The 55355-nt window shown below is 74.0% G+C and carries 53 protein-coding genes and 1 tRNA gene (1 of these 54 running past the window's edge); 31 read left to right on the forward strand and 23 right to left on the reverse strand.

The features are described 5' to 3' along the window. Positions 1–160 precede the first annotated feature (160 nt). Complete coding sequence (locus AC07BS_RS30305; protein WP_478643872.1) at positions 161–1060, forward strand: phytoene/squalene synthase family protein; 900 nt, start codon at positions 161–163, stop codon at positions 1058–1060. Positions 1061–1088: 28 nt separating this feature from the next. Here the strand turns inward: AC07BS_RS30305 and AC07BS_RS30310 are convergent, their stop codons facing one another. Beyond that, the gene (locus AC07BS_RS30310; protein WP_478643871.1) at positions 1089–1922 is read right to left on the reverse strand and encodes a class I SAM-dependent methyltransferase; all 834 of its coding nucleotides are present in this window, start codon (positions 1920–1922) and stop codon (positions 1089–1091) included. Positions 1923–2016: 94 nt separating this feature from the next. Here AC07BS_RS30310 and AC07BS_RS30315 point away from each other — a divergent pair, with 94 nt between their 5' ends. The 3 genes from AC07BS_RS30315 to AC07BS_RS30325 all read left to right on the forward strand — a co-directional run bounded on the left by AC07BS_RS30315 (position 2017) and on the right by AC07BS_RS30325 (position 5895). After that, positions 2017–2619 carry a helix-turn-helix domain-containing protein gene (locus tag AC07BS_RS30315; protein ID WP_478643869.1) on the forward strand — a complete coding sequence of 201 codons (603 nt, stop codon included), beginning with the start codon at positions 2017–2019 and terminating at the stop codon, positions 2617–2619. A 93-nt stretch (positions 2620–2712) separates the two neighbouring features. Continuing rightward, on the forward strand, positions 2713–5142 hold the full coding sequence (locus AC07BS_RS30320; RefSeq protein ID WP_478643868.1) for a SpoIIE family protein phosphatase: 2430 nt from the start codon (positions 2713–2715) through the stop codon (positions 5140–5142). A 75-nt stretch (positions 5143–5217) separates the two neighbouring features. Further along, the gene (locus AC07BS_RS30325; RefSeq protein ID WP_478643867.1) at positions 5218–5895 is read left to right on the forward strand and encodes an AIM24 family protein; all 678 of its coding nucleotides are present in this window, start codon (positions 5218–5220) and stop codon (positions 5893–5895) included. A 59-nt stretch (positions 5896–5954) separates the two neighbouring features. Here the strand turns inward: AC07BS_RS30325 and AC07BS_RS30330 are convergent, their stop codons facing one another. Then, positions 5955–6293, reverse strand: a complete 339-nt coding sequence (locus tag AC07BS_RS30330; protein WP_478643866.1) for a hypothetical protein — start codon at positions 6291–6293, stop codon at positions 5955–5957. 273 nt (positions 6294–6566) lie between these two features. Here AC07BS_RS30330 and AC07BS_RS30335 point away from each other — a divergent pair, with 273 nt between their 5' ends. After that, entirely contained in the window at positions 6567–7664 is a 1098-nt protein-coding gene (locus tag AC07BS_RS30335) for an alpha/beta hydrolase (RefSeq protein ID WP_478935095.1), read from the forward strand. 22 nt (positions 7665–7686) lie between these two features. On the opposite strand, the gene AC07BS_RS30340 is transcribed toward AC07BS_RS30335, so the two are convergent. Both AC07BS_RS30340 and AC07BS_RS30345 read right to left on the reverse strand, forming a co-directional pair. After that, positions 7687–7965, reverse strand: a complete 279-nt coding sequence (locus AC07BS_RS30340) for a DUF1540 domain-containing protein (RefSeq protein ID WP_478644187.1) — start codon at positions 7963–7965, stop codon at positions 7687–7689. Between the two features lie 142 nt (positions 7966–8107). Beyond that, on the reverse strand, positions 8108–8518 hold the full coding sequence (locus AC07BS_RS30345) for a hypothetical protein (protein ID WP_478643862.1): 411 nt from the start codon (positions 8516–8518) through the stop codon (positions 8108–8110). A gap of 223 nt (positions 8519–8741) precedes the next feature. Between AC07BS_RS30345 and AC07BS_RS30350 the strand changes: the two genes are divergently transcribed. The 4 genes from AC07BS_RS30350 (at position 8742) to AC07BS_RS30365 (ending at position 11745) form a co-directional block, all read left to right on the forward strand. After that, positions 8742–8814 (forward strand) — tRNA-Ala (locus AC07BS_RS30350). 133 nt (positions 8815–8947) lie between these two features. Further along, positions 8948–9724, forward strand: a complete 777-nt coding sequence (locus AC07BS_RS30355) for a MerR family transcriptional regulator (RefSeq protein ID WP_478935096.1) — start codon at positions 8948–8950, stop codon at positions 9722–9724. Then, positions 9721–10959, forward strand: coding sequence for a glycosyltransferase (locus AC07BS_RS30360; RefSeq protein ID WP_478935097.1), 1239 nt, complete (start codon positions 9721–9723; stop codon positions 10957–10959). Before AC07BS_RS30355 ends, AC07BS_RS30360 begins: the two co-directional genes overlap by 4 nt. A 120-nt stretch (positions 10960–11079) precedes the next feature. Next, positions 11080–11745: a hypothetical protein gene (locus AC07BS_RS30365; protein ID WP_478643854.1), complete on the forward strand. Its 666-nt coding sequence runs from the start codon at positions 11080–11082 to the stop codon at positions 11743–11745. Here the strand turns inward: AC07BS_RS30365 and AC07BS_RS30370 are convergent. Further along, positions 11714–12724, reverse strand: a complete 1011-nt coding sequence (locus AC07BS_RS30370) for a winged helix-turn-helix domain-containing protein (protein ID WP_478935098.1) — start codon at positions 12722–12724, stop codon at positions 11714–11716. The genes AC07BS_RS30365 and AC07BS_RS30370 overlap by 32 nt on opposite strands. A gap of 125 nt (positions 12725–12849) precedes the next feature. Here AC07BS_RS30370 and AC07BS_RS30375 point away from each other — a divergent pair, with 125 nt between their 5' ends. From AC07BS_RS30375 to AC07BS_RS30400, 6 genes are all read left to right on the forward strand, one after another. Further along, positions 12850–14094: an alpha/beta hydrolase family protein gene (locus AC07BS_RS30375; protein ID WP_478935099.1), complete on the forward strand. Its 1245-nt coding sequence runs from the start codon at positions 12850–12852 to the stop codon at positions 14092–14094. Between the two features lie 68 nt (positions 14095–14162). After that, positions 14163–14867, forward strand: coding sequence for a hypothetical protein (locus tag AC07BS_RS30380; RefSeq protein ID WP_478935100.1), 705 nt, complete (start codon positions 14163–14165; stop codon positions 14865–14867). A 140-nt stretch (positions 14868–15007) separates the two neighbouring features. Next, positions 15008–15457, forward strand: coding sequence for a hypothetical protein (locus AC07BS_RS30385; RefSeq protein WP_478643847.1), 450 nt, complete (start codon positions 15008–15010; stop codon positions 15455–15457). Further along, positions 15454–17394, forward strand: coding sequence for a GMC family oxidoreductase (locus tag AC07BS_RS30390; RefSeq protein ID WP_478935101.1), 1941 nt, complete (start codon positions 15454–15456; stop codon positions 17392–17394). Before AC07BS_RS30385 ends, AC07BS_RS30390 begins: the two co-directional genes overlap by 4 nt. A gap of 25 nt (positions 17395–17419) precedes the next feature. Next, on the forward strand, positions 17420–19270 hold the full coding sequence (locus AC07BS_RS30395) for a peroxidase family protein (RefSeq protein ID WP_478643844.1): 1851 nt from the start codon (positions 17420–17422) through the stop codon (positions 19268–19270). 42 nt (positions 19271–19312) lie between these two features. Further along, positions 19313–19768, forward strand: coding sequence for an Lrp/AsnC family transcriptional regulator (locus AC07BS_RS30400; RefSeq protein ID WP_478643842.1), 456 nt, complete (start codon positions 19313–19315; stop codon positions 19766–19768). 31 nt (positions 19769–19799) lie between these two features. Here the strand turns inward: AC07BS_RS30400 and AC07BS_RS30405 are convergent, their stop codons facing one another. After that, positions 19800–20999 (reverse strand): PucR family transcriptional regulator, encoded by a 1200-nt coding sequence (locus AC07BS_RS30405; protein WP_478935102.1) that lies wholly within the window; start codon positions 20997–20999, stop codon positions 19800–19802. 178 nt (positions 21000–21177) lie between these two features. Between AC07BS_RS30405 and AC07BS_RS30410 the strand changes: the two genes are divergently transcribed. Next, on the forward strand, positions 21178–22128 hold the full coding sequence (locus tag AC07BS_RS30410; RefSeq protein ID WP_478935103.1) for an SGNH/GDSL hydrolase family protein: 951 nt from the start codon (positions 21178–21180) through the stop codon (positions 22126–22128). A 130-nt stretch (positions 22129–22258) separates the two neighbouring features. On the opposite strand, the gene AC07BS_RS30415 is transcribed toward AC07BS_RS30410, so the two are convergent. Then, positions 22259–22645 carry a hypothetical protein gene (locus AC07BS_RS30415; RefSeq protein ID WP_478935104.1) on the reverse strand — a complete coding sequence of 129 codons (387 nt, stop codon included), beginning with the start codon at positions 22643–22645 and terminating at the stop codon, positions 22259–22261. Positions 22646–22886: 241 nt separating this feature from the next. On the opposite strand from AC07BS_RS30415, the gene AC07BS_RS30420 reads away from it, so the two are divergent. Then, a complete protein-coding gene (locus AC07BS_RS30420) occupies positions 22887–24002 on the forward strand; it encodes an amidase domain-containing protein (protein WP_478643833.1) in 1116 nt (371 codons plus the stop codon). A 48-nt stretch (positions 24003–24050) separates the two neighbouring features. On the opposite strand, the gene AC07BS_RS30425 is transcribed toward AC07BS_RS30420, so the two are convergent. Next, on the reverse strand, positions 24051–25688 hold the full coding sequence (locus AC07BS_RS30425) for an ABC-F family ATP-binding cassette domain-containing protein (protein ID WP_478935105.1): 1638 nt from the start codon (positions 25686–25688) through the stop codon (positions 24051–24053). Positions 25689–26313: 625 nt separating this feature from the next. Here AC07BS_RS30425 and AC07BS_RS30430 point away from each other — a divergent pair. Both AC07BS_RS30430 and AC07BS_RS30435 read left to right on the forward strand, forming a co-directional pair. Then, positions 26314–27678 (forward strand): CAP domain-containing protein, encoded by a 1365-nt coding sequence (locus tag AC07BS_RS30430; RefSeq protein WP_478935106.1) that lies wholly within the window; start codon positions 26314–26316, stop codon positions 27676–27678. Between the two features lie 66 nt (positions 27679–27744). Further along, positions 27745–29103: a nucleotidyl transferase AbiEii/AbiGii toxin family protein gene (locus AC07BS_RS30435; protein ID WP_478935107.1), complete on the forward strand. Its 1359-nt coding sequence runs from the start codon at positions 27745–27747 to the stop codon at positions 29101–29103. Here the strand turns inward: AC07BS_RS30435 and AC07BS_RS30440 are convergent. Then, a complete protein-coding gene (locus AC07BS_RS30440) occupies positions 29093–29659 on the reverse strand; it encodes a DJ-1/PfpI family protein (RefSeq protein WP_478935108.1) in 567 nt (188 codons plus the stop codon). The genes AC07BS_RS30435 and AC07BS_RS30440 overlap by 11 nt on opposite strands. Before the next feature lie 182 nt (positions 29660–29841). Here AC07BS_RS30440 and AC07BS_RS30445 point away from each other — a divergent pair, with 182 nt between their 5' ends. After that, positions 29842–30615, forward strand: coding sequence for an alpha/beta fold hydrolase (locus tag AC07BS_RS30445; RefSeq protein WP_478935109.1), 774 nt, complete (start codon positions 29842–29844; stop codon positions 30613–30615). Positions 30616–30633: 18 nt separating this feature from the next. Here the strand turns inward: AC07BS_RS30445 and AC07BS_RS30450 are convergent, their stop codons facing one another. After that, positions 30634–32256 carry an alkaline phosphatase D family protein gene (locus AC07BS_RS30450; protein ID WP_478935110.1) on the reverse strand — a complete coding sequence of 541 codons (1623 nt, stop codon included), beginning with the start codon at positions 32254–32256 and terminating at the stop codon, positions 30634–30636. Between the two features lie 351 nt (positions 32257–32607). On the opposite strand from AC07BS_RS30450, the gene AC07BS_RS30455 reads away from it, so the two are divergent. After that, positions 32608–32763 (forward strand): DUF6131 family protein, encoded by a 156-nt coding sequence (locus AC07BS_RS30455; RefSeq protein ID WP_478643818.1) that lies wholly within the window; start codon positions 32608–32610, stop codon positions 32761–32763. A gap of 93 nt (positions 32764–32856) precedes the next feature. Here the strand turns inward: AC07BS_RS30455 and AC07BS_RS30460 are convergent, their stop codons facing one another. From AC07BS_RS30460 to AC07BS_RS30470, 3 genes are all read right to left on the reverse strand, one after another. Continuing rightward, positions 32857–33099: a hypothetical protein gene (locus AC07BS_RS30460; protein WP_478643815.1), complete on the reverse strand. Its 243-nt coding sequence runs from the start codon at positions 33097–33099 to the stop codon at positions 32857–32859. Between the two features lie 85 nt (positions 33100–33184). Continuing rightward, positions 33185–34024: a hypothetical protein gene (locus tag AC07BS_RS30465; protein WP_478643813.1), complete on the reverse strand. Its 840-nt coding sequence runs from the start codon at positions 34022–34024 to the stop codon at positions 33185–33187. Positions 34025–34123: 99 nt separating this feature from the next. Then, complete coding sequence (locus AC07BS_RS30470; RefSeq protein WP_478935111.1) at positions 34124–35545, reverse strand: erythromycin esterase family protein; 1422 nt, start codon at positions 35543–35545, stop codon at positions 34124–34126. A gap of 160 nt (positions 35546–35705) precedes the next feature. Between AC07BS_RS30470 and AC07BS_RS30475 the strand changes: the two genes are divergently transcribed. Further along, positions 35706–36203: a peptidylprolyl isomerase gene (locus AC07BS_RS30475; RefSeq protein ID WP_478935112.1), complete on the forward strand. Its 498-nt coding sequence runs from the start codon at positions 35706–35708 to the stop codon at positions 36201–36203. A 108-nt stretch (positions 36204–36311) separates the two neighbouring features. On the opposite strand, the gene AC07BS_RS30480 is transcribed toward AC07BS_RS30475, so the two are convergent. From AC07BS_RS30480 to AC07BS_RS30490, 3 genes are all read right to left on the reverse strand, one after another. Beyond that, on the reverse strand, positions 36312–37214 hold the full coding sequence (locus AC07BS_RS30480; RefSeq protein ID WP_478935113.1) for an SDR family NAD(P)-dependent oxidoreductase: 903 nt from the start codon (positions 37212–37214) through the stop codon (positions 36312–36314). A gap of 159 nt (positions 37215–37373) precedes the next feature. After that, positions 37374–38516, reverse strand: coding sequence for a serine hydrolase domain-containing protein (locus tag AC07BS_RS30485; RefSeq protein ID WP_478935114.1), 1143 nt, complete (start codon positions 38514–38516; stop codon positions 37374–37376). Positions 38517–38652: 136 nt separating this feature from the next. Then, positions 38653–39099: a hypothetical protein gene (locus AC07BS_RS30490; protein WP_478643802.1), complete on the reverse strand. Its 447-nt coding sequence runs from the start codon at positions 39097–39099 to the stop codon at positions 38653–38655. A 413-nt stretch (positions 39100–39512) separates the two neighbouring features. Here AC07BS_RS30490 and AC07BS_RS30495 point away from each other — a divergent pair, with 413 nt between their 5' ends. Beyond that, on the forward strand, positions 39513–40925 hold the full coding sequence (locus AC07BS_RS30495) for a gluzincin family metallopeptidase (protein ID WP_478643801.1): 1413 nt from the start codon (positions 39513–39515) through the stop codon (positions 40923–40925). A 52-nt stretch (positions 40926–40977) separates the two neighbouring features. Further along, on the forward strand, positions 40978–41199 hold the full coding sequence (locus tag AC07BS_RS30500) for a hypothetical protein (RefSeq protein WP_478643800.1): 222 nt from the start codon (positions 40978–40980) through the stop codon (positions 41197–41199). Positions 41200–41227: 28 nt separating this feature from the next. Here AC07BS_RS30500 and AC07BS_RS30505 read toward each other — a convergent pair whose 3' ends face one another. After that, positions 41228–41830: a TetR/AcrR family transcriptional regulator gene (locus AC07BS_RS30505; protein WP_478643797.1), complete on the reverse strand. Its 603-nt coding sequence runs from the start codon at positions 41828–41830 to the stop codon at positions 41228–41230. A 115-nt stretch (positions 41831–41945) separates the two neighbouring features. Between AC07BS_RS30505 and AC07BS_RS30510 the strand changes: the two genes are divergently transcribed. Further along, positions 41946–43076: an alpha/beta hydrolase gene (locus tag AC07BS_RS30510; RefSeq protein WP_478643795.1), complete on the forward strand. Its 1131-nt coding sequence runs from the start codon at positions 41946–41948 to the stop codon at positions 43074–43076. Positions 43077–43281: 205 nt separating this feature from the next. After that, positions 43282–43623: a DUF805 domain-containing protein gene (locus AC07BS_RS30515; RefSeq protein WP_478643794.1), complete on the forward strand. Its 342-nt coding sequence runs from the start codon at positions 43282–43284 to the stop codon at positions 43621–43623. 18 nt (positions 43624–43641) lie between these two features. On the opposite strand, the gene AC07BS_RS30520 is transcribed toward AC07BS_RS30515, so the two are convergent. Then, positions 43642–46212 (reverse strand): DUF6185 family protein, encoded by a 2571-nt coding sequence (locus AC07BS_RS30520; RefSeq protein WP_478935115.1) that lies wholly within the window; start codon positions 46210–46212, stop codon positions 43642–43644. Positions 46213–46231: 19 nt separating this feature from the next. Then, positions 46232–46612 (reverse strand): hypothetical protein, encoded by a 381-nt coding sequence (locus tag AC07BS_RS30525; RefSeq protein WP_478643788.1) that lies wholly within the window; start codon positions 46610–46612, stop codon positions 46232–46234. A 249-nt stretch (positions 46613–46861) separates the two neighbouring features. On the opposite strand from AC07BS_RS30525, the gene AC07BS_RS30530 reads away from it, so the two are divergent. Further along, positions 46862–47095, forward strand: coding sequence for a chaplin family protein (locus AC07BS_RS30530; protein WP_478935116.1), 234 nt, complete (start codon positions 46862–46864; stop codon positions 47093–47095). Between the two features lie 141 nt (positions 47096–47236). Here AC07BS_RS30530 and AC07BS_RS30535 read toward each other — a convergent pair whose 3' ends face one another. The 4 genes from AC07BS_RS30535 to AC07BS_RS30550 are packed head-to-tail and all read right to left on the reverse strand — an operon-like array spanning position 47237 to position 51203. Then, on the reverse strand, positions 47237–48457 hold the full coding sequence (locus AC07BS_RS30535; RefSeq protein ID WP_478935117.1) for an MFS transporter: 1221 nt from the start codon (positions 48455–48457) through the stop codon (positions 47237–47239). A gap of 6 nt (positions 48458–48463) precedes the next feature. After that, complete coding sequence (locus tag AC07BS_RS30540) at positions 48464–48994, reverse strand: MaoC family dehydratase (RefSeq protein WP_478935118.1); 531 nt, start codon at positions 48992–48994, stop codon at positions 48464–48466. A 44-nt stretch (positions 48995–49038) separates the two neighbouring features. Next, the gene (locus tag AC07BS_RS30545) at positions 49039–50310 is read right to left on the reverse strand and encodes an 8-amino-7-oxononanoate synthase family protein (RefSeq protein ID WP_478935119.1); all 1272 of its coding nucleotides are present in this window, start codon (positions 50308–50310) and stop codon (positions 49039–49041) included. Continuing rightward, positions 50307–51203 carry an HpcH/HpaI aldolase/citrate lyase family protein gene (locus tag AC07BS_RS30550; RefSeq protein WP_478643774.1) on the reverse strand — a complete coding sequence of 299 codons (897 nt, stop codon included), beginning with the start codon at positions 51201–51203 and terminating at the stop codon, positions 50307–50309. The genes AC07BS_RS30545 and AC07BS_RS30550 overlap by 4 nt, the downstream gene beginning before the upstream one ends. Before the next feature lie 309 nt (positions 51204–51512). On the opposite strand from AC07BS_RS30550, the gene AC07BS_RS30555 reads away from it, so the two are divergent. The 4 genes from AC07BS_RS30555 to AC07BS_RS30570 all read left to right on the forward strand — a co-directional run. Further along, positions 51513–52298 carry a GntR family transcriptional regulator gene (locus AC07BS_RS30555; protein ID WP_478643771.1) on the forward strand — a complete coding sequence of 262 codons (786 nt, stop codon included), beginning with the start codon at positions 51513–51515 and terminating at the stop codon, positions 52296–52298. A 172-nt stretch (positions 52299–52470) separates the two neighbouring features. Beyond that, positions 52471–53592 (forward strand): TIGR03364 family FAD-dependent oxidoreductase, encoded by a 1122-nt coding sequence (locus AC07BS_RS30560; protein WP_478935120.1) that lies wholly within the window; start codon positions 52471–52473, stop codon positions 53590–53592. A gap of 5 nt (positions 53593–53597) precedes the next feature. Then, positions 53598–54296 carry a phosphonatase-like hydrolase gene (locus AC07BS_RS30565; protein ID WP_478935121.1) on the forward strand — a complete coding sequence of 233 codons (699 nt, stop codon included), beginning with the start codon at positions 53598–53600 and terminating at the stop codon, positions 54294–54296. Further along, positions 54293–55355: the 5' portion of an ABC transporter ATP-binding protein gene (locus tag AC07BS_RS30570; protein ID WP_478935122.1), read on the forward strand. Its footprint extends 53 nt past the window's final position; only the first 1063 of its 1116 coding nucleotides appear in the window; it begins with the start codon at positions 54293–54295; its stop codon lies beyond the right edge, outside the window. The genes AC07BS_RS30565 and AC07BS_RS30570 overlap by 4 nt, the downstream gene beginning before the upstream one ends.

Raw genomic sequence — 55355 nt, forward strand, 5'->3', positions numbered from 1 at the left:
CCCCCCCCCCCCCCCCCCCCCCCCCCCCCCCCCCCCCCCCCCCCCCCCCCCCCCCCCCCCCCCCCCCCCCCCCCCCCCCCCCCCCCCCCCCGGCCGTCGCGCGTCCGGGGAGGGCCTAGGCTCGCACAGGTCCACCGTTCGTCCGAGGGAGTCCCACCCCATGCGCACCTGGCGCAGCACGCTCACCGCCGCGGGCATCACCGAGCCCTCCCTGCGCGCCGACTACACCCGGCAGCGCGCCCTGGTCGCGTCCTACCGGCGCCAGTCCTACCTCGCCGTACGCCTCCTGCTGCCCCCGGCGCTCGTCCCGCACGTCATCGCCGCCACCGCCTTCATGCACCACACCGACACGCTCCTCGACCGGCCGGACGCCGCCGGAGCGGCGGGTGACGACACCTGTGCGACATGGGAGAAGGAGGTCCGCACGGCCCTGGACTCCGGCGCGAGCGCCCACCCCGTGCTGCGTCCGCTGCTGCGTACCGTCGCCGCCCACCCCCGGCTCCGCGCGCACGTCGAGGAGTTCCTCGCCGGCGCCCCCGTGGACCGCGACTTCACCGGGTTCGCCGGAGAGGCCGACTACCAGGCCTACGTCGACGCGTACTCGCTGCCCGCGTTCATGCTCATCGCCTGCCTCCTCCTGGCGCCCGACGCCGACCCCGGCGCCGCGCGGGAGGCCTGCCGCGCCTACATCGACGGCAGTCAGCGCCTCGACTTCGTCAACGACCTCGCCGACGACCTGCGGGACGGCCGGCTCGCCCTCCCGCAGGAGGCGATGGCCCGGCACGGCGTCACCCGCGCCGACCTCGAAGCGGGCCGGGACACCCCCGCGACGCGCGGCCTGGTCCGCGAGCTCCTCGGGCAGGCCCGCCGCGACCTGCTGGCCAGCCGCCGCCTGCCCGGGCTCGCGCCGCCCGCCCACCGGGCCTTCGTCCGCGCCGTGATCACCCTGGAGGTGCGCACCGCCGACGCGGCCCTCGCCCTGGGCACCGGCGTGCTGCGCGGATCGGCGCGCCCGCCCCTGCCCGTCCTCCTCAGGACACTGGTCCGCGCCCTGCGATGACGGCGCGCCCGGGCCGCGGCGCCGGGTGTCAGGCGTGGGAACGGACGCCGAAGTGGACGGTCTTGGCCGTCAGGAGGAAGAGGTCCGGGCGGCGGTCGACGCCCGCCGGGTCGGCCGGGTCGAGGAGACGGTCCAGCGTCGCGAGGTCCTCGGCGTCCAGGAGCCCGTCCAGCACCCCGCGCTGACGCTCCAGGTTCTGCCGCACCGAGCGGCGGGGCCCGTCGGCGAGCGGCGCGGGGTGGTCCACCAGGAACGTCCTGCTCCGCGCCTCGCCGAGCCCGGCGGCCCGCAGCATGCCCGGCCAGTCCTCGACCACCGCCACCGATCCGGGGAGCTCGGCGCGCATCCGGGCGAAGCGCTCGGCCATCGCCACGTCCAGGCGGGACTCCAGGCCGGGCCGGCCGAAGCCCAGGTCGCGCGGCAGCCGGCGCACCGGCAGCCCGCCCTCGACGACGGCCAGCACCCCGCCGGGCGCCAGCAGCCCCGCCAGCGCGTCCAGCGCCCCCTGCTGGTCGCCCACGTGGTGCACCACCTGCCCGGTCCACACCAGGTCGGCGGTGCCCAGCCCGGACAGCCCCGCCGGGAACTCCGCCACCCGGGTCCGCAGCCGGACCCCGAGCCGGTCGGCCCGCTCGGCGGCCCGGGCCAGCAGCTCGGGGGAGCCGTCCACCGCGGTCACCTCGGCCCCGGGGAAGGCGGCCGCCAGCCGGCAGGCCGCCACCCCGGGGCCGCTGCCGACGTCCAGGATCCGGCGCGGGGCCAGGCCGTCCAGCTCCTCGACGGCCTGCCGCACGTACGGGCTGTGCGTCTCGCCCTCCAGCTCCAGCAGATCGGCCATCGCCGCCCAGTCGAAGTCGTTCATCGTGTGCTCCCTCGGGTCGTCCGCGTGTCTGCCCCGACCCTGCGCGCGGTCGCCGCCGGTTGACAAACCTTGTTGCCGTTTCTGCAATAAGGCCATGGACGACGTACTCGCCGAGGTGGGGCCGCGGCTCCGCCGTATCCGCCGGCAGCGCGGCTGCACCCTCGCGGAGCTCTCGGAGGCCACCGGCATCTCCGTCAGCACGCTCTCCCGGCTGGAGTCCGGGCTGCGCAAGCCGGGCCTGGAACTGCTGCTGCCGATCGCGCACGCCCACCAGGTGCCGCTCGACGACCTGGTCGGCGCCCCGCCCGTGGGCGACCCGCGGATCCGCCTGAGACCCGTCGAGCGGAACGACTGCACCATCGTGCCGCTGACCCGCCAGCGCGGCGGGCCGCAGGCGTTCAAGATGGTCATCGACACCACCCGCAGCACCCCCGAGCCACGGACCCACGAGGGCTACGAATGGCTGTACGTGCTCAGCGGCAGGCTGCGGCTGGTGCTGGCGGACCGCGACCTCGTGCTCGGGTCCGGCGAGGCCGCCGAGTTCGACACCCGGCTGCCGCACTGGTTCGGCAGCACCGGCGAGGCGCCCGTCGAGGTCCTCAGCCTCTTCGGCCCGCAGGGCGAGCGGATGCACGTCCGCGCCAAGCCCGTGGCCAGGCCGGTCGCGAAGCCGGTCGCCGAGGCGGGGGACGACTGACAGGCGCCGGGGTCGCCCACCCCTCACTGTGGAAGAAGAACGCCGCGCGAGGGCGTTCTGTCCGAGGGGTCCGGCGGAAGGAGGGCCGGCGCGATGGACGATCCGATGACGCTCTTCCCCGAGAGCCCGGAGGACCCGTTCTCGGTCGCGCACGCCGCCTCGGCCGTGGTCGACGACCACGGCACGGTGGTGGGCTGGAGCCACGGCGCCGAGGCGCTGCTGGGTCACCGGGCGGGCGACGTCCTCGGCCGGCCCGCGCTCGACGTCCTGGTCGCCCCGGGCGACCGGGAAGGGGTGGCCCGGGCCGCGGCGGCCGGCCCGCGGGCCGCCGGCCGGTTCGGCGTGATCCCCGTCGTCCACCGCGACGGCCACCGCCTCGACCTGGGCGTGCGCGCCCGCGGCGTCACGCGCGGGGACTCCGGGCGCGAATGGTTCCTGGTGGGCGCCCCGGCCGCGGACGTCGTCCAGTGGGAGACGGACCGCTCGGTGCTGGACGGGCTGTTCCGGCGGTCGCCCATCGGCCTGGCCGTCCACGATCCCGACCTGAACATCCTGCGCGTCAACCGCGCCATCGCCCGCATCGGCGGCGTCACGGCCGAGCAGACCAGGGGCCGGCGCACCGGCGACTTCCTCGTCGCCCAGGACGCCGAGACCGTCGAGCGCCGACTCCGGCGGGTCCTGGAGACCGGCGACCCGATGATCTTCACCGAGCAGCCGTGCCGGCTGCGTTCCGATCCCTCCCGCGCCCGGTACGTGTCGGTCTCCGCCTTCCGCCTGGAGGACTCGGCGGGCGGCATCCTCGGCGTCACCCAGCTGGTCGAGGACGTCACCGAACGCCACCGGGCCCGGCTGCGGCTGGCGCTCCTCAACGAGGCCGGCGCCCGCCTCGGGACCACCCTCGACGTGGCCGCCACCACCCGCGAGCTCGCCGAGGTCGTCGTCCCCGAGCTCGCCGACTGCGCCACCGTCGACCTCCTGGAGCCCGTGAGCCGCGGCGAGGAGCCCACCTCCGACGGCCCCGGCGCCCTCCGCAGAGCGGCCGTGCGGTCCGCCGTCCGGTGCGGTGCGGACGTCCTCGGGACGCAGGGCACGGTCCTCCACTTCCCGCCGGGTTCCCCCCAGGCGACCTGCCTGGCGGACCAGACCCCCCTCCTCGTCCCGTCCCTGCGCACCCCCGAGGACCTGGCCGCGGTGGCGCACGACCGGGCCGCCCTCGCCCAGAGCGCGGGCGTCCACTCCGTCCTGATGCTGCCCCTGGCCGCCCGTGGGCTCGTCCTGGGCCTGGTCACCCTGTGGCGCTCCCGCACCCCCGAACCGTTCGAGGCCGACGACCTCACCCTCGCCGGCGAGTTCGCCGCCCGCGCCGCCGTCTGCATCGACAACGCCCGCCGCTACACCCGCCAGCACCAGGCCGCGCTCACCCTCCAGCGCCGCCTGCTGCCGGCCGGGCTGCCCGAGCTGCCGGCCGCCGAGGTCGCCCACCAGTACATCCCGGCGGGCGCCGCGGAGGGCGTCGGCGGCGACTGGTTCGACGTCATCCCGCTGTCCGGGGCCCGCGTCGCCCTCGTCGTCGGCGACGTCCTCGGGCACGGCATCGACGCCGCGGCCACCATGGGCAGGCTGCGCACCGCCGTCCACACCCTGGCCGAGCTCGACCTCGAACCCGACGAGGTCCTCTCGCACCTCGACGACCTGGTGCATCGGCTCGCCGCCGAACAGGAGGACGGTACCGGCGACTTCCCCATGGACCAGGTGACCGGCGCCAGCTGCCTGTACGCCGTCTACGACCCGGTCTCCCGCTGCTGCGTCATGGCCCGCGCGGGCCACCCGCCGCCCGCCGTGGTGACCTCCGGCGGGCGGGTGGGCTTCCCCGAGCTGCCCGCGGGGCCGCCCCTGGGGCTGGGCGGGCTGCCCTTCGAGGCGGCCGAGTTCGAGGTCGAGGAGGGCAGCGTGCTCGCCCTCTTCACCAACGGCCTGATCCATCTTCCGGGCCGGGACGTCGACGAGATGCTCGCCCGCCTCTCCAAGGAGCTCTCCGCGGAACCGGCCCGCCCGCTGGACGAGACGGCCAAGGCCGTCGTGGCGGCCCTGCTGCCCGAGCGGCCCGCCGACGACGTCGCCCTCCTGCTGGCCCGCACCCGGGTCTTCCAGGACGAGCGGGTGGCCACCTGGACGCTGCCGGCCGACCCGCGGGCCGCCTCCCGGGCCCGCACCCTCATGACCGGGCAGCTCGGCGACTGGGGCCTGGAGGAGCTGGCCTTCAGCACCGAGATCATCGTCAGCGAGCTGGTCACCAACGCCTACCGCTACGCCGGCGGGCCGGTCACCCTCCGGCTGATCCTCGGCCCCTCCCTCATCTGCGAGGTCTCCGACACCAGCAACACCTCCCCGCACCTGCGCCGGGCCCGCACCACCGACGAGGGCGGCCGCGGCCTCTACCTGGTGGCCCAGCTCAGCGAGCGCTGGGGCACCCGGCACGGGCGCGAGGGCAAGACGGTCTGGACCGAGCAGCGGCTGCCGTGACCCGGCGGCCGGGTTCCGGCCGTGGCCAAGGGGCGGCATTGCCGGATTGCCGGGTTTCGAGTGATCATGCACGTCATGCACAGCGACCTCTTCGCCCACGAGAACATGGCCAAGCCGGCCACGACCCCCGGCATGTCCGTCCACAACGCCAAGTCCATCGTCTACGCCGTCGACGGTGAGTGCTACGCCCGTCAGGGCTCGATGGTCGCCTACCGCGGCGACCTCCGCTTCGAGCGGCAGGGCCAGGGCGTGGGGAATTTCCTCAAGCGCGCCGTGACCGGCGAGGGCCTGGCGCTGATGGCCGTGCGCGGCCGGGGCGAGGTGTGGTTCGCGCACGAGGCGGCCAACTGCTTCATCGTCGAGATAACCCCCGGCGAGAGCCTGACCGTCAACGGCCGCAACGTCCTGTGCTTCGACCCGACGCTGTCCTACGAGATCCAGACGGTCAAGGGCGCGGGCATGACCGGCGGCGGCCTGTTCAACAGCGTCTTCTCCGGCCACGGCAAGCTCGGCGTGATCTGCGAGGGCAACCCCATCGTCATCCCGGTCTCGCCGCAGTCCCCGGTGTACGTCGACACCGACGCGATCGTCGGCTGGTCGGCCAGCCTCCACACGTCCCTGCACCGCTCCCAGAGCCTGGGCTCGATGATCCGCGGCGGCTCGGGCGAGGCCGTCCAGCTGAAGCTGGAGGGCCAGGGCTTCGTGATCGTCCGCCCCAGCGAGGCGAAGCCGCAGAAGCAGCAGAACGGCTGACCCGCCCCGCTCGTCCCGGCTGGGGAGCCCCCGGCCGGGACGAGCGGTGGCCGCACGCGTCAGACGCTGACGCAGACGCCGTCCTCGATGGAGCGGTGGTCGCGCCTCAGGCCGGCGCAGACGAGCTTGGCGTTGCGCTGCTCGAAGCCCACCTCCCAGCGGTAGGAGGCCGCCTGGACCTCGGGGGAGCGGAAGCTGCCCCAGTAGGAGCGCAGGGTGCCGGGCAGACCGTCCTTGGTGCGCACCGTGATGTCCTGGACGAAACGGTTGTGATGGGCCGTCATGACGCAGAGATACCTGCCGCAGTGGGTGTCGACACCGTCCGGCCGCGCGGTGGCGGGGCCGCCCGAGGTGAGGGCGAGGGCGAGAGCGGCGAGGGCGACTGCGACCTTCTTCACGGATGTCCGCCTGTTCTTCTCCGGTCCGCACCCTGATGTGCGGAGGGGCCGCTTCAGTAGACCTGCGGGCGGCCGGTCCCGCGGCGGATTCCGGGCGGCGCCGCCTGATCAGGTGATGGCCTCCTGATCAGTTCCCCATCAGTCATATGATGGTTTCGTTGCAAAGGTCCGATGGCGGGAAAAATCGGGAACCCGGGGTCGTGAATCGTCCATCAGCAAGGACGGAAGTGACCGTCCTGTCCCTCGTGGGGCAGCAGCAGCCGGAGCAACACGATGACGAATTCAACCACCGGGGCCTATACCTCCCGGGGCCGCCGCCGCGCCTCCCGGGCCCGACGATGGGTCCTCGTCGGGGCGTCCGCCGCCGTGCTCGGGCTGATCGCGTGGCCGGTGATGAGCTACTACGAGATCCCACCCTTCACGGACAAGGGCGACCCCGTGAGCTACGACCGGTCCGACGCCCAGAACGGCACCGCCGCGAACTCCGGGACACTGCTGCCCACCGGCCCCAAGGCCGATTTCAAGAACGTCAAGACGCTGAGCGACGGCACCAAGGTCAGCGTCGTCACGCTGGACGGGCCGAAGTCCGGCTTCAAGGGCAAGGTGTGGGTCTGGGCGCCCAAGGAGTACACCGAGGACCCGAAGCTCGCCTCCAGCGGCTTCCCCGTCATGATCGCCCTGCCCGGCGGGCCCGGCCACGACGGCAACTACTGGTCGGTGGGCGAGTTCGGCCCGGACAAGCTGTCGCTGGAGAAGAGCGTCTCCAAGTGGTACCAGGAGGGGAAGAGCAAGCCGTTCCTGCTGGCCATGCCGATCCTCAACCCCGGGCCCGACACCAACGGCATCTACTGGGACGCCAGCGACATCCCCGACCAGCCGAAGATGGGCACCTGGCTGACCGAGGACGTCCCGAACCTGATGAAGGCCAACTTCCGCACGATCAAGTCCCGTGACGGCTGGAGCTACATGGGCTCCTCCACCGGTGGCTTCGCGAGCCTGAAGTCCGTGCTGAAGCACCCCGACAAGTTCAAGACCGCGATCGCCAACGGCCCCGACATCGTGCCCGACTCGCCGCTGTGGCGGGGCCACGAGAAGGAGAAGGCGGAGAACAACCCCGAGGTGCTGGCCAAGGACCTCATCGCCCGCAAGGGACCCGAGGTCTACATAGCCTTCCAGCACGGCACGAAGGAGAACACCAAGATGATCTCCGACGTGAAGAAGTTCATGACCACCTACGGCAAGGGCCCCGTCCACACCAAGCTCTGGGAGATACCGGGCGGCACCCACAACGGTGCCACGTACCTCAGGAACATGGAGGACCCCATGAAGTGGATCAGCGACCAGATGCAGGGACCGACGCCCTCCTCCTGACGTCGCCCGGATCGACGCCTCCTCAGCGCATCGTGTAGGTGAGGCAGTCGGCGGCGTCCTGGAGCGCGGCCACGGTGATCCCCGGCGCCTGGCACTCGAGCCCCACGTTGTGGAGGCAGCCGGACACCTTGCACGCCCCCACCCGGCCCACGGCCGAGGCGTCGCCGCCCTTGGCCGGGAAGGTGAAGAAGGTGTCGCACCGCGCGTGCGTCCCGTCCCCGACCGTGATGGCCAGGGCGTGACAGGTGCTGTCGTCGTTGTACGCGCAGTCGGCGACCTGGCACACGGCCACCTGGGGCATCTCCACGGCGCTCTCCTCGGTGCGGCGGTCCCACCCGTCGAGCGATGCCTTCCTCCGCGGACGCGCGGTGACACCGCCGGTCGCGTCCGTTCACCCGGAAGCCGGGACGGGCCGGGACGGGCCGGGGCGCGCGGCGGCCGCCTCAGGCCCGGATCTCCACACAGCTGCGCCCGCGCGGCACCTTGCTGCCGTCGTCGAGGTGCTCCCACCCCTCGGCGCAGATCTTCGTGCGGTCGGGCACGGTGCGGCCCAGCGCGAGCGAGTACCGGGACCGCTCGTGCCAGTGCTTGATCGAGCTGTCGCCCTCCAGGCCGCCGCCGTGCAGGTGGAAGTGGCCGAAGAACTGCGAGCCCGGGGGAGTGGTGGCCGTCACCCGCGCCACGTAGAGGGCCGTCCCGTCGACCGTGAGGCAGGTGCGGTCGGCGCAGGTCCGCCCGCCGGCGGACGCGGCGGGCGCGACGGCGCCGATCAGCGCGGCCAGGGCCAGCGCGCAGGCGGTCGTGCGCGGGAACCGGCGCCTCGGCGCCGGGGCGCGGGTGGGGACATGTTCCATGGGCTCGTCCTCGATCCGTTCGGGCCCGCTCGGGGCGTCGGTCAGGGGGGCATCCCAGTGCATGCCCAGCCCTCGGGCGACGATCCGGCCTGTCACCCGTGCGGGGCAACAGGGGACGCCCCGGGGGACGCGGGGCCGATTTGGCGGAGGGGTGGGAGATCCGTGTAATGTTCTCCGTGTCGCCAGGGAGACCGCGAGGAAAACCCCGGGGGCAAGCGGACAAGGGGCTATAGCTCAGTTGGTAGAGCGCCTGCATGGCATGCAGGAGGTCAGGAGTTCAATTCTCCTTAGCTCCACAGAAAAGGAAGAGGTCGCCGGAAACGGCGGCCTCTTCCTTTGCGTTCTCCGCTTTTCCACCGTCCCGCTCGCCGCCGCTTGACCCTCTCCCTACGTCAGGCCGCACGCTGATCCGGAACGAAAGGCGGTCGTATGAACTACTCGGTCGGGCAGGTGTCGGGCTTCGCCGGCGTCACGGTGCGCACCCTCCACCACTACGACAAGGCGGGGCTGCTCTGCCCCGGCGAGCGCAGCCCCGCGGGCTACCGGCTCTACAACGACGCGGACCTGGCACGCCTCCAGCAGATCCTCTTCTACCGGGAGCTGGGATTCCCGCTGGACGAGATCGCCGCCATCATGGCCGATCCCGACGCCAACGCCCTCGAGCACCTGCGCGAGCGGCACCTGCTGCTCAAGGCGCGGATCGCGAAGCTGACCCGGCTGGTCGAGGTCGCCGAACGCGCCATGGAGGTGCGGCGCACCGGCGTCCAGCTGAGCCCCGAGGAGCGGTTCGAGGTCTTCGGCGAGGTCGCCTTCGACCTCAGCTACGCGACGGACGCCCACCTCAAGTGGGGCCACAGCGAGGGCCACCGGCGCTCGATGGCCCGGGCCGCCGCCCACACCAAGGAGGACTGGCGGCAGATCATGACGGAGGCCGCCGCCTGGCGGGCCCGGCTGATCGCCGCGTACGAGGAGGACGAGGCCCCCGGCGGGGAACGCGCCATGGCGCTCGCCGAGGAGCACCGGGACCACATCGGCCGCTGGTTCACCCCCTGCCCGCCCGAGATGCACTGCCGCATCGCCGACGACTACGTCGAGGACGCCCGCGCCTTCGCGCTCGTCGTCCCCCCGTCCGAACAGCGCCCCGGACTGGCCGCCTTCCTCCGGGCCGCCGTCCACGCCAACGCCGAAGGAGCCCGGAACCGATGAGGATCCTCGTCATGACGGCCGGCTCCCGCGGTGACGTCGCCCCGTACACGGGGGTCGGCGTCCGTCTGCGCGAGGCCGGCCACCAGGTCGCCGTCGCAGCCCCCGAGTCCCTCGCCGGCCTCGTCGCCGGCAGCGGCCTGGACTTCCACGGCCTGCCCGCCGACCCCCGGGGCCGGCCCCCGGCCGCCGGCGGCGCTCCCGCCGGGAAGCGCGACGGCACGGCCGCCCTCGTCCGCGCGGCGTCGGCCTTCGTCCGCGACCTCGGCCGGGGGCTGGCCGACGCGGCCGTCGCGCACCGTGCCGAGCTGCTGGTGCTCTCCACCACCACGGCCCCGCTGGGCTGGCACGTCGCCGAGGCCCTGGACATCCCCGTCCTGGGCGCCTACCTGCAGCCCGTGGTCCCCACCGGGGAGTTCCCGCCCGTGGTCGGCGCGACCCGGTCGCTCGGCCGGTGGGGCAACCGCGCCGCCGGGCGGCTGGCGCTGCGCGTCGTCGACCGCGTGCACGCCACCGCCGTAGGGGACCTGCGCGCCCGGCTGGAGCTGCCCGCCCGCTCCGCGCGCGAGGAGCGCCGACGGCGGGAACGCGCGGCCTGGCCGGTCCTCCACGGCTTCAGCCCCGTCCTCCTGCCCCGCCCGGCCGACTGGCGCGAAGGGCTGGACGTCGTCGGCGCCTGGTGGCCCCACACGGATCCCGGGCAGCGCCTGCCGGACGAGGTCGAGGACTTCCTGAGCGCCGGCCCGCCCCCGGTCCTCATCGGCTTCGGCAGCATGGCGGCGGGCGAGGGGGAGCGCCTGAGCGCACTCGCCGTCGAAGCGCTGCGCCGGGCCGGCGTACGCGGGGTGCTGCAGACGGGCCACGCCGGCCTGGAGGCGGCCGGCGACGACGTGCTGACCGTCGGCGATCTGCCGCACGCGCTGCTCATGCCCCGCACGGCCGCCGTGGTCCATCACGCCGGCGCGGGCACCACGGCCGCGGCGCTGAGGGCCGGTGTGCCGGCCGTCCCGGTCCCGGTCATGGCCGACCAGCCGTTCTGGGCCGGGCGCGTCGCCGCCCTCGGCGCGGCGACCGCCCCCGTGCCGTTCGCCGCGCTGACCGCCGAGCGCCTGGCTGACGCCGTCCGGCGGGCCGTCGAGGATCCCGTCCACCGTGAGCGGGCCGGACGCGCCGCCGCCGCGATGGCGGCCGAGGACGGCGCCGGGGAGGTGGCCCGGCGGGTGGAGCGCATGGCGTGACGGACGCGTGGGCACCGCGGGGCGTCCCCGCGCGTCCGGTTGTCGCCTCGACGCGGCGCCCGGCACGCACGACACTGCGGGTGGCCCCGAACCGTCCCGACGCCCGCGAGAGGAGCCGGCGTGATCAGCCTGAGCGAGACCCTGGCACTGCAGACCGTCGAGGACTTCCTGACCCCGGACGACCTGGACCGGCTGCGCAAGATCATGGACGCCGAGCACGCGGTCACCGGGTGGCGGCCCACCCACCCGGCGGACGTGGTGGCGGCCCCGGCCCAGGCCCAGGAGATCCTGCGCGTGGCCACGGCCCGCGCCCTGCCGGTACTGCGACGGGTGCTGCCCTCGGCCGCCGCCGACGCGCCCTGGGCGTACACGGAGCTGACGGCGGGCCAGGAGGTGCCCGCCCACATCGACGGCATCCCCGACCCGGAGCTCGCACCCCGGCGGGTCGGCCGGATCGGCGTGGTCCTCGACCGTCCGGCGGCCGGCGGCCAGTTCTACGTCGACACGACCTCCGGCCCCTCGGTCTGGAGCGGCACCGTCGTCGGCGAGGCGGAGGGGTACGCCCCCGGGACGGCGCTGACCCGGATGCTGCCCCATCAGGCCGTGGCCCGGCACGCCGCCGAACCGGACTGGCTGCGCGCCGCGGCGCGCACCCGGTGGATCACCGAAGCGCCGCCCGGCGTGGCGATCGCCTATGGCGCGCAGCTCGTCCACGGGGTGCTCCCCGTCCGGGCGGGACGGATGCGGAAGTTCGTCACCGACCTGATGGACGCCCCGCGCCGCTGACCCCCGGCCGCCATCCGTCGCCCGGCCCGGCCAGCAGGGCCCCCAGGGCGGTGCGGCGGTGGAGGACCGCCCGCCCCGCGCGCACCGTGGTGATCAGGCCGGCGCCGCGCAGCGCGGCGGCATGGGCGGAGGCGGTGGCGGCGCCAATGCCCAGCCGGCGCGCCAGGTCACTGGTGGTGTGCTCCTCGGCGAGCACCAGCAGAGCCTCGTACCGGGTCCGGCCGAGCACCGCGGCCAGGGCCTCGTACGAACCGGGCGCCGTCCCCGGCGACAGGGGCAGCCCGGGACCCGCCGGGTAGGTGAGGTGGAGCGGGCCCCCCGGCGGCCGCGCGACGACGGGACGGCCGGTCCAGTGGAAGGTGGGCACGAGCACCACCCCCCGGCCGTCCGCGCGGAACTCCCGCTCGCCCGGCGCGTCCAGCTCCCAGACGTCACCGCGCAGCCGGGACCCGGGGACCAGGCCGGCGAGCGCGCCGGCGAGGCCGTGCTCGGCCACGGCCAGCGCGTGGCGGCCGAACTCCGCCCGGTGGAGGTCCTGCACCAGCGGCCACACAGGCGCCAGGACCGTCTCGAACGCCGCCCGCCGCGCCCGCTCCAGGACCTGCCACGAGGCGGCGTCGCCGCGGTGCAGGGCGCGGACCCACGCCGGGGCCGGGACGCCGCTGCCGGCGTACACGCGCTCGATCTCCGCGCGGACGAGGGCGGGCGGCGTGGCCCGGGCCGCCTCCAGACCCTCCGTCAGACCGTCCTCGAACACGTCCAGGAAGGCGGGGGCCGCCGGCCCGGGGACCAGGTCCGCCATCGGCTCGGCGGCACCGGGCAGTGACCGGAACAGACGCCTCCGCCAGCGCCCGAAGAGCAGCTCGTCCTCGCGGCCGCACAGCATCATCAGCGCCGCGTTGAGCTCCTGCAGCGGAGCCGGCCGGGGCGCGATGCGCACCCGGGCGACGTCGGCGGCCGTGAGACGGATACGGATCACTACGCTCCCCGGCGGGTCGGTGCCATCGTTTCGGGCAGGACCGCAACCTTCGCCCCCGCTCCCCCCGGCGCGCCAGCATGCCATACGGCACGAGGACCGATGCCACAGGTGAAGGAGAGAACATCATGACCGTCATGTCCCGGGGGCCGGCCGACGTGAGCCGGCGGACCGTCACCGCGGCCGCCGCCGCGGCGGCCGCGGTGCTGTTCACGGGCGGCCGGGGGGCCGCCGCCGAGCGGGCCCGGCCGGCGGGGGTGGTCCCGCGGCTGCCCGCGCCCACGGGCCCGTACCCGCTCGGCACGACCACGCTGCATCTCGTCGACCGCTCCCGGCGCGACCCGCTGGAGCCCGCGATCCCGTTCCGGGAGGTGATGGCCACGGTGTTCTATCCGGCGCGCCACCCGGCGCCGGCCGGCCCCGGCCGGCCGTACGCGCCGTGGATGTCCCCCGGCGCCGCCGCGGAGATGATCGACCCCCTGTGGCACCGGGAGCTGCCCCGGACGGGCGTGGACTGGGCGGGCATCGCGACGCACGCCCGCACCGGGGCCCCGGCGCTGCCCGGCCGCCGGCCCGTGCTGCTCTACAGCCCGGGCGGCGGCGACCCACGCGCGACCGGTACCGCGCTCGCCGAGGAACTGGCCGCCCACGGCTACGTGGTGGTGACGGTCGACCACCCCGGCGACGCGTCCGAGGTCGAGTTCCCCTTCCCGGCGCCGGGCCGGGACCGCGTCCGGCACACCGTGCTCAGGGACGATCCGCGCAAGGACCCGCGGCTCTTCCGCACCCTCGTCGCCACGCGCGTCGCGGACGTGCGGTTCGTCCTCGACCGGCTGGCCGGCCTCGCCGCCGGGCGGAACCCGGACGCGGAGGGTCGCCCCCTGCCCGAGGGCCTCGCCCGCGCGCTGGACCCGCGCCGGACGGGCGTCTACGGCCACTCCGCCGGCGGCACCACCGCGGCCCAGACACTGTACGAGGACCGGCGCGTCGGCGCCGCCGTCAATTTGGAGGGATTCCTGAACCATCCGCCGCAGGGGCCGGGCCAGGAGGGCGAGTTGTTCCCGGTGGCCCGGCACGGGACGGACCGGCCGCTGCTCCTGCTGGGCACCGACGGCTTCCACGACGGGGACATCGACCGCTCCTGGTCCGCCGTGCTCGCCCGCTCGCACGGGCGCGCCCGCCGGCTGCGGATCGACGACGCCGCGCACTGGGCGCTGACCGACTACGCGGCCATCGCGCCGCGGTTGCGGGCCGCCGGGCTGATGACCCGTGAGGGGCAGCTGGCGCTGGTGGGCGGCGCCCCCGAGCGGGCGGTGCACCGGGTGCGTGGACACGTGCTGTCCTTCTTCGCCCGGCACCTTCCGGTCCGCTGAGATCTGAGTAGCCGTCCTGAGTACGAACGCTCAGGCCGGGGGCCTGGCGGGGAGGGAAGAATGGCGTCATGAGCACGCCACACCCCGTCAGCCCGCCCCCGTACCCGCCGGTTCCGGCCTGTCCGCCCCCGCCGGCGCCCCCGAGGCCCCGCGCCCGCCGCCGGACCGTGGCCGTCGTCGGGGCGGCGCTCCTCGTGACGCTGGCCGCCGGCGCGGCCGTGTGGTGGGCGACCGGCGACGGGGACGGCTCCCCGCTGGCGGGCCGGCCGAGGGCCATGGACGACCGGGCCGGGCTCTCCTACGCCGTACCCGAGGGCTGGGAGCGCCGCGACGGCGGAGGGCTGATCCAGGGCTTCACCTCCATGATCTCCACGAAGCGCGACGCGGGCGCCACGTCCTCGGGGGACGACGGCGACAAGGGCGGGGCCATGGTCCTCACCGGCCCCGCGCGGGCCGTGCCGCGAGCCGATCTGAAGCGGCAGACGGAACGGGCCGCCCGGTCGAACGCCGAGTTCTTCTTCCCCGACGGGCACACGAGGCTGGAGGAGTCCCGGGAGACGGCCGTGAGCGGCCGGCCCGCCCACACGGTGGCCCTCGCCGTCGACGACCGCGAAGGCCGGCCCGCCCATCTCCGCCTCACCCTCGTCGCGGTCGACGCGAGCCGCTCCGGCTTCCTCCTGGGCGTCTCCCAGCCCGCCGGCCAGGTCGGCCGGGACGTCGTCGACGCGGTACTCGCGAGCGCCGCCGTGCCCGGCGCGCGGAACGACTCCTGAGGCTTCGGCGGTGGGTGACGCCCCGGGGTGCGGCGGCCGGACCGTTCCCCTAGCGTGGAGGCGAGCGGCCCTTCTGCCCCGACCAGGGATGCGCCCGGTGCCCGTCGGGCCCGACGCCACCGCGTCCTCAGGGAGACACCATGGCCCATCACCGTGCCGCCCGCCGCCCCGCCGCCGTCCACGCGCTGGCGGCGATCCGGCTCTTCAACGGTTTCGCCGGCCTCCTCGCGCCGTCCCTGCTGATCCGGCGCTTCGAACCCGGCCGGCGACCCGGCCCGGCGGCCGTCTACGCGTTCCGGCTCTTCGGTGTCCGGACGATTCTGCTCGGCGTGGACCTGCTGACGCACGAGGGCGATCGGCTGCGCGAGGACCTGCGCGAGGGCGTCCTCGTGCACGCCAGCGACACCGCCACGGCGGCGCTGCTCGGCCTCGGCGGCCGGGTGCGGCCCCGGACGGCCGTCCTGACCACGCTCATCTCCGCCACCAACACGGTCCTGGCCGCCACCTCGGTCGACCGTGTCCCCGGCGCCTCCGCCACGGTCGCCCCCTCCGGCCGGCGTTGCCGCTGCCGGTGGAGGAAGGCGCCGTGACCGCGGGGACGCGTCCGCCCACCGCCGAGACCGGCTTCGACTACGTCGTCGTGGGCGCCGGCGCGGGCGGCGGACCGCTCGCGGCCAACCTGGCGACGGCCGGCCACCGCGTGCTGCTGCTCGACGCGGGCGGCGCCGAGGACAACGACGCCTACGCGGTGCCCGCCTTCCACGCCGACGCGTCCGAGGACCCCGCCCAGCGCTGGGACTACTTCGTGCGCCACTACGCCGACGAACAGCAGCACCAGCGCGACAGCAAGGTGGTGCCCGACGCCGGCATCCTCTACCCGCGCGCCGGCACGCTCGGCGGCTGCACCGCCCACCACGCGCTGATCACCGTCTACCCGTACAACCGCGACTGGGACGCCATCGCCGAGGAGACCGGCGACTCCTCCTGGCGCAGCTCGGCCATGCGCCGCTACTTCGAGCGGCTGGAGCGCTGCACCTACCGGGACGGGCCCCGCACACCGCCCCGCCACGCCCTGCTGGCGGCCCTGCTGAGACTGCTGCCGGTCGTCGGCGCGGCGTACCGCAACGACGGGCGGCACGGGTTCGACGGCTGGCTCACCACCGCGCTCGCCGACCCCCACCTGATCGTCCAGGACAAGCAGCTGCTGAAGGTCATCCTCTCGGCCGCGGAGGAGACGCTGGAGGACTTCCTCGGCCGGCCGCTGTCCCCCCGCGAGGGGCTGGACTCCTTCGCCGACCCCAACGACTGGCGGGTGCAGACGCAGGCCCTGCAAGGACTCTGGCGGATCCCGCTGTCCACCGCGCACGGCCGGCGCAGCGCCGCCCGCGAGCGCGTCCGGGCGGTCATGGAGCGCCACCCCGACCACCTCGTGGTCCGTACGGACACCCTGGTGACCCGGGTCGTCCTCGACGACGCCGGGAGGGCCGTCGGCGTCGACTGCCTGGAGCACCCGCACGCCTACCGGGCCGACCCGGGCTGCACGGCCGCGGCCGGGGAGCGGCCGGTCCGCCGCGTGTTCGCCGCCCGCGAGGTGATCCTGGCGGCCGGTTCCTTCAACACCCCCCAGCTGCTGATGCTCTCCGGCATCGGACCGCCCGACGAGCTGCGGCTGCACGGCATCCCCGTCCGCGCCGCGCTGCCGGGCGTCGGCGCCAACCTCCAGGACCGCTACGAGGTGGGCGTGGTCAGCGAGATGGACCGTGAGTTCCCCGTGGTCAAGGACTGCGACTTCCATCCGCCCCGGCCCGGGGTGGAACCGGACCGCTGCTACCGCGCCTGGCAGCACGGCGAGGGCCTGTACACCACCAACGGCGCGGTCGTCGGCATCACCCGCGCCTCCCGCCCGGACCTCGACGCGCCGGACCTGTTCATCTTCGGCGGGCCCTTCGACTTCCGCGGCTACCGGCCCGGCTACGCGCGCGACCTGACCCGCCACCGGGACCGCTTCACCTGGGCCGTGCTCAAGGCCCGTACGCGCAACACCGGCGGCACGGTGCGGCTGCGGTCCGCCGACCCCAGGGACACGCCCCTGATCGACTTCCACTACTTCACCGAGGGCACGGACGCCGAGGGCCGGGACCTGGAGGCGATGGCCGACGCCGTGGAGTTCGTCCGCCGGATGAACCGGCGGGCCGACTCGGTGATCGTGCGGGAGCTGTGGCCGGGGCCCCAGGTGCGCGACCGCGAGGACGTCCGCCGCTTCGTCCGGGACGAGGCGTGGGGCCACCACGCCTCCTGCACCTGCCGGATGGGCCGGGCCGACGACCCGGCGGCCGTCGTCGACAGCCGGTTCCGAGTGCGCGGCGTGCCCGGCCTGCGGATCGTGGACGCCTCCGTCTTCCCCCGCATCCCCGGCTTCTTCATCGTCACACCGGTCTACATGATCAGCGAGAAGGCGAGCGACGTCATCCTCGCCGACGCGGCCCGCACCGCGCCCCGCACGACCTCCCCACCACCCGCCGCCTGAAGCAGGGCCGCCCAAGGAGGACACCATGACCACGCGACGCCGTACGTGCCGGCGCTCCGGCTCCGGCTACCGCACCGGCCTGCCGTGGCGGATCGCCACCCGGCTGGCCGCCTTCCTCGACCGGCGGATCGGCTGGGACAGGCTGCCGGTCGTCGCCGGGCTGCTGACCCTCCTCGGGCTCCGGGTGAAGCTGCGCCAGAAGAACCTCCACGACACCACCGGCCTGCCCGCGACCGACCTCCCCGAACCCGAGCCGCCGGCCGCGCGCCAGCGGGTCACGCGCACCGCCGACGGCAGCCACAACGACCTCGGCGCGCCCCGCATGGGGATGGCGGGCACCCGCTTCGGCCGCAACATCCCGCTGGACCGCATCGCCCCGGCCGCACCCGCCGACGTGCTGGCCGACCCCAGCCCGCGCGAGGTCAGCCGGGCCCTGCTCACCCGGCACGAGCTGACCCCGGCCACATCCGTCAACTCCCTCGTGGCCGCCTGGCTCCAGTTCATGATCCGCGACTGGTTCAGCCACGGCACGAGCCCCACGGACCGGCCGTGGGAGGTCCCCCTCCGGCCCGACGACCCCTGGCCGGAACGCCCCATGCGCATCATGCGCACCCCGGACGACCCGACCCGCGACCCCCGCGCGCCCGCCGGCACCCCCGACACCCGCGTCAACGTCAACTCCCACTGGTGGGACGCCTCCCAGATCTACGGCGCCGACGCCGCCGAACAGCGCTGGCGGCGCACCGGATCCTTCGGCAGGCTGCACCTCTGGGACGACGAGCGGCCCGAACCCCCCTCCGGCCCGCCCCCGGACCCGTCGGGCATCCCCGGCTTCTGGCTGGGCCTGGCGATGATGCACGACCTGTTCACCCGCGAGCACAACGCCATCTGCGAGCACCTCCACGCCGTGTACCCGTCCTGGGACGACGAGGAGCTCTTCCAGCGCGCCCGGCTCGTCAACGCCGCGCTGCTCGCCAAGATCCACACCACGGAGTGGACCCCCGCCGTCATCAGCCACCCCACCACCGTCAAGGCGCTGCGGGCCAACTGGTGGGGCGTCGCGGGCGAACGCGTCCACGGCCTCTTCGGGCGGATCAGCGACAGCGAGGTCGTCAGCGGCATCCCGGGCGGCGCGACGGACCACTACGGCGTCCCGTACTCCCTCACCGAGGAGTTCGTCGCGGTCTACCGGATGCACCCGCTCATCCGCGACGACTGGCATCTGCGCTCCGCCGCCGACGACTCCACCCTGCGCACCTGCACCTTCCGTGAGATCGCCGGGCCCAAGGCGCTCCAGGTGCTCCAGACCACCGACGCCGCCGACCTGCTCTACAGCTTCGGCACGCTCCCGCCCGGGCTGGTCGTCCTCCACAACTTCCCCCGGTTCCTCCAGGAGTACGAGCGCCCGGACGGCAACCTCCAGGACCTCGGGGCGACCGACATCCTGCGCAGCCGGGAGCTGGGCGTGCCCCGCTACAACGCGTTCCGGCGGCTGCTGCGGCTCGAACCCGCCCGGACCTTCGCGGACCTGGCGGCCGACCCCCGGTGGGCCGAGGAGATCGAGCGCGTCTACGGCGGCGACATCGAGAAGGTCGACCTGACGGTCGGACTCCAGGCCGAGCGGCTGCCCGCCGGATTCGCCTTCAGCGACACGGCGTTCCGCATCTTCATCCTCATGGCGTCCCGCCGGCTCAACAGCGACCGCTTCTTCACCGAGTACTACACCCCCGAGGTGTACTCCACGGCCGGCATGGCCTGGATCGACGACACCACCATGCTCACCGTCCTGCTGCGGCACCACCCGGAGCTGCGCACGGCCCTGGCGGGCGTCGCCAACGCGTTCGCCCCGTGGAACACCGCGACGCGGGCGGCCTGATCCGGCCACTCCCGTAGCTGGATCGTGGTGGATAATCGCGCCATGGACCGGATCGACAGACATATCCTGCGCGAACTCCAGGAGGACGGCCGGCTGACCATCCAGGAGCTGGCCCAGCGCGTCGGTCTGACCGCCTCCCCCTGTATGCGCCGGGTCCGCCAGCTGGAGCAGGACGGCGTCATCCAGGGCTACCGGGCGGTCATCGACCCCGAGGCCGTCGGGCGCGGCTTCGAGGTCCTCGTCTCCGTCGAGGTCCGGCGCGACCGGGAGGCGGTGGAGGCGTTCGAGGCCGCGCTCCAGGAGATCCCCGACGTGATCGAGGCCTACCGCCTCTTCGGCAGCCCCGGCTGCCTGCTGCGCATCGCGGTCGCCGACATCACCGCCTACGAGCGGCTGTGGATCGAGCGGCTCACCACGCTCTCGGGCATCACCGAGGTCAACTCGCAGATCATCATGAAGCGGATCAAGGAGCCGAGGGGCCTGCCGGTCGGCCGCTGACCCCCGCCCGCCTCCGTCGGCGGCGTGCGGGTCAGGGACGTTCGGGTGGCGGCAGCAGCGTCAGCGCCCGCAGCGCCACCGCGAGATCGGCGACCGCGCGGGGGTCCGTCAGGGAGCGGCCCGTCAGCTCCTCCAGGCGGCGCAGCCGGTAGCGCACGGTGTTGCGGTGGCAGTACAGCAGCTCGGCCGCAGCTGCCGCCGACCCGCCCGCCGCGTACCAGCGCTCCAGCGTCCGGAGCAGCCGCGCCCGCTCGTCGGCCGGCAGGTCCAGAACGCGCGCGAAGACCGCCCGCGCGATCCGGCCGGCCTCGTCCGGGGCCGCCGCCACCAGCAGGGCGACCGGGCTGTCGTCGAACCGGGAGACCCCCGCCTCCTCCCCGCGCAGCCCCGCCAGCGCCAGCCGGGCCAGCCGCAGCGCCCGGGGGGTCCCGCGCAGCGTGGAGTAGGACGGGCTGACCCCGGCCCGGGCGCCCGGGAAGCGGCCCAGCACCCGCAGCACCGCCTCCTCCCCGCCCGGGCCGTGCGCGGTGACCACCCCGACCTGGAGGTCGGGCAGCAGACGCCAGGCCGACCGCGCCCGCTCGGCCAGCAGCCGGGCCTCGACGCCGGGCAGCGCCTCCCGGCCCGGCGCCGGCACCCGGGCCGCCACCACGACGTACGGCCCCTCGGTGGGCAGGCCGAGGACCCCGGCCGCCTCCCAGAGCGTGGTGTTGTCCGTGAGCAGCCCCGTGAACAGCGCCTCCACCAGGACGGAACGCTCGCGCTCGCGCCGCAGCAGCAGCTCGGACGCCGTCTCGCGGTACGCCTCGCCGGCCGCCGACGCGAGGCCCTCGTTCATCCACCACGCGGCCAGGGCCACGAAGGTGTCGGTGGTGACGCCCGCCGTGGCGCGGGCCTCGGCGACGAGCTCGGACCACAGCAGCTCGGACCCGACCCGGTAGGCGTGCAGCAGGTCCGCCAGGGGAGCGCCCTGGAGGGCCCGCGCCCGGCCGGTCTCCCGGGCCGGGGACATGTCGGCGCCACAACCGTCGGCGAGCTGACCGAAGACGAGCTCCGCGTTGCGCCGGCACGAGGCGCTCAGCTCGTCGAACGACACGGGCCCGCCGGCGCCGTAATACGTCACCTCGGCCCGGACGCGGCGCGCCATACGGGCGGCCAGGTCGCCCACGCGCCCCAGCAATACGGCCGCCACCGGGGCGATTTCGGCGGGCGGGGCGGGGGCGCGGCTCATGGGAGGCAGGTTACCGGGGGGAACCCCCGCGCACTCCGGTTGTGCGGACGGACAACCGGGGCCCGCGAGGTCTTGTGCGCCCGCACATGGTTCCCGGGGCGGGGGACGACGACGATACCGGCAACGTTACCGGCCGGTTTCGACATCCGATCCCTCCACCGCCCCCTCAGGAGATGCCGTGCCCAGAACCGTCCCCACCACCGCGGACACCGCGAACACCCCGCGCGGCACGACGGCCGGGACCCCCCGCCGGCTGCGGGCAGCGCTGACGTGCGGCGCCCTGGTGGCCGCCGCGCTCGGCGCCGTGACCGCCCCCGCCGCCGCGGCCGGCCCGTCGCACGCCGCCGGAACCTCCGGGCGTTATGTGGCGCTCGGCGACTCGTACGCCGCCGGAGCGGGCATCCCCGCGCTGTCGGGCGGGCTCTGCCTGCGCTCCGACCGCAACTACGGCCACGTCGTCGCCGCGGCCCTCGCCCCGGCCGCGTACACCGACCGGACCTGCGCCGCCGCGAAGGTGGGCGCGCTCACCACGGCCCAGACCGACGCCGGGATCGTCGTCAACGGCCCCCAGCTCGACGCCGTCACCCCGGACACCGGACTCGTCACCGTCACCGTCGGCGGCAACAACGTCGGCACCTCGGACCTGGGGTTCGTCGACGTCGTCGCCACCTGTTCCGCGCTGGCCCTGACCAACCCCCTCGGGGCGCCGTGCCGCGACTTCTACAAGGACACGCTCACCAAACGGCTGGACGCGGCGGCGCGGGAGCTCACCGGGTCGCTCCAGCGCCTGCGCGCCAAGGCGCCGAACGCCAGGGTGCTGGTCGTCGGGTATCCATCGGTGCTGCCCGACGACGCGAGGAAGTGCCTGGGGAAGCTGCCCATCACCACCGGCGACCTGACCTATCTGCGCTCGGTCCTCGGGCTCGTCAACGACAAGGTCTCGGGCGCGGCCGCCGCGGGCGGCGCCGCCTTCGTCGACACGCTCGGCGCGACCAGGGGGCACGACGCCTGTTCGGCCAGTCCGTGGGTCGAGGGGCTCCTGCCGCTCTCGCCCGCCCTCCCGCTCCACCCGAACGCGACGGGTGAACGCGCCATGGCGCAGGCGGTGCTCACCACCCTCGCCTCCTGACGCTTTTGCCGTTCTCCCCGCCCCGCCCGGCACCGCCGGGCGGGGCGGGGGTCATGCCATGGTGATATTCGGCCCGATGTGGGCTACTTGTCCATCTTCATTCCGATCCAGGCCATGATGCCCAGGATCACTACGACGACCAGGACGAGCACACCGAGGCAACCCAGGGTGGTTCGGACGGTTTCGCGTGTTCGGCGCGGCGGTTCAGCTCCTCGGGCGTGGCCGCCGGCGCCAGGGCGCGCCACAGCGCGCGCACGCACCAGTACGGGCTCATCACGATCCCGTAGACCAGCAGGCCCGCGTAGTAGAGGAGTTCCACGAACTGCGCCAGGAAGGCGACCACGACCAGGAACGGGAGCAGCAGCAGGCCGACCAGCAGACCCTTGTTCGTGAACAGGGCGTCGAAGTCGGGCTTCGGGACCCGGAAGCGCCGTCGGCGGCCCGTCGCCCGCTGCGCGGGCGCGGCCGGGGGCGCGGGGGGAGTGCCCGGCGGTGCCGGGTACATGGGGTGACTCATGGCCGGGGAGCCTAACCGGCCCCTCGGACAAGGGCTTCGACGGGGGCGGTGAACACGCTCCGGTTGCCGCCGATCCACCGTCAGTTGATGTGCTGTGGTCATGCTGTGAGCACATCTGACCAGGTCTCGGACGCACATTCCGAGAATGTGTCCACAGATGCGGATCGGTGTGCGAGGATTCCGTTTCCCTGGCCCGCGAGGGGGCCGGGGTGAAAGGGAATCCTTCGTGAGAAAAGCGATAGTGAGATCCGCCGTAGGGGTGGGTCTGGCGGTGGCCGCCTCGGCGGCTCTGCTGCCTTCCTGGTCGGCCGGGGCCGCACAGCCCAACAGCGTGGACGACGGGACCGTGGACTCCTTCGGCCGCATCGCGCAGACGGTGCTGTCCGAGCGGACGGCGGCCCTGGTGGACGATCAGCGCGCGGCGGACCGAATAGCCGGGCCGCGGCCGGGCAAGAACGTCCGCATGTCGTCGGACGCCGAGCGCGACGAGGAGACCGCGGTCTCCTCGCTGCGTACGCGCAAGAAGGTCCTCGCCAAGCTGGGCGAGGCCTACTCGGCCGCGGAGACCAAGGTCGCCGTCGACAGCACCAAGGTCAAGAAGGGCCGCGCGACGGTGGAGGTCACCGAGACCACCACCTTCACCTACAAGCGCGTCAAGGGCGACGAGCCGTCGACGACGGGCTTCAAGGCCCGCCACGAGCTCAGCTTCACCGCCGGCAAGGGCGGCAAGTGGGAGCTCACCGGCATCCGCTCCACGGACAACGGTCTCCGCGCCGTCAACGCGCCGGTCGCCAAGCCGTCCGTCAGCGCCGGCACCACGCCGAGCGCCGCGCGCGCCTCCACCTCGTGGCCCGCCCGCGCGGTGCCGAAGCGGCAGACGTCCTCCGGGTACGACTACGCGGCCATGGCGGCCTACGCGGAGAAGTACTGGCGCTTCTACAACCCCGACTACCGGCAGTTCAACGCGGCCGGCGGCGACTGCACCAACTTCATCAGCCAGGCCCTCAAGGCCGGTGGCTGGAAGAACGAGGCGGGCACGGCCTCGGACTACCGCAAGTGGTACTACGACGCCAAGGGTCAGTCCGACTCCTGGGTGGGCGCCAACGAATGGTCCTGGTACGCGCAGAACTCCAAGCGCGTCACCATGCTCTCGAACGTCTACCAGCTCGAGGTGGGCGACATCCTGCAGATGGACTTCGACCGTGACGGCTCGAAGGACCACTCCATGATCACGACCTACCGCAGCCGGATGGGTGTGCCGTACCTGACGTACCACTCCACCAACACCTTCCGGAAGTCGGTGGCGAGCATCATCGCCTCCTACCCGGACGCGAACTACTACGCGTACCGCACCTGACCGGTGCCCCCGGGGGCGCCGTCGCACGGCGCCCCCGGTCGGCGCGGATCACTCGTCGTCGGGTGCTCCCGTCGTCAGGAGACGGCCCCCGGAGAGGCGGAGCCACCGGTCCACGCCGATCTCCCTGAGGAACCGCCGGTCGTGGCTGACGACCACGAAGGCACCCTCGTAGGCGTTGAGCGCGCTCTCCAGCTGGCCGACGCTCACCAGGTCCAGATTGTTGGTCGGCTCGTCGAGGAGCAGCAGCTGCGGCGCAGGCTCGGCGAACAGGACGCAGGCCAGCGTGGCGCGCAGACGCTCCCCGCCCGAGAGCGCCCCGACGGGCAGGTGGACGCGCGGCCCGCGGAAGAGGAAGCGGGCGAGCAGGTTCATCCGGTCCGCCTCCGGCATGCGCGGCGCGAACGCCGTGAGGCTCTCCGCGACGGTACGGCCCGGATCGAGCAGGTCGAGGCGCTGGGACAGATAGGCGACGCGGCCGTCGGCCCGCCGGATGTCGCCGCCCCCGGGCGCCAGATCGCCGCTCATCAGACGCAGCAGGGTGGTCTTGCCGGCACCGTTCGGGCCGGTCAGCGCGATGCGCTCGGGCCCCTGGACCACCAGGTCGGCGCCGTCGCCGGCGAAGAGCTCGCGGTCGCCGTGGCGGACCCGCAGCCGTTCGCCGAGGAAGACGGTGCGCCCGGCGGGCACCTGGGTGCCGGGCAGCTCCAGCGCGATCCGGTCGTCGTCCCGCAGGGCGCGGCCGGCCTCGTCGAGCCGGGCCCTGGCCTCGCCGAGGCGCCGGCCGTGGGTGTCGTCGGCCCTGGCCGCCGACTCCTGGGCACGCCGCTTGTGGGCACCGGCCACGATCCTCGGCAGGCCGGCGTTCTTCAGATTGCGCGCCGCGTTGCCCGCGCGGCGCGCGGCGCGCTCGCGGGCCTGCTGCATCTCCCGCTTCTCGCGCTTGACCTCCTGCTCGGCGGTGCGGATGTTCTTCTCGGCGACCTCGCGCTCGGCACGCACGGTGTTCTCGTACGCGGTGAAGTTCCCGCCGTGGAACCGGACCTCGCCGCGGTCGAGCTCGGCGATGCGGTCCATGCCGTCGAGCAGCTCCCGGTCGTGACTGACCAGCAGGAGGCAGCCGTTCCACTCCTCCAGCACGGTGCGGAGCCTGCGCCGCGCCGCGCGGTCGAGGTTGTTGGTCGGCTCGTCGAGCAGCAGGACGTCGGGCCGCTTCAGCAGCTGCGCGGCCAGGCCCAGGGAGACGACCTGGCCGCCGCTGAGGGTGTCCAGCCGGCGGTGCGGTGTGACGTCGCCGAGGCCCAGGCGGTCCAGCTCGGCGCGGGTGCGCTCCTCGATGTCCCAGTCGTCGCCGATGACGGCGAAGTGCTCCTCGCTCGTGTCGCCGGACTCGATGGCGTCCAGCGCCCTGATGACGGGGGCGATCCCCAGCACCTCGGCGACGGAGAGGTCGCCGGTGAGCGGCAGGGTCTGCGGGAGGTAGCCGACCACGCCCTCGGCCGACGCCGTGCCGGCGCGGGGCCGGTGCTCGCCGGCGATCAGCTTGAGGAGCGTGCTCTTGCCGGCGCCGTTCGGGGCGACGAGGCCGGTGCGGCCGGCGCCCACGGTGAAGGACAGGTCCTCGAAGAGGGGGGTGTCGTCGGGCCAGGAGAAGGAAAGGCGGGAACAGATGACGTACGCGTCGGACATGCGGAAGCCCTCGGGGTGATGCGGGCGTGCCGGGGCCGTGCTGCCATGGCAGCGCGCCGGGGCGGCCCGGTGGGAAGACAGGGAGAAGGCGGGAACGACGGCACGGCCGCGCGCCGGCGGCGCCGAACGGCGCGGCCGGGGGCCGGGTCGTGTCCGGGTGTCACCCGGAGACGTCGTCGTCAGCCACCATGTCGAACTCCCTTGTCGCGCACCATTCGCGCATCACTCGCCGATCACCTTAACAGCGGTGATCGCACGTGGTGAGGGATTTTTTCCGGCCACGCGAAAGCGCCCGACGGCTCATTCGTAGCCCCCGGGGCATGCGACAGCCCCCGGCGCTCCTCTGCCGACTTCCTCGAGCTCTCAGTCGTCGCTGACCGCTCGATCCGTCGACCCGGGGCCTTCCGGGGGCCTAGGCCAGTTGCCGAGATGTGGGTCACTCGGTTCGATGAACGTCTCCATCGAAAGGTGTGGCTCTCACCGGTTGTCTGGTGTAATTGCCAGTTTCCTCCTTTTCTGTCCGGAGTCAAGCGAAAGTCCGGGGAGAAAATGCCCGGAAAAGTCCGATTCGATGAACCTCCGGTTCATTACGCTGGACCCACGCGACCGAGGAACGGGGGAGACGGTGGGCGACGGCGGCGGAGCGGCGGCGAACGGACTGGTGGCGGGCGAGAACCGGGCCCTGCCCTCGGGGGCCGTCACCCTACGGGTGCCCGGCCCCTTCGATGTCTCCCTCGTCGTCACCGGCTCCGGCGGCCGGGTCGCCGGCGACGACGACCTCGTCTTCTACAACCAGCCCTCCGCCGCCGGCGCGCTCCTGAAGGACGGCACCGCCACCGTGGACCCGGCCGGGCTGCGCCCCGGAGCCGCGCGCGTCACGGTGGTCCTCAGCCCCGCCGACCCCGGTACACCGCCGGCCGCGCTGCCCGCGCCCGTCCTGACCGTCGCCGACGGCGGCGGCCGGCCGCTGGCCCGCTTCGCCCCGCCGTGGCCCACCGCGGCCACCGTCCTCCTGCTCGCCGAGATCTACCGGCGCGACGGCGGCTGGCGCATACGCGCCCTCGGCCAGGGGTACGCGGACGGACTGGCCGGAGTGGCCCGCGACTTCGGTATCGAGGTCGAGGAGGAACCGGCGGACCGCCGGGCCACGACAGCGGGACACCACCGCGGTGACACCACCGACAGGGACGACACCGAAGCGGCCGCGTTCCTGGCCGTCGTCAACGCCGAACGGGCCCGGGCGGGCGCGCCCCCGGTGACGGCGGACGCCCGGCTGACCGCCGCCGCCCGCGCCCACGCCGCGGACATGGCCGGGCACGGCCGCCTGGCGGCCGCGCGCCCCGGCGGACCCTCGCTCTTCCAACGGGTCACGGCGGGCGGCTACGCCTACCTCTCCCTCGCCGAGCACCTCGTCTCGGGCCCGGGCACCGCCGCCGAGTTCGCCGCGTACTGCCGTTCCGGACCCGAGCGGCACGCCCCGTTCGCCGACCGGACCTTCGCCCACGTCGGCGGCGGCCGGGCGGTGGACGGCAGGACCGGCCTGACCTACTGGACGGTGCTGTGGGCCCAGCCGCACTCGGCCGCCGGGCTGGAGCGGGCCCACGCCGAGGTGCTGGCCCTCACCAACGCCGAGCGGGCCGCCGCGGGGCTGCCCCCGCTCGCCGCCGACCCCCGCCTGGCGGAGGCGGCCCGCGCCCACAGCGCCGACATGGCCGGCCGCGACTTCCACGCCCACACCTGCCCCGACGGCCGCGAACCCTGGGACCGCGCCCGCGCCGCGGGAGCCCCGCACCGGACCGTCGGCGAGAACATCGCCTGCGGCCAGCGCACCCCGGCTGAGGTCGTGCGCGGCTGGATGGACAGCCCCGGCCACCGCGCCAACATCCTCGCCCCCGCCTTCACCCACCTCGGGGTGGGCTACGCGCCGGGCGGCGGCGCCGGCACCTATTGGACCCAGCTCTTCGGCGGAGCCGCCCCCGCCGGCTCCTGAAGGGCCTCCGGCGGACCGTATCCTCTGGCGGGTGGGCGAGAGCGGCTCGGCCCGGGAAGGGTGCACGTGACGACGTCGGGGTGGGAGAAGTACGGCTGGGGCCCCTGGAGCGCGGACGAGATCGTCCCGCAGGTGGTCCCGGACGAGGCGACGCGGGACGCGGCACGGCTTCCCCGCACGATCGTGCCCGTGCGGGGCGACGGCGTCGAGCAGTCGCCGGTCTTCGACCCCGCCCTGCGGCACCACGCCAAGGCCCTGCGGCCGAGCGAACCGCGGTTCGCCGACGCGGGCACCGGCGAGCGCTGGCACGCGGCCCGGCACACCGCCCTCGACCACGTCCTCGCGGCGGTCGCGGACGGCGAGTGGGCCGGCCACCTGACGCTGCGCGGCAGCGTCCTGCTCCGCGCCTGGTACGGGACGGCCGCGCGCGAACCGGGCGACCTGGACTTCGTCGTCGAGCCCGTGACGTGGCGGCTGGAGGACCCGCGCACCGACCTGATGCTCGACGGCATCGCGCGCGCCGCCGAGGAGCGGTCCCGGCGCGCCGGCCCGGTCCGCCTGGACGCGGGCTCGGCCGTGAGCGACGAGATCTGGACCTACGACCGGGTGCCGGGCCGCCGCCTGGTCATCCCCTGGACGGCCGACGGGCTGCCCAGCGGCACGGTCCAGCTGGACTTCGTCTTCGGCGAGGCGCTGCCCGTGCCCGCCGAACCCCTCGCCCTCACCCGTCCCGGCGGCACCGGCGAACCGCCGGTCCTCCGCGCGGCCACCCGCGAACTCTCCCTGGCCTGGAAGCTCCTGTGGCTGGCGTCCGACTCCCACCCCGAGGGCAAGGACCTCCACGACGCCCTGCTCCTGGCCGAGGACCCCGCCGTGAACCTGTCGTTCGACGTGCTGCGCGCGGTGTTCCGGGACGTGGACGGCGGCTACTACGACCGCTTCCCCGTCCTCCCGGAAACCATCGCCCGGTGCGCGGCGGAGGCCGACTGGTTCGAGTTCGCCAAGGACCATCCCGAGGTGGCGGGCGAGCCGGGCGCGCCGAACACCGGCCCGCCGACCGAGCTCCTCGACCGGCTCGCCGCCGCCCTGGCTCCCATCTACGCCCTCGACGACGGCGACGGCGAGTCCGCGGCCTACCGGCTGCGGGCCGCCTGGTACGCGCCGGTGCTCGGCCCCTACCGCGACGCGCTGGCGGACGGCGGCACGGACGGACTCCAGGAACTGATCGTGGGCCGGTACCTCCCGGCCACCGAGGCGATCGTGGTCACGCGCGAGGCGCTCGGCCGCGCGGCGTGCGACCTGGACCGCGCGGCCGGTCTCGTCGCCGCCTACCGCGCCACCGTCACCGGCGAGCGGGCCCTGCGCGTTCTGCGACGCCTCGGCGACGTCCCCGAGGCCCTCGCCGGACTGCGCGTCAGCTCTTGACCGGCGCCTGTTCGCGCAGCAGCTCGACGAACGCCCGCATCCACGCCGGGTGGTCCGGCCAGGCGCGGGCGGAGACGAGGTTGCCGTCGACGACGGCCTCGGCGTCCACGAAGGTGCCGCCGGCCAGCCGGACCTCCGGGGCGCAGGCGGGGTAGGCGGCGGTACGGCGGCCCTCGAGCACGCCGGCCGCCGCCAAGGTCAGCACCCCGTGGCAGATCTGCGCGACGGGCTTGCCGGTGGTGAAGAAGTGCCGCACGATCCGCAGGACGTCCTCGTCCAGCCGCAGGTACTCGGGCGCCCGGCCGCCGGGGACGACCAGGGCGGCGTACGCGTCCGGGTCCACGTCCGCGAAGGCGACGTCGGCCTCCCAGGAGTGGCCGGGCTTCTCGGTGTAGGTGTCGAAGCCGGGGGTGAAGTCGTGCACCACGAAGCGGAGTGTCTTCACCGACGGCGCGGCGATGTCCACCTCGTAGCCCTCCTCCAGCAGCCGCTGGTACGGGTGGAGGACCTCCAGGTCCTCGGCGGCGTCGCCCGTGACGATCAGCACCTTCGGCATGCGGTACTCCCTGGGTCGGTCGCGGTTCCGGTCGGTCGTGGACCCGGTATCCCTACCCCGGCGGCCGCCGCCGCACGGCGCTGACCGAAATCCCTCCCTCGTGCGCCGGTGCCCGGGGCACTACGGTGGATCCGGCCCGAGGGGGCCGTGCGGGACGACACGACGACGCGCCGGGAGGCGAAGTGGCCTCGTTCGTACTGCCTCACGACCTGGTCGGCGACGGGCCCCACAAGGTCGTCGCCGTGCACGGCTGGTTGTCCGACCGGTCCGCCTACGACGTGATCCTCCCCGACCTCGACGGCGACGCCTTCCAGTACGCGGTGGCGGACCTGCGGGGCTACGGCGAGGCGCGGGACGCGTCCGGCGCGTTCACCACGGGCGAGGGCGCGGCCGATGTGCTGGCGCTGGCCGACCGGCTGGGCTGGCGGCGGTTCTCGCTGATCGGCCACTCGATGGGCGGCGGCGTCGTGCAGCGGGTGGCGGCCGCCGCGCCGGAGAGGGTGCGCCGGCTGGTCGGTGTCTCCCCGGTTCCCGCCTCGGGGCTGCCGCTGCCCCCGGAGCAGTGGGAGCTGTTCGCGGCGGCGGACCACTCACCGGGCAACCGGCGGGTCATCATCGACATCACCACCGGCGGCCGGCGCCCCGCCCGCTGGCTGGACCGGATGGTGCGGCGCTCGCTGGAGCGCAGCGATCCCAAGGCGTTCCGGGCCTGGCTGGAGTCCTGGGCCCGCGAGGACTTCCACGCCGAGGTCGAGGGCTGCCGGGTGCCCGCGCTGGCCGTCACCGGGTCCCTGGACCCGGCGCTGACGGCGGAGCTGACGCGGGACACGTGGGGCCGGTGGTTCACCGACGCCCTGATCCGCGAACTGCCCGGCGCGGGGCACTACGCCATGGACGAGACGCCCCTGGAACTGGTCCGGGTCGTGGAGGACTTCCTGGGCGAGGACGGCGCCTGACGCCCCGTCGTACGACGGTCACGCGCGGACGAAGCCGGGCCGGCCCGCCTCCGAGACCAGGGCGGCGGCCGTGGTGACCGGGGCGCCGGGGCGGGTGACGTACGGCAGGGTCCGGTAGTCGGCCCGGGCGTAGCCGGGTGTGAGGGTGACGACGACGTATCCGCGGCGCTTGGCGTAGTACACCATGTGCGGGTTGAGGCGCAGAAGGTTCTCCCAGTCGCTCGGTCTCTCCTCGCCGTCGGCGTCGCTGGAGACGGACGTGGCGAGCACCTCGACGCCGAGGGTGGGGGAGCGGGGCTCCTCGAAGTCCTTCTTGATGTTCATGGCGAAGTGGGTGTGGGAGTCGGCCGAGAGCACGACGAGGTTGGTGATCCCGGCGGTGGCGGCGCCGGCCAGGACGCGGTCGCGGGAGGCGGGGTAGCCGTCCCAGGCGTCCATGGAGAGCCGGGAGCGGCCGTCGGCGATGGCGCGCCGGCAGAAGGCCACCTGCTGGGGGATCACGTTCCACACGGGGCGGTCCGGCGCCTGGAAGCCGTCGATCAGCCAGCGTTCCTGCGAGGCGCCGATGAGGGTGCGCGCGGGGTCCTGGGACTCCGGGCCCGGGTACTGCCAGCCGTCCCCGTACGCCTGGTCGGAGCGGTACTGCCGGGTGTCGAGGATGTCGAACCGGGCCAGCCGACCGAACCGGAAGCTCCGGTAGAGCCGCATGTCGGGGCCGGCCGGGCACTGGGCGACGCGCAGCGGCATGTTCTCCCAGTACGCGCGGTAGGCGGCGGCGCGCCGCAGCAGGAAGGCGGCGGTGGGGGCGCGGTGCTGGGGGACGTCCGCGGCGTAGTTGTTCTCGACCTCGTGGTCGTCCCAGGTGACGTACCAGGGGTGGGCGGCGTGGGCGGCCCGGAGGTCGGGGTCGGACTTGGCCAGGGCGTAGCGCAGGCGGTAGTCGGTGAGCGTGACCGTCTCATGGTCGAAGACGTCGGGCAGCTGGGCGGGGGCGGGCAGCGCGCGGGCGCCGGCGGAGGGGCCGATGGCGTTCTCGTAGATGTAGTCGCCGAGGAAGAAGACCGCGTCGAGGTCCTCCCGGGCGAGGTGGGCGAGGGCCGTGAAGTAGCCGTCGTCGTACTGCTGGCACGAGACCACGGCCAGCCGCATCCGGTCGGGGGAGGCGCCGGGCGGCGGGGAGGTGCGGGTCCGGCCGGTGGGGCTGATCCAGCCGTCGGCCCGGAAGCGGTACCAGTACGTACGGCCCGGCTCCAGTCCCTGGACGTCGACGTGGACGCTGTAGCCCTCGTCGGCCCCGGCGCTCGCCACGCCGCGGCGCCGGACCCGGGTGAAGCGTTCGTCCTCCGCGATCTCCCAGCTCACGGGGACGACGGCGGAGGGCGGGAGGCCGCCGTCGGGTTCGTAGGGGCGCGGTGCGAGCCGGGTCCAGAGCACGACCCCGTCGGGCAGCGGGTCCCCCGAGGCGACCCCCAGGGTGAACGGGTTCTCGGCGAGGCCGGTGAGCCGTCTTCGCTCGGCGCGGGCGCGGGGGGAGGCGCCGGTGAGCGCCAGCGCCGTGGCGGCGGCCGTCACCGTGATGAAGCGCCGCCTGAAGTACATCGCCGCCGGCTCCGGCCACCCGGGCCCCGGATTCCTCGCCATCCGCTCGCTCTCCCTCTCGCCGCCCGTTCCGTCGAGGCGACGTCACGTGGGCATACCCCGGGTGATCACCGGCTTCCCGGCGGTGGATCGGGGCTCCGGCGGTGTCCCGCACGGGGGCTGACGCCCCATCAGGGCTGGTGGCGGGGGAGGGGGCGGAGGGCGGAGCACCTCGTGATCGGATGATCGGGTGCTGTGATTTTGCTATGAGAAGTTCACTCCTTGGAGGGGGCGGGTCCGCCGTCCGGCCCCGGGCGCGGCACCCGCTCCCGGGCGGGTGACCTGCCCGGATTGCCGTCGGCGCGGGAGCGCGGGACCGTGGAAGGTGAGTGTTCTACGAGATCGGAGGACACCGTGATCGTTCTCGGAGTCATCCTGCTCATCATCGGTTTCCTGACCGGCATCGCGATCCTGTGGACCATCGGCATCGTGCTCGTCGTCATCGGGCTGGTGCTGTGGGTCCTCGGCGCCGTCGGACACGCCGTGGGAGGCAGGCGGCACTACTGGTAGGCGCGCGCGGTCGCCGGGGGGCGCGTGCGCGCATGCGAAAGCCCCGTTCCGCGGGCCGGACGGCCCGCGGAACGGGGCGGGGGTGACGTCGCCCTAGAACCCCAGCAGATTGGTGATCGGGCTGAGCAGCCCCATGACCGGGGTCAGGGGGCCGAAGGGCTGCTGTTGCTCCTGGGGCATCTCTTCCTCGTCCGGTGCGGGGGCGGGTGCCGCCGCCTGGGGAACGAGTGGATGGGCGATGCCGGGGCCGGGCGTGGGCGCGGCCGCGGCCAGGCCCGCGCTCAGGGCGAGCAGGGCACCGGTGAGGGACAGGGCGAAGCTCGTGCGCTTGGTCATGCTCTGCCAACGACGCCCCCGCATGACAGTCACTGCTTATACGCAAAAGTCCGGAAAAGTCCGGCGTCGTGCCGCCTCGCCCGGGCTACGGGCGGGGTGCCGCCTCCAGCGCCGGGGTGCCGCCCGTGTCCTCCTCGGCCCGCAGCCGGGCGGCCACCGCGTCGGTGCGGTCGCGCAGCACACGGACGCGCTCGGCGGTCGGCGTGCCGTACTCGGGCGCCTCGGCGGGCAGCACCGGGACGCCGCGGGCCTCCGCGGTGCGGACCAGGCTGTGCATGACCTCGGCCTGCTGGGCCAGCAGGGCCGTGGTGAAGAGGTTGGCCCGCAGCGTCTTCTTCATGCCGAGGGTTCCCCGGTAGGTGATCTCGCAGGCGACGGCGACGGTCTCCAGCCGCTGGTCCGCCGCCTGTTCCAGCGAGGCGAGCATCACCGAGGCGAGGCCCTCAACGACCTTGGTGACGACCCACTTCCGGCCCGGCAGCATGGGCAGCAGGTCCCGGATGCGGTCGATCTCGCCGTCCAGCGCCTCCGTGGTCATGGCGCTGAACGCGTCGTGCAGCTGGAGGTGCACGACCTTCTCCCACGGGATGTCCTCGCCCTCGAAGCCGACCGACTGGGGGCCGAAGCGCAGCGCCCCGATGGCGTCCAGCGGGCGCAGCGCCCTGGCCGCGAGGGCGGGGACGCGGGGGTGCCGGCAGACGAGGGCGCCCAGGGAGAACTCCCACTCCCGCTGCGCGGGCGCGGCGGGAGCCGGCAGGGAGCGCAGCGTGGACACCACCCAGTCGCCGGACGCGTTGGTCCCGGCCCGTCCCGCGTCGACGCCGCGCTGCACGGCCTCCGTGACGTTCTTTCCGACGGCGGTCGCCTTCGTGGTCACCGAGTCGCCGAGATTCCTCACGCGCTCGAACACGTTGCCCACACCCATGTCGCTCTTCCCCCGAACTCCGCCTGACCTGCGGTTCTTGAAACGGCGGCGACACTTTACCCACAGTTTTCCGGGGCGGTGGACCAGGGCAGGCCCTGGCTAGGGTGCGGCGGGCAGCGGTGTCGAGGCCCGCACCGTGTGGAGGTGCACCACGACGTCGAAGGCGCGGCCCAGCGCGAGCGGCGGTGTCGGCTGGTTGGGGTGGCGACCGGGGACGACGAACGTGGGGCGGGCGGTGTCCAGCCAGCCCTTCAGCTCGGGGTCGCGGCGCGCCGCGCGCAGGTCGGTCCAGAAGTCGCGGTGACGCACCTTGTCGAGCGTGTACTCGGTGCTGCCGGGCGCGGCCGGGCCGACGTCGAACACGCCCGCACCGCCGTCCGCCGTCCGGGCCCGGTACGCGCCGCCGTACAGGGACGTGCCCACGGCGAGGAACTCGCGGCCCACGAGCTCGCGCAGGTCGGCGCCCATGGTGACGGGGTAGTACTCGGGCACCGGGGAGTCGTAGGCGATGTGGCCGTTGTGGGCCGAGACGGCGATCCGTTCGCCGGTCCGCCGCTGCCACCACACGGCGGTCTCCGCCATGATCCGGTCACGGCGGCGGCTCGCGGCCTTCGCCTGGTCCGGGTCGTTCCAGTCGGTGGTGTACTCCGTGGCCATGTTCGCGATGACGAGGGCCTCCTGGAGCACCCAGGGGTCCCGCTTCCCGGCCTTGGACAGCAGCGTGTGGGCGGCCGCCGCGTCCTTCTCGATCGTCCTGCGCTCCGCGAGCGGCAGCGCGTTGTACGCGGCCATGCGCGCGGCGACCCCGGTGGGCAGGGCGCGGAGCGTGGCGTAGCGGCGGCGGAGTTCGGGCAGGAGGGCGGGGGTGTTGTCCGCCGCCCAGTCGAGGATGCGGTCGTACTGCTCCGGGTCGGCGTCGGAGAAGTCCATGCCCACGACCCGGACCTGGTGCGCGCCGGTGCGGTTGTACTGCCGCATCCAGTCGAAGAGCCCGGCGAGTTCCTCGATGTTGAGGAGGGAGTAGCCGTCCTGGAACTCGTCGCGCATGATCTGCCGGACGTCGCCCCGGCCGGTGCCGAGGTAGGTGTTCAACCGGGTGGCCGCCGACCAGCTGATCTCCATGGCGTAGGCGGAGAAGCCCTCCCGCTCCACCAGGTGCCGGAACAACCGGTCCTTCACGGTGAACAGTTCCTTCGAACCGTGCGAGGCCTCGCCGAGACCGACGATGTTCGCGCCCCGGGTCGTCGCGCCGAACGCCGCCAGATCGGCGTCGGATCCGCCGGGCTCGGCGGTGCGCAGACGGTGGGAGTATCGGTTCAGCGCGGCCACCACGCGGGCGTCCGAGGCGGTGTCGTCCGAGGCGGTGTCGTTCGAGGCGCTGTCGTCCGAGATGGTGGAGGCGGCGACGGAGGACCGGCCGGCAGGTGCCGCCGCCGCGGTGGCGGGGCCCGTCAGGGCGGTCAGCGCGAGCGTCAGGGCCGCGGCTGGTACCAGGGAGCGTCGTAAGGTCATGTGTGCCATGCAGGTGTTATATCGGTGACTCCTGGGGCCGGTGGTGACGCGATGCACGCCCGGACCCGCGTGCACGGGCCTGCCGGCCTCGTGGTATGGACGGGGCCGGGAGATGCCCACCCGGGGGGTCAATGTGCACTCGGGGGGTGGGAAGTGTCAGGCTGTTCCCATGAGCAACAACGTCTTCTTCGACATCACCATCAACGACGAGCCGGCGGGCCGGATCGTCTTCAAGCTGTACGACGACGTGGTCCCCAAGACCGCCAAGAACTTCCGTGAGCTGGCCACCGGCCAGCACGGCTTCGGCTACGAGGGCTCCAGCTTCCACCGCGTCATCCCCGCCTTCATGCTGCAGGGTGGCGACTTCACCCGCGGTGACGGCACCGGCGGCAAGAGCATCTACGGCGAGAAGTTCGCGGACGAGAACTTCCAGCTGAAGCACACCAAGCCCGGTCTGCTCTCCATGGCCAACGCGGGCCCCAACACCAACGGCTCGCAGTTCTTCATCACCACCATCGTGACCGAGTGGCTGGACGGCAAGCACGTCGTCTTCGGCGAGGTCGTCGAGGGCATGGACATCGTGAAGAAGATCGAGTCGCTCGGCTCCCAGAGCGGCGCCACCAAGGCGAAGATCACCATCGCCAAGTCCGGCACGGTCGAGGCCTGAGCCTCCCCGTCCTCGTGACGAGCGGTGCGGTGGACCGGCCCGGCAGGGAGGTCCACCGCACGCCGTTCCCGCGCGGCCGCGCCCCCTCGGGCCGGTCGCGCCCCGGCCCTACGGCCGGCGGTGCACACCGCCGAGCCGGGCCAGCACACCCGCCAGTCCCGGGGCGGCCGGAGCCAGGCCGCCGGCCGCGGACTTCACGCGGTCGCTGACCGCGTACGGGACCAGGGCGTCGAGCCGGGTGCCCACCCGCGCGTCCTTCCCCAGCGCGTAGCACGCCCGGGGCCGCGGCGCCGCCAGGACGCGCCGCACGGCGAGCGCCACCTTCTCCGGTCCCGGGTAGCGGTCGGAGTCCCGCAGCGAGCGGGCGGCCGCGCGATAGCAGTCGGCGTAGTGGGTCGAGGCCTGCTCCCCGCGCCGCTCGAAGGCGTCGGCCGCGCTCTCCAGCATGGGGCTGGTGTGGAAGCCCGGTTCGAGCAGCACGACCCGCACCCCCCAGGGGGCCGCCTCCATGCGCAGGGCGTGGGTGAGCGCGCTCAGCCCGGCCTTGCTGGCGCTGTACCAGCCGGCGAACGGCACGACCGACCGGGCCGCGGCGGAGGAGACGTTGACGATGCGGCCGTCCCCGCGGTCGCGCATCGCGGGCAGGACCAGCCGGGCCAGGTGGGCCGGCGCGTGGAGGTTGACGTCCAGCAGCCGCCGGGCCTGCGCCCCGTCCACGTCCTCGACGGCTCCCGGCAGCGAGGTGCCGGCGTTGTTCACCAGGGCCCACGGCCCGCCCCCGGTCCGCTCGGCGATCTCGGCGAACACCTCGCCGCAGCGGTCGGTGTCGGTGACGTCGAGCACCCGGGTGTGCAGCCGCGCTCCCGCGGCGCCGGCCGCCGCGCGCAGCTCGCCGGCCTTCTCCTCGCTCCGGACGGTGGCGAACACCTCGTATCCGTCGCCCGCCAGCCGTAGGGCCGTCGCCCGCCCGATCCCGCTGCTCGCCCCCGTGACCACCACACTCCGCGTCATGTCCGTTCTCCTGTGGCTCTCGTGACTGTTCGTGACCGTTCGTGGCTCTCATGGCTCTCGTGTGACGGCCACTCTCGGACACCGGCCGCCCGGCGGCGGGCGTCACCACACCGTCCGGCAGAAATGCGTCCGGATGTACCAGGGATCACGACACGGGCTTCACGACACGCGGGACCGGATCGCGTCGGTCAGCAGCCGGGTGGTGGCATCCGACGCCGCGGGGTGGACGAGGCGGGTGCGGGTGAGGGCGAAGGACAGCCCGAGCGCGCGGTCGGCGAAGGCGATGGAGCCCCCGCTGCCGTGATGGCCGAACGCCGCCGGCCCGCCGCCCGTCGCGGGCAGGCCCAGGAAGTAGCCCAGCCCCTTCGCGTACCGCCCGCGCAGGATCAGGTCCTCGCCGCGCACGGCCACGCGCGCGGCGAGCTCCACGCGCTCCGGCGGGAGCAGCCGCACCCCGTCGACCTCGCCCAGCAGCGCCGCGTACATCCGGGCCGCCGCCCGCGCGGTGGAGGTCCCGCACGCGGGCAGGTCCGCGCGCAGGTAGTCGCGGCGGTTGGCCAGATCGGCGGTGGTCCACACACCGGGGTTGGGCGCGAGCAGCCGGCGGAACGGCGCGGACGGCGGGAGCCCGGCCAGCCAGGCCGCCCAGCCGCCCTCCACCAGGGGCGCCGTGCGGGCCGGTTCGCCCTCGGGCATGCCGAAGAAGAGCTCGCCGGCCACGCCGAGGGGCGCGGCGATATAGCGGCGCAGGGCCTCGCCCGGGGTGAGACCGGTGACGCGGCGCACGGTCTCGCCGAGGATCCAGCCGTACGTCCAGCCGTGGTATCCGCTGGCCGAGCCCGGCTCCCACAGCGGTTCCTGCCCGGCGACGACCGCGCACATGGTGTCCCAGTCGCACAGCTCGGCCGGCGTCACGCCGGTGGGCAGCTGGGGCACGCCCACCGTGTGGGTCAGGGCGTGGCGCACGGTCGCCCGTTCCTTGCCGCGCACGGCGAATTCCGGCCAGTAGTGCGCGACGGGGGTGTCGTAGTCGACGAGCCCGCGCTCGGCGAGTACGTGGACGAGGGTCGCCGTGAAGCCCTTGCCGATGGAGAAGCCGTGGATCGGCGTGGCGGGGTCCACCGGCCGGCCACCGGATCCCTCGACCGTGCCGGCGCAGGCGTCGACGATCCGCTCGCCGCCCAGGTACGCCGCCACCTGGAGGCCGCTCTCCGCACCCGACTCCACGAGCTCCCGGAGGATCGCGCCGACCTCCGCGTCCACGTCCCCGCCGGCCCGGCCGGCGGCCCCGTCACGGCCCACCCGCGCATCATCCCACCGCCCCGCCCCCGGGCCCCGGCGCCGACACCCCGTCGGACGGCGAGGGACGGCCGGGCCCGATGGCCCGGCCGTCCCCGGTGTGCTCGGCCTCGTGCTCCTGGCGCCTACTCCTCGTCGATTACTCCTCGTCGATCGGGCGGATGAACTCCAGCGTCCAGGTCTCCTGGAACTCGGGCTTCGGCGGGACGAGCTCGATCTGCGCGCCCCGGTGGCCGGCGCGCAGCGCGAGGCCCTTCTCGGAGAGGATCTTGACGCCGCCGATGACCCGCTCGAACGTGAACTTGGCCCACTCGCCGCGCGGGACGTTGTTGACCCAGAGCCTGTCCTCGGGGATCACCAGGCCCGCGGCGTCGTGGGCGGCGAGCTGGATCACGTACGGCGCGCCGGGCACGGGCTCGGCGGGAGCGATGATCCACTCCTGCTCGATCGGCAGGGGGTTGAAGCGGTCGGTGATGACGGGGGCGCCGTGCTTGACGGCGTGCTCGGTCGCCGTCAGCAGGGAGGTCGGGCCGATGATGTGGGCGTGGATCTTGTAGATGCCAGGCCTTACCGGGATCGGAGGCATGAGGGTTACTTCCTCTCTCTCGGTCCGCTGTCACCGGCGACGGGGGCCGCCGCCGGCGCCACGTCCCACCTTCGGGGGTGCGCCCGCGCACCACACGACCAGAAAGCGTCAAGCCGAGGACGGCGTGGACCGCTCGCTCATCCGGGCGAATCCGGCCCCGCGGAGTGCGCCCGTCGCGCGTTTGACACCCCCCGGGGCCCCGGAGCGTACTGGAGGAGAGGGCTTCTCGAAGGGCCCGGACGGATACCGCAGGAGCGGACCGCAAGCGTCGCTCCCACGCCGCCCCCATGCCGCCGGCCCCCGCCGCGCGGTGGCCGGGGCCGGCCCACCGCCAGTGGCCTGCTTGCGGCTTCCCGCAGCCGCGTACGCGGGCGCACGCGCCCCCAGGCCGCTGGCGAGAGGGAGAGAGCGATATGACGGGCACCGTCAAGACCGAGACGATCCTGGCCTGGGAGGACGACCCCGGCCAGCCGCCGTCCACCATGCTGCCGGTCGAGCAGCCGGCCCCGGACTTCGGGACACCGCCGCTGCCCGTGGGCATCACCGGCCCCCGTCCCACGCAGAACGGCACCCGGCCGGGCACCCCCGAGTTCCGCTACTGGAACCTGGCCGCCGCCCTCAGCACGGTCTCGGCCCTCTGGGCCCCGCTCATGCCGTCCGGCGTCACCTGGCACTCCACCGTCGGCGACACCCTCACGGCGGTCATCGACGACGGCGACGACCTCAACGCCTTCTACGACCGCAGACACCTCGTCTTCTTCCACCACACCGTCGCCGGGGTGACCGTCTTCTCGGGCGAGAGCCCCGACGTGTCGAAGCACGAGTGCGGGCACGCCGTCCTGGACGCGCTGCGCCCCCAGCTGTGGAACGCCGCCAGCGCCGAGGCGGCCGCGCTGCACGAGGCGTTCGGCGACATCAGCGCCCTGCTGTCGGCCCTGCAACGGGAGTCGCTCCGGGTCGCCGCGCTCGCCGAGACCCAGGGCGACCTCGCGCGGTCCTCCCGCGTCTCCCGGCTCGCCGAACAACTCGGCTGGGCCATCCGGCAGATCGTACGGACCGAGGCCGACCCCGACTGCCTGCGCAACGCCGCGAACACGTTCTTCTACCACGATCCCGTGACCCTGCCGCCCCGGGCGCCCGCCGGCGAACTGGCCAGCGAGCCCCACTCGTTCGCCCGGGTCTTCAGCGGGGCCTTCCTCCGGGTCCTGGCCGGGATCTTCCGCCAGCAACAGAACCGGGACGCCGGCGGGCTCGCCGACGCCGCCCTCGTCGCCGCCCGGCTGCTGACCGCGGCCGTCGTGGCGGCCCCCGTGGTGCCCGGCTACTACGCACAGGTGGCCGCCCACATGATCGCCGCCGACGAGGAGCTCTTCGGCGGCGCCAACGGGCCGGCGCTGCGCTCGGCGTTCGTCACCACCGGCATCCTGTCGGTCGACGGGGCCGTGGCCGTCACCCCCGAGGCGGTGGCGCCGCACCGCGAGGCGATGACCGGCGCGGTGGCCGCCGACGACGAGGCGCTCGCGACGGTCACGCTTCCCGGCGAGCGCTACGGGCTGACGGAGCCCTTCGCGGCGTACGCCCCCGCGCACACCCCGCGGTTCGGGGTGGCGGGTTCCGCCATGGACACCGGCCCCGTGCGGCCCGCCGACGCCGAACAGGCGGCGGCGTCCTTCGTGGAGGACCTGTTCCGGCAGGGCCGGGTGGCCGTGCCCGCCGAACACCTCGGCGCGACGGCGATGGCGCTGGACGGCGACACCGTCAAGACCCACACCGTCACCCGCGAGGACTCCGGCGGCCTCGCCCTGTCCCGGCTGCGCTTCGACTGAGACACCGGGACCGAGGACCGGGACCGAGGACCGAGGACCGAGGGAGCAGGCCATGGGGTCCGTATCCGGGACCGGGCGGCCGGGCCGGGAGCCCGGCCCGCCCGGTGACGCCGACGAGGCGGCGCGCCGCGCCGCGGAGGAACGCTTCATCGACGACCTCCTCGCCCGCGGGGAGGCCGTCCCCGAGGGCGAGGAGCCGCCTCCCGGGGCGACCCATGTGGTGGTCCGGGAGGAGGACGGCCGCCGCACGCTGCGCCGGCTGCGCATCTCGTGACCGCCTGACCCGCGCCCGCGCCGGACGGTCAGCCGTCGGCGCGCAGGGCCCGCCAGATGACGTCGGGGAGGATACGCGCGGCGTCGTCCGGGTCGAGGTCGTAGGTGTTGGACAGCCAGCGGCGTGCCGCCTCGGCCACCGGGCCCATGACCATGGCCTCCAGGACGGGGCCGGGCAGGGGAACGAGCTCGCCCCGCTCGACATGGGTCCCCATCCAGTCGGCGATGACGGCCATCCTGGCGGCCCGCACGTCGCGGATCTCCTCCGCGCGCGCGGCCAGGTATCCGGAGTAGGCGGAGGCGTGGAGGAAGAGGGCGGCGTCCCGGTGTTCCACGGTGAACCGCAGATAGGCCCGGACGAGGGCGCGGAGACCCGTGCGGGCCGTCCGCGTGCGCTGGAGCGCGTCGATCATCGCCTCGAACAGCTGCTCCATGCACCGGGTGTACAGGGCCGCGGCGAGCCCGTCGAAGCTGCCGAAGTGGTGGTAGAGGCTGCCCAGGCTCACCCCGCTGGCGGCCGTCACGGCGTTGACGGTGAAGCCCCGCTGGCCGGAGGTGGCGTACACCTCCAGCGCCGTCGTCAGGAGCAGGTCGACGGTGGCCTCGCCGCGCCGCTGCTTGGGTGTCCTCATGATGTCGTCCTCATGATCTCGTCCACCATCCGTCCAGCATAGGGCGTGACGCAACCAGAGAAATTTTCTAAAAAAGGTCTCTACAAAAGGCAGTTGACGGGGCCACACTCGCCCCGTGGCTTCGATACTCCGAGAACACTCGCTGAGACACCCGCCGCACCACCGCAGGCCCTCGTGGCCGCTGCGCGCGCTGACGGCCCTCGCCGTCGCCGCCGCCTTCCTCCTGCTCCCGGCCCCGACCGCCGCCCACGCCGGCGAACCGGTCCCGCCCCCGATGTCCGACGGCTTCGGGCTGACCCAGACCGCCGCGCCCACCGGCACCGCGACCAACTTCGTGCTCACGGTGAACACGCCCCAGGTCGCCGGCCCGCACAAGATCCGGATCCTGCTGCCCAACGACTACGCGGCGAACCCCGGCAAGCGCTACCCGGTCCTCTACTTCCTGCACGGAGCCTCCGACAGCCCGGCCAACCCGGCCGTGGCCTATCCGGCCCTCGTCGCCGCCCAGTCGATGATCACGGTCATCCCGGACGGCGGCCTCCGGGGCTGGTACACCAACTGGCTCGACCAGGGGACCGCCGCCGGGGCGCAGAACTGGGAGAACTTCCACATCAAGCAGGTCATCCCCTTCATCGACGCAAATCTGCGCACGATCGCGGCGAAGAAGGGCCGGGCCGTCGCCGGCCTGTCCATGGGCGGCTTCGGCGCCCTCCACTACGCCCAGCGGCACCCCGACCTCTTCAGCCAGGTCGCCTCGCTCTCGGGCGCGAACGAGCTCTCGATGAACCACGCCGTCATGCGCGGCGCCGTCGTCGCCACCCTGACCAACGTCGGCGCCACGCTGTGCGGTTCCAGCGCACCCACCTGCCCCCTGAACTTCGGGCCCACCGTCTCCAGTGACGCGATCTTCGGCTCGCCGTTGCCGATCCTCTACATCGACCGGCTCTGGAACGAGGCGGACCCGGTCTCGCACATGGGCATCCTGGCCGACGCCGGCATCGGTGTCGCGCTCTACGCCGGCACCGGCGGCGGCAACCCCGCCGACGCGGAGTTCTGGGTCGAGTCGGCCACCCGGCACGCCAAGGAGGCCCTCGACGCCCGCGGCTACCCGGTCCGCTATGTGAACTACGGCGAAGGGGCGGGCTGGGGCACCTCCTGCCACGGCGGCCACGAGCCGGGCTGCTGGGCGCAGGACCTCGTGGACTGGGTACCGCGTCTGGAAGCGGCGTTCGCCGCCGCCTCCTGACCCCACCGGTCCCGAAAACCGTTCGAAATCGTTGGACGACCGCGCGGCGGCGGCCCCGCACCGCCGCCGCGTCACCGGCGGGAGCCGGCGCCGTGCGCCGCCCGACTGCCTCCGGACGACCGTTGACCGCCCCCGTCGGCGCACCTACGTTCACCAAGAGGCCCGGTTCATGGGGGCGGGCCCGCCGCGGTGCCCGGGGGTGCCAATGCACTGGTACACGGACGTTCTCAAGAAGTACACGACATTCGACGGCCGGGCGGGACGCCCGGAGTTCTGGATGTTCACTCTCATCAGCTTCGTCATCAGCCTCGTGGTGGCGGTCGTCGACGCCCTGCTGGGTACGAGCCCGGTCCTCGGGCTGGTGTACAGCCTCGCCGTCCTGCTCCCCACCCTCGCCGTGGGTGCCCGCCGCCTCCACGACTCCGGCCGCACGGCCTGGTGGCTGCTCCTGGTCCTGGTGCCGTTCCTGGGGGCCCTGGTCCTCCTGATCTTCTTCGTCTTCGCGAGCACACCGCAGGAGAACGCCTACGGTCCCCGGCCCTCGTGACGCCGGTCGGCCCGGGGTTCACTTCCAGCGGGCGTCGCCGCTGGCGAAGAACTTGAGGATGGTCAGTACGGCGACGAGCTGCATCAGCACGTAGGCGACCTGCGCCGAGAAGCTGCGGATCTGGTAGATGGACAGCAACAGGCTCATGCGGTTGGGCCAGAAGCGCCGTTCGGAACGGAAGGTGTCGGCGTCCATGGCGAGGCCCGTGAGGGTGGTGACGAGGAGCATCAACGAGATGCCGACGGCGACGTTGCCGATCTCCTGGTCCGTGACGAGATTGCCGAGGATGCCCAGGCCGATGAGAACGGTGTAGGCGAGGGTCAGGCTCAGTGCCCGGGCGGGGCCGCGCCGGCCGGGGAGGAGGCGCCACAGCGCGCCGAGGACCAGGCCGGCGCCGGCCCAGACGAGCTCCCAGTAGACGAACATCCAGAGCATCTCGGGCAGCCCGAACATGTACAGGCCGCGCCGCATCCACTCCTCCGGAGGCGAGTAGGCCATCCAGACCATGAGGATGCTGCCGGGCAGGCCGAAGGCGGCCGCCAGTACCGCGGCGCGCCGGGCGTTGTCCCACCACTGGGCGTGCGGCCCCCAGCTCAGGGCGACGTCGACGACGGTGACCTGGGCCGGCAGCCAGGGCCGCGCGGCCGCGGCGGTGGCGGCACCGCCCATCGGCCGCAGGCGGTGGAGCCGGCTCAGTTCCTTCTCCACCGAGGAGCGGCTGAGGGTTCCCTCGCCCCCCTGTTCCATGCCCCGCAGAGTGGCCGTCAGCTGGCGGTAGCGGCGGGCGCGGGCGATCAGGTCGTTGCGTTCGGCCTCGGTGATCGTCTCGCACAGCCGGAGGGAGCCGTCGCAGCCCTCGCAGTACTGGGTCAGCACCGCGCGGCGCTGGCCGACGGCGAGCAGGCCGTAGAGCGCGGTGATGCCGAGGAGCAGCCACAGGGCGGCGAGCGCCTGGCTGCCGGCGTACGAGCCCTGGCGCCAGGCGACCACGATGGCGAAGAACACGGCGAGCAGGAGCCGGTCGAGGGGGCCGGGGCTGGCGTAGGGCACCGGGGGCGCGAGGTCCCGGGCCCGGAGCAGGGCGACGATGCCGAGGCCGGTGAGCACCCAGGTGTGGGTGTAGTACCAGGCGGGGATCTGCGAGGCGAACGAGGCGACGTCGCGGGAGAGGGCCGCGACGTGCTGGAGGTGGTAGGCGGCGGTGCTGCGGTCGGTCAGCCAGCTGACGCGCTGCCACTTGCGCTCGATGCACCACACGCCCCAGCCCAGGAGCGGCAGGATGACGGCGATGAGCGCGGGCCCGAGGCGGCGCAGCCGCCAGGGGGCGGCCCCGGGGCGCAGCAGCCCGCCCTCGTGGGCGAGCGTCCAGCCCCACAGCACGATGCCGGCCAGCCACAGCCACTCCAGGGCCCCGGCCAGGGCCAGCATCAGGGCGAACCCGACGGAGCCGGACGGGCCGCCGGCGTCGGCCAGCCGCGACGGCAGGTCGAAGAGCGAGGGCAGCCCGGCCACCAGCGCCGCGGCCAGGGCGACGGCCGACGAGGCCACCAGGACGGACCGGCGCGGCCAGGCGCCGGCCACCAGGAGCCAGCCGGCCAGCACGCCGATGAGCACGGGCCAGCGGATGGTGTAGCCGAGCCACCCGGGCGCGTCGGCGGCGACGACCTCGGTGATGTTGAGGACCGCCTTGTACAGCAGCAGGACCATCACGCCCAGGACGGCCTTGATCACGCCCCACCACCACAGCGCCGTGCTGCTGCTGGTCTCGAGGTCGGTGAGCTCGGGCCCGGCGGGCTGGCGGCGGGCGCGGACGGCGGCCGCGACGATGACGATCGAGCTGCCCACCCACCAGGTGGTCATCCCGGCGGCGTTGGCGACCAGCCACGGATCGCTGCTCCCGCTGGTGGCCGCCCAGGCCCGCTGCCACGGCGGCAGCACCCGCACCCGCAGCATGGGCACCCGGCTCGCGGCCGCGCCCACCCCGCTCCACACCAGGGTCCCGTTCTCGGCGCTGGACGGACGGGGGGTGACCTCGGAGGGCTCCATGCCGCCCAGGTCGATCCGTACCCGGTCCCAGTGGGCGCGCGCGAGGGCCGGCGGGGCGACGAGCTGGAGGCTCCAGTCCTTGCTGTGGACGTCCATGCCCCAGGGGCCGACGTCGAAGTGTCCGCCGGAGCCGAAGCGGAAGGCCGTCTCGTAACGGACCTCGACCCAGGGGGAGCGGACCGTGATCGAGGGGCTGTGGACGCGCCACTCCTCCGGGCGCCGTATGGTCCCCGGCGCCCGCAGCAGACAGCGCATCGCGTGCCGGTACGGCTCGGAGCCCTCGCTCAGCAGCAGGTCGCCGGCGTAGGCCCAGCCGACGGGCACCCGGCCCGTCATCACCCCCGTGGCCTCGGCGACGGAGCGGCTGTGGTTCTCCAGCCGCAGGTCGACGTCCGTGTGGGCCGCGGCCAGCTGTTCCGTGCGGCATTCGTCGGGGCGGGGGGCGGGCACCCCGTCCGCGGCGTGCGCCGGGCCGGCCCAGCCGGCCCAGCACACGAGACCGGCGACCAGCGCCACCACCCGGTGCCGCCACGCGCCGCTCACCGGGGTGCGCGGCGGTCGCTCACGATGTCGCGCCCGCGGTCGGGCAGCCGCTGGCCGGGGTGCACTGGAGGATCACCTGGCACACCCGGCTCTCCGCCTCCGTGCCGGCGCCGGTCCTGACGAACCGCCACTGCGAGGGCCGGGTGTGGTCGGTGAGCGCGGCCTTCTCGACCTGGACGCGCAGCGTGCGGGCGGCGATGTCGTGGGTCTCGACGAGGACCTCGTCGTCGGCGACGGGGAAGTGGTCGTGCAGCAGGCACAGACCGAAGCGGTCGAGGTTCCCGTGCTTGTCCAGGACGGCCACCAGGTCGCGGACGAACGCGGTGTCCCGGGCGCCCAGGCCCTCGGCTTCGTCGAAGGACGGAAGGGGCCGGTCGGGAGAGGTCGTCGGTTGTGCCATGGCGCGCTCCTTGAGGGCGTGATCGGGGCATTGGCACCGTACATATGCCCCACTATCCACGTGATTCGGGCGCGATCACCCGGACGGCCGGGCGGGAGCGGGCACTCACAGGTGGTCAACGGTCGGCCCGGGATCGCTGAGGCTGATGAACATATCGCCGCCAGTCCCACCAGTCGCTTTTCATACACAAGACTCTCTCTTGCCAGAGTCTTTGCCCTGGCTTTCCCCACCAAGCATGGAGAGAGAACCATGAGCATGCGCAACGCCGCCGCCGTGACCGTGATGGCCGCCGCCGCCCTCGGCGCCGGAGCCGCGGGCGCCGTGGCCGACGGTGCCCACGGGACGGCCGAGAAGTCCCCGGGCGTCGCCGCCGGCAACGTCGCCCAGGTCGCGCCCCGCGTCTCCCCGAACGTCGGCGGCAATGTGATCTCGGTCGTGGGCGTCGGCAACCTCTCCCACGGGAACGTGCTCGTCAACAAGTAAGCAGCGTCCTGGTTCCAGCCGCCGAGGGCGCCGCGGGTGAGGCACCGCGCCCGCGCCCGGCCGCGCGTTCCGTCCCTTCCGGACGGGGCGCGCGGCCTCTTCGCGTGGTCCTTCCCGCGACCGCCGTCACCGCGATCCCCGTCACCGCGCCCGGACGCGCTCCCGCGCCCGCTCGGCCGGCGGCGCGCTCCCCATCCGCCGGTACGTGGCCAGTCCGGCGAGCGCCGCGACCGCGGCGCAGCCGCAGGCGCACAGCAGGGCCGCCCGTGGTCCCCAGAGGTCCACCACCCGCCCCGCCGAACCCGATCCGGCCGCGATGCCGATGCCCATCGCCGTGGTCAGCAGCGCCATGCCCTCGGTGAGCCGGTGCGGCGGCACATGCCGGCCGACCGCCGAGAACCCGGCGATCAGCGCCGGCGCCATGGTCAGGCCCAGCAGCACGGCGGCCGGGAAGAGGAGCACCACCCCGGGCACGGCGGCGAACAGCAGGGTGCCGGCCGTGAGGAGCGGCAGCGTGCCGGCGAGCCGCCGCTCCGGCGGCGACGTCCAGGCGCGGGCGCCGTACCAGAGGCCGGACGCGGCGCTGCCCAGGGCGATCAGCGCGAGGATCCAGCCGCTCGCCGCCGGCGCGCCGCGTTCGGCGGTGAACGCCACGACCGCCAGGTCGACGACGCTCTCGGCGGTGCCCACCGCGACGAACGTGACCATGAGCAGGGGCAGACCGGGCGTGGTCAGCGCGGTGCCGCCGGCCCGTCCGGCGCCCTCGGCCACCGGTGGCTCGGTGCTCCGTTGCAGCGCCAACGCCACCTGACCGACGACGGCGCAGACCAGGGCCAGCAGCAGCCCGGCCGCCGGGTCGACGGAGGTGGCCAGCAGGGCGACCGCGATGGGGCCCGCGACGAGGATGACCTCGTCCACCACCGACTCGAACGACAGGGCGGCGTGCAGCAGCGGCGAGTCGCGGAACAGATGGCTCCAGCGGGCGCGCACGAGCGAGCCGACGGCCGGCATCGTGCCGCCGCCGAGCGCGGAGAGCAGCACCAGGCTCCAGGCCGGGCCGTCCAGCTCCACCGCCGCCAGGAACGCGGCGCGGGCCAGCGCGTTGGCGACGGTGGTGACCACGAGGACCGGGCCCTGCCGCCGCCGGTCCACCAGCCGGCTGAGCAGCGGACTCGCCACGGAGTACGTGAGCGCGTACGCCGCCGAGACCAGCCCGGCCAGACCGTAGGAGCCCGTACCGGACGACACCAGGAAGACGGTGCCCAGCACCGTCATCAGGTGCGCCAGCCGGGCCACGAACCCGGCACCGGTGAAGGCGGCGGTGCCGGGCACGGAGAAGAGCGCGCGGTAGGGATTGGCCATGAGGGTTCAGTACCCCGACTCTTCGGCGGTGTCCTTCTCCCGTGTCGGCACCAGGAAGCTGCGCTCGAAGGTCAGGACCACCTCCCCGGTCGACTTGGTCCCCGTCGTACGGCAGCTGACGATGCCCTCCCCGGGGCGGCTGCGGGACAGCCGCTTGCCGAGGATCTCGCTCTCCGCGTACAGCGTGTCGCCGGTGAACACCGGGGCGGGCAGCCGGATGTGCTCCCACCCCAGGTTCGCCAGGGCGCGGCCGCTGGTGCTGCGTGCCGCCATGCCGCCCACGATGCTCAGCGTCACCAGGCTGGAGACCAGCGGCCGGCCCCAGGGGGTGCCGGCGCAGTACGCGGCGTCGATGTGCAGGGGCGCCGCGTTCATGCTGAGCATGCTCATCAGGACGTTGTCCATCTCGGTGATCGTGCGGCCCGGCCGGTGCTCGAAGACGTCGCCGACGGTGAGGTCCTCGTAGAGGAACCCCACCTGTTCCCGCCAGCGCCGCTCGCCCACCCGGCGGTATCCGGTGATGCCCGTGTCGTCCATCGTCCTTCCGTCCCTCCGTCCTTCCTGGTGTCGTCCCGCGGCCGTCAGCCGGTGACCGTGCCGGTGCCGGCGGCGATGCCGGTGACGTCCTCGACCTCCGCGACGAAGCGGGCGATCTGCTCGCGGGTGAGGTCGGCCCGGATCATGATCCGCAGGCCGGCCTCGCCGCGCGGGACGATCGGGAAGAACACCGCCGAGCTGTAGTAGCCGCGCCGGTAGAGCTCGGCCGAGAGCTCCACGGCCCGGTCACCGTCGCCGACGTCGATGCGGCGTACGGGTAGCCCGTTGCCCGCGTGCGAGGTGGGGAACAGCTCGTCGAAGTAAGCGATGTTGCTCTGGTGGCGGCGCTGCAGCTCGCCCAGTTCGGGGGAGCGGTGGAGGGCGGCGCTGGCCAGGGCCGCGCCGACGATCGGGATCTCCATGTTCGACGACCAGCCCACCGGCCCGGCGTGGCGCATCAGCGGCCGCAGCGCCGCGGGGTCGCCCAGCATCGCCACGGCGCCGCTGCCGCAGCCGAAGCCCTTGCTGAGCGTCGCCACGATGATCGTCAGCGGGGTGAGGCCGAGGTGGGCGCGGACGTACCCCTCGCCGTGCTCACCGAAGATCGACAGCCCGTGGGAGTCGTCCAGGTAGAGGAAGAGGCCGTAGCGGTCCTGCAGTTCGCGCAGCCCGTCCAGCGCCGCGGCGCCGCCCATGGAGTAGGCCCCGTCGGCCACGTAGGCGACGTTCGGGTACTTCCGGCAGATGTCCTCCAGGTAGTCGAGGTCGTTGTGGGGGCAGGTGAGCACCAGGGTCTCGTCGGCGCAGATCGGCTTCACGTACGCCATGGAGAAGTGGCACATGCGGTCGAACACCATGACGCGCGGGCCGCCTTCGGCCAGATGGCCGGAGGCGAGCAGCGGCAGGATGCCGGCGGTGAGCACGCTGCACGTGACACCGGGCAGGATCGTGGCCCCGAAGAGCTCGCCGAGCTCCTGCTCCAGCCGGAACAGCAGGTCGTGCCGGATGCGCGTGTTGGCCAGCGACAGCCCCAGGCTCCGCGCCTCCTCCAGGGCGTCGATGGCCCCCTGGACGATGCTGGGGTGGTAGTTGAGGCCCAGGTAGGAGCACGAGCACATGTTGACGAACTCGTGGCCCGTCTCGCGCACGACGAGGCGGTTGTTGGAGTCGGCGGAGGCGTGGATGTCGATCAGGCCGCGATCGGCGGCGGCCTGCCAGTAGGGGTCGGAGGTCGCCAGCAGCTTCTCGCTGTTGCGATGGAGGCGCGGGCCCCGGACGGCCTCGGCACCCTTGATCTCCCCGTTGACTGTACTCACTGCCGGCTCCCGTTGGCTGAAGGAAGTGCGCTCTGCTCGGACGTTCCGAATTCGGGGGTTCCGAATTCCTCGACCAGTCGCCTGGCCGCTTCGAAGAAGGGGGTGCCCACCATGACGCCGTCCACGACGGCGATGCCGTCGCCGCTCGCCCGCCCCGCCGCCACGACCCGGCGGGCCTTTTCCAGCAGCTCGGCGTCGGGTGAGAACACCTCGTTGACGACGGGGATCTGGACGGGATGCACGGCGATCTTCCCGCTGAATCCCAGATCCCGGGAGAGAAACGATTCGTTCCGCAGTCCTGTGATATCGGAATAGCTGAAATAAGGGGCGTCCACGACGTCGATCCCGGCGGCCCGGGCACTGTTGACCAGCCGGGCACGGGCCTGGAAGAGGGGGTCCCAGGCCAGCCGGGCCCCGATGTCGAAGGAGTAGTCGGCGGCGCCGAAGATCAGGGCGCGCAGCCGGGGCGAGGAGGCGGCGATCAGCGGGGCGTTCTCCAGGCCGCGGGGCGTCTCCACCACGGCGAAGAACTCCGTCCGCGGGCAGCTGCCGCCCAGTACGTGCTCCACGATCTCGATGTCGCGCGCCGACTCGACCTTGGGGACCACCACGACGGCCGGCTTGACGGCGTACAGCCGCAGGGCCAGCAGATCGCGCAGTCCGTCCGGCTCGACCACGGAATTGATCCGTATCCCGCACCGGGTGGCGCTCGCCGAGGGAGCCGTGAAGAACAGCTCGGCGCACCGCCGGGCCTCCTCCTTCTCCCGGGGCGGGACGGAATCCTCCAGGTCCACGACACAGATGTCGGCGCCGGCGTGATGGCTTTTGGGATACCGCTCCACGGACGACGCCGGAGTCGACAACAGAGAACGGCAATAGCGGGTGTACTTCATGGAAGGCTCTCCGAGCGGGCAGAAGGCTCCGAAGGCACGGTTCCTGCCGCGTCGCGCCGGGCATCCGCGGAATTCTGCTTCCGACAGCGGGGGTGCTGAACGACCATCAACAGCGGTGCCGGAAAACGACTGTATCCGCTGCGGGGAGGATTTGTCGCCTCCTTTTTTGCCGGCAGAATTCATCCATCCGGACCCGGTGAAATACATGTGTCCCACCCGTCCCGTCGCGGCGCCCGGAGGGCCGCGCACCGGCGCCGCCGCGCACACCGCGGCGCGGGGGTGTGACCCCGAAGGTGCGAGGATCGCGCCGTGGACCCTACGCAGACGCACGCCGCCCCGGGCCTCCCGCCCGGTGCCGGCCCGGCCCGTGCCGGCATCCCCGAGCACGGCCGCATCCCCAAGTACTACGCCGTCAAGACCCGTCTCTCCGCGCTCCTCGACGAGCTGGGCGAGGGCGGGACGCTGCCGACGGAACGCGAACTGGCCGTGCGTTTCGAGGTGTCGCGCGAGACCGTGCGGCAAGCTCTGCGCGAACTGCTGCTGGAGGGGCGGCTGCGCCGCCAGGGGCGCGGCACCGTCGTCGCGGGGCCCAAGCTGGAACAGCCGCTGGCCCTCGCCAGCTACACCGAGGGCGTACGCCGCCAGGGTCGCCGCCCCGGGCGCGCGCTCATCGGCCTGGACCGCCTCGCCTGCCCGGCCGCCCTCGCCCCCGACCTCGGGGTGGAACCGGGCGCGCCCGTCTGGCACCTGGAGCGGGTCCTGCTCGCGGACGACGAGCGGGTCGGCCTGGAGAGCACCTGCATCGCCGTCGAGCGGGCGCCGGGCCTGGGCGAGGACTTCGAGCCGGACTCCTCCTTCTACGGCTACCTGCGCGAACGGCTCGGCATCGGCTTCGGGGACGCGGACGAACGGCTGGAGACCGTCCTGGCCACCCCGCGCGAGGCCCTGCTGATCGGCACGCCGCCCGCGCTGCCCATGCTGCTGATCCACCGGGTGTCGCGGGACACGGAGGGGCGCCCCCTGGAGCGGGTGCGCTCGCTGTACCGGGGCGACCGTTTCTCGTTCACCGTGCACCTGGGCGGCGGCGAGGGCTGACGGAGCGTACTCCTGGGCAGTCTCCGGACATTCCGCCGTCACCACGAGGGATGCGATGTCACAGCGAATGTCACGTAAAGATAACGGGTCTAGTCCAAGCTTGCCCGCTCGTTCACCGTCCCGCCGCCGCCCGGACCCCTCCGGGACATCCCCCGCGACGAACGTTCGGGACATGAGAGTCATCGTCGTCGGAGCCGGCGTGCTGGGAACCCTCCACGCCTGGCAAGCGGTTCGGCGCGGCCACGAGGTCGTGCACATCGAGCGGGAGGCGGAGGCGCGCGGCGCCTCCGTCCGCAACTTCGGTCTGGTCTGGGTCGGCGGCCGGGCCGGCGGGGAGGAGCTGGCGACCGCCCTGCGGGCCCGCGAGCTCTGGGAGGAGCTCGGCGCCGCCGTCCCCGGCCTCGGCTTCCGGGCCAACGGATCGTTGACGGTCGTCACCCACGAGGCCGAACTGGCCGTCGCCCGCGCGACCCTGGCCCGCCCCGACGCCGCCGCCCGCGGCCTCGCCCTCCTCACCCCCGAGGAGGCCCGCGCCGTCAACCCCGCCCTGCGCGGCGACCTCCGCGCCGCCCTGTGGTGCGAGCGCGACGCCGCCGTCGAGCCCCGCACCGCCCAGCGCGCCCTGCGGGAGGCGCTCCTCGCCTCCGGCCGCTACACCTTCCTCGGCGGCCGCGAGGTCCGCGCCGTCGAGGGCGAACGCGCCGTGCGCGACGACCGCGGCGAGATCCACCACGGCGACGCCGTCGTCCTGTGCACCGGCGCCTGGCTGGGCGGCCTCGTCCGCGAGCTCGCCCCCGACCTGCCCGTACGCCGCGTCCGCCTCCAGATGATGCAGACCGCCCCCCTGGGCGAGGAGCTCACCACCTCCGTCGCCGACGCCGACAGCTTCCGCTACTACCCCGCCTACGCCGGCACCGCGCTCGACGCCCTCGCCGCCGCCCGGCCCCAGCCCCCCGTCGCCGCCGAGCACCGGATGCAACTCCTCATGGTCCAGCGCGCGGACGGCGGGCTCACCATCGGCGACACCCACGAATACGCCGAGCCCTTCTCCTTCGACGTCGTCGAGGACCCCTACGAGCACCTGACGACCGTCGCCGAGAGCATCCTCGGCCGCCCCCTGCCCGCCGTCCGCCGCCGCTGGGCCGGCGTCTACGCGCAGTGCCTGGACAGCGGTCGCGTCGTGCACCGCGAGCGCGTCCGCGAGGGTGTCTGGCTCGTCACCGGACCCGGCGGACGCGGCATGACCTGTTCCCCGGCCATCGCCGAGACGACCGCGAACGAACTGGACTGGTGATCCCCATGACCGACCGCACCACACTCGTCGTCCTGGACATGGCCGGCACGACCGTCGCCGACGACGGCCTCGTCGAGAAGGCCTTCGACGCCGCGGCCCGCTCGCTCGGCGTCCTGCCCGGCACCCCCGCGCACGCCCGGCAGCTCGCCCACGTCCGCGCCACCATGGGGGAGTCGAAGATCTCCGTCTTCCGGCACCTCCACGGCGACGAGGAACGCGCCCAGCGCGCCAACGCCGAGTTCGAGTCCGCCTACGGGCTCCTGGTCGCCGACGGCCACTGCGCCCCCGTACCGGGCGCCCGCGAGGCCGTCGAACAACTCCGCGACCAGGGCCGGACCGTCGTCCTCACTACCGGCTTCGCCCGCGCCACCCAGGACGCGATCCTCGCCGCGCTCGGCTGGACCGACCTCGCCGACCTCACCCTCTGCCCCGCCGACGCGGGCGGCCGCGGCCGCCCGTACCCGGACATGGTGCTCACCGCCCTGCTGCGCACCCGCGCCGCGGACTCCGTCCGGCACGTCGCGGTGGCCGGCGACACCTCCTACGACATGCTCTCCGGCACCCGCGCCGGCGCCGCCGTCGTCGCCGGCGTCCTCACCGGCGCCCACGACGGGACGGCGCTGCGCGCGGCCGGCGCGACCCACGTCCTCGGCTCCGTGGCCGAACTGCCCGCCCTCCTCACCCGCGCCGAGGAGAGCTCATGACCCCGCCCGACGGCGACCCCGGTACCCACGACAACGGCATCGTCTTCGACCATGTGACGGTCGCCTACGGCGACAGCGTCGTCCTCGACGGCCTCGACCTCACCGTCGAACCCGGCGAGGTCATGGCCCTCCTCGGCCCCTCCGGCTCGGGCAAGACCACCGCCCTCCGCGCGGTCGCCGGATTCGTCGAACCCACCGCCGGCCGCGTGCTCATCGGCGGCCGCGACGTCACCGCGCTCCCGCCCCGGCGGCGCGGCGTCGGCATGGTCGTCCAGCAGTACGCGCTCTTCCCCCACATGCGGGTCGACGCCAACGTCGCCTTCGGCCTCACCGCCCGCCGGACGCCGCGCACCGAGACCGCGGCCCGCGTCGCCGAGGCGCTGGAGATGACCGGCATGACCGCCTACGCCCGCCGCTACCCGCGCGAGCTGTCCGGCGGCCAGCAGCAGCGCGTGGCCATCGCCCGGGCGCTGGCCGTCCGGCCGGGCGTGCTCCTCCTGGACGAGCCGCTGTCCGCCCTGGACGCCCGGCTGCGCTCCGGAATGCTGGCCGAACTCGCCCGGCTCCACCGCGACCTGCCCCACGTCTCCATGCTCTACGTGACCCACGACCAGATCGAGGCCCTCACCCTCGCCGACCGCATCGCCGTCATGGACCGCGCCCGCCTCCAGGACTGCGGCACGCCCCAGGACCTCTACCGTCGCCCGAGCACCGAGTTCACCGCGTCCTTCGTCGGCGACGCCAACCTCCTCCCCGTGACGGTCACCCCGGACGGCGCGGACTTCGCCGGCACGCCCCTGGACGTACCGGAGGCCGGTGCCGCGCCCGGAGCCGGCGCCACCCTGTGCGTACGCCCCCACCGGGTCGGGCTCGGCGACGGGCCGAACGCCCTGCGCGGCACGGTCGCCGAGGTCCAGTGGCGCGGCGCCACCCACCGCCTGCACGTCGACGTCGCGGGGCACCGCGTACGGGCCGACGTCCGCGAACTCCGCGCCACCCCGCCGCCGGGCACGGCCGTCACCCTCCACTTCGCCCCGGCCGACGCCGTCCTGCTGCCCG

This window comes from Streptomyces sp. NPDC044063, from assembly GCF_056434285.1.

Coding starts and splice junctions, on each gene's coding strand:
- AC07BS_RS30325 (WP_478643867.1), top strand. CDS start 5,218: ATGCACAGCGACCTCTTCGCCCACGAGAACATGGCCAAGCCGGCCACG.
- AC07BS_RS30460 (WP_478643815.1), bottom strand. CDS start 33,099: ATGACCAAGCGCACGAGCTTCGCCCTGTCCCTCACCGGTGCCCTGCTC.
- AC07BS_RS30530 (WP_478935116.1), top strand. CDS start 46,862: ATGAGCATGCGCAACGCCGCCGCCGTGACCGTGATGGCCGCCGCCGCC.
- AC07BS_RS30440 (WP_478935108.1), bottom strand. CDS start 29,659: ATGCCGAAGGTGCTGATCGTCACGGGCGACGCCGCCGAGGACCTGGAG.
- AC07BS_RS30335 (WP_478935095.1), top strand. CDS start 6,567: ATGACGAATTCAACCACCGGGGCCTATACCTCCCGGGGCCGCCGCCGC.
- AC07BS_RS30320 (WP_478643868.1), top strand. CDS start 2,713: ATGGACGATCCGATGACGCTCTTCCCCGAGAGCCCGGAGGACCCGTTC.
- AC07BS_RS30315 (WP_478643869.1), top strand. CDS start 2,017: ATGGACGACGTACTCGCCGAGGTGGGGCCGCGGCTCCGCCGTATCCGC.
- AC07BS_RS30475 (WP_478935112.1), top strand. CDS start 35,706: ATGAGCAACAACGTCTTCTTCGACATCACCATCAACGACGAGCCGGCG.
- AC07BS_RS30305 (WP_478643872.1), top strand. CDS start 161: ATGCGCACCTGGCGCAGCACGCTCACCGCCGCGGGCATCACCGAGCCC.
- AC07BS_RS30345 (WP_478643862.1), bottom strand. CDS start 8,518: ATGGAACATGTCCCCACCCGCGCCCCGGCGCCGAGGCGCCGGTTCCCG.
- AC07BS_RS30515 (WP_478643794.1), top strand. CDS start 43,282: ATGCACTGGTACACGGACGTTCTCAAGAAGTACACGACATTCGACGGC.
- AC07BS_RS30385 (WP_478643847.1), top strand. CDS start 15,008: ATGGCCCATCACCGTGCCGCCCGCCGCCCCGCCGCCGTCCACGCGCTG.
- AC07BS_RS30505 (WP_478643797.1), bottom strand. CDS start 41,830: ATGAGGACACCCAAGCAGCGGCGCGGCGAGGCCACCGTCGACCTGCTC.
- AC07BS_RS30415 (WP_478935104.1), bottom strand. CDS start 22,645: ATGAGTCACCCCATGTACCCGGCACCGCCGGGCACTCCCCCCGCGCCC.
- AC07BS_RS30540 (WP_478935118.1), bottom strand. CDS start 48,994: ATGGACGACACGGGCATCACCGGATACCGCCGGGTGGGCGAGCGGCGC.
- AC07BS_RS30465 (WP_478643813.1), bottom strand. CDS start 34,024: ATGGGTGTGGGCAACGTGTTCGAGCGCGTGAGGAATCTCGGCGACTCG.
- AC07BS_RS30375 (WP_478935099.1), top strand. CDS start 12,850: ATGACCGTCATGTCCCGGGGGCCGGCCGACGTGAGCCGGCGGACCGTC.
- AC07BS_RS30405 (WP_478935102.1), bottom strand. CDS start 20,999: ATGAGCCGCGCCCCCGCCCCGCCCGCCGAAATCGCCCCGGTGGCGGCC.
- AC07BS_RS30495 (WP_478643801.1), top strand. CDS start 39,513: ATGACGGGCACCGTCAAGACCGAGACGATCCTGGCCTGGGAGGACGAC.
- AC07BS_RS30400 (WP_478643842.1), top strand. CDS start 19,313: ATGGACCGGATCGACAGACATATCCTGCGCGAACTCCAGGAGGACGGC.
- AC07BS_RS30525 (WP_478643788.1), bottom strand. CDS start 46,612: ATGGCACAACCGACGACCTCTCCCGACCGGCCCCTTCCGTCCTTCGAC.
- AC07BS_RS30565 (WP_478935121.1), top strand. CDS start 53,598: ATGACCGACCGCACCACACTCGTCGTCCTGGACATGGCCGGCACGACC.
- AC07BS_RS30425 (WP_478935105.1), bottom strand. CDS start 25,688: ATGTCCGACGCGTACGTCATCTGTTCCCGCCTTTCCTTCTCCTGGCCC.
- AC07BS_RS30470 (WP_478935111.1), bottom strand. CDS start 35,545: ATGGCACACATGACCTTACGACGCTCCCTGGTACCAGCCGCGGCCCTG.
- AC07BS_RS30550 (WP_478643774.1), bottom strand. CDS start 51,203: ATGAAGTACACCCGCTATTGCCGTTCTCTGTTGTCGACTCCGGCGTCG.
- AC07BS_RS30360 (WP_478935097.1), top strand. CDS start 9,721: ATGAGGATCCTCGTCATGACGGCCGGCTCCCGCGGTGACGTCGCCCCG.
- AC07BS_RS30490 (WP_478643802.1), bottom strand. CDS start 39,099: ATGCCTCCGATCCCGGTAAGGCCTGGCATCTACAAGATCCACGCCCAC.
- AC07BS_RS30395 (WP_478643844.1), top strand. CDS start 17,420: ATGACCACGCGACGCCGTACGTGCCGGCGCTCCGGCTCCGGCTACCGC.
- AC07BS_RS30355 (WP_478935096.1), top strand. CDS start 8,948: ATGAACTACTCGGTCGGGCAGGTGTCGGGCTTCGCCGGCGTCACGGTG.
- AC07BS_RS30450 (WP_478935110.1), bottom strand. CDS start 32,256: ATGGCGAGGAATCCGGGGCCCGGGTGGCCGGAGCCGGCGGCGATGTAC.
- AC07BS_RS30500 (WP_478643800.1), top strand. CDS start 40,978: ATGGGGTCCGTATCCGGGACCGGGCGGCCGGGCCGGGAGCCCGGCCCG.
- AC07BS_RS30310 (WP_478643871.1), bottom strand. CDS start 1,922: ATGAACGACTTCGACTGGGCGGCGATGGCCGATCTGCTGGAGCTGGAG.
- AC07BS_RS30480 (WP_478935113.1), bottom strand. CDS start 37,214: ATGACGCGGAGTGTGGTGGTCACGGGGGCGAGCAGCGGGATCGGGCGG.
- AC07BS_RS30535 (WP_478935117.1), bottom strand. CDS start 48,457: ATGGCCAATCCCTACCGCGCGCTCTTCTCCGTGCCCGGCACCGCCGCC.
- AC07BS_RS30560 (WP_478935120.1), top strand. CDS start 52,471: ATGAGAGTCATCGTCGTCGGAGCCGGCGTGCTGGGAACCCTCCACGCC.
- AC07BS_RS30380 (WP_478935100.1), top strand. CDS start 14,163: ATGAGCACGCCACACCCCGTCAGCCCGCCCCCGTACCCGCCGGTTCCG.
- AC07BS_RS30340 (WP_478644187.1), bottom strand. CDS start 7,965: ATGCCCCAGGTGGCCGTGTGCCAGGTCGCCGACTGCGCGTACAACGAC.